The organism is Bacillus cereus group sp. N24 (genome assembly GCF_016483345.1).
Classification (GTDB): domain Bacteria; phylum Bacillota; class Bacilli; order Bacillales; family Bacillaceae_G; genus Bacillus_A; species Bacillus_A toyonensis.
This window is the reverse complement of the sequence record NZ_JAEHCA010000029.1, coordinates 1-53,715: the sequence shown is the minus strand read 5'-3', so window position 1 is coordinate 53,715 and position 53,715 is coordinate 1. Positions and strand designations below refer to the sequence as shown.

The following is a 53,715-nucleotide window of genomic DNA, read 5'->3' as shown; positions in this document are numbered from 1 at the left end:
AATAGGAAACTATAGCCTAGTGGAAATAGAAGCGCCTAAAGGTTATGAATTATTGAAAGATAAAGTAGCTGTAAAAGTAGAAAAAGATAAAGTAATAGAAATGAAAATAGGAAATAAAAAATTGCCAGATCCAATAGGGAAAATAAAGCTGGTGAAAGTAGACACAAATGATAAAAATAAAAAGCTAGCAGGAGCAAAGTTTTATATAGAAGATTCAAACGGAAAAGTAGTTGGGGAGTTAATAACAGATGAAAAAGGAGAAGCGATATCTAAAGATTTACCAATAGGAAACTATAGCCTAGTGGAAATAGAAGCGCCTAAAGGTTATGAATTATTGAAAGATAAAGTAGCTGTAAAAGCAGAAAAAGATAAAGTAATAGAAATGAAAATAGGAAATAAGAAATTGCCAGATCCGGGTGGGAAAATTGAAATTGAGAAAGTTGATGACAAGGATATCAATTTAAAACTAAAAGGTGCTGTATTTCAAGTGTTAAATAAAGAAGGGAAAGAAGTTGCTAAATTAACAACAGATGAAAAAGGAAAGGTGATTTCCAGGCAATTAGTACTAGGAAAATATACGATTAAAGAAATAAAAGCACCAAATGGATATATGTTACTTAGAGATCTAATAGAGGTAGAAATTACAGAGGCAGTAAGGACACAAAAAATAACAGTAAAAAATGCGAAGAATAATTGGATGATTCCTAATACTGGTGGCAGCGGTACAACAATTTTTTATGTGGTTGGTATTTTGGTAATGTTTGGTGTGTTATATTTCTCTAAGAAAAATCATGTGTAAATAGTTATGAAAACAGTATATATAATGAACTGTTTTCATAAAGTTAGACAGATTTTGCATTAGACAATTTTAATGGCATGAATTCGGTATTGTACCGGGCTCATGCTACTGAATTTCCCCTTAATTCGTTTGTTGTGATAATAATCATTATATTTTTATGACGTTTAACAATTCATTTTTTCGCTAAAGTACCACATAACGGAATAATAGAAAAGTTACATTCGACTGAATGGTTTTATTTAATAAATCCAATTTGCTTCTTAGTTCATTCGGAAACAACTTTAAACTTTTCTTTCATATTAGAGGAGGGATATATGTTTCTTAATTTGTTGAAGCAGGAAAGGTTATAGTAAACATAGAATATATTAATAAATCAAAATGTTTACGGGGTGAAAATGATGGTAATAAAACAAGATGAAATTAAAGTAGTAGTTGGAGCTGGAGTGTTTAATAATAATCCAGGTTGGATTCAAACGCAAGAAGAAGAACTTAATTTACTAGACAATACCACTTGGGAAGAAAGATTTGAATACAATTCCATTTCAGCTATTTTAGCTGAGCATGTATGGGAACATCTTACGTTTGAAGAAGGTGTAAAAGCAGCTGAAATTTGTTATGAATTTTTAAAACCATCAGGTCATATTCGATGCGGCGTCCCTGATGCATTTTTTCCGGATGAAACATACCAAAATATAGTTCAAATAGGCGGACCTGGGCCGAAAGATCATCCTGCTGCAAGTCATAAAATAGTTCATAATTACAAAACATTAACGAAAATGTTTGAAACGGCTGGATTTGAGGTAGTTCTACTTGAGTATTGTGATGAAAATGGTCAATTTTATTACAACGACTGGGATGCGAATGACGGGGTTATTTTCCGTTCGAAAAGGTATGATTCTAGGAATCGAGGCGATAAACTTGGTTTTCCATCGTTAATTGTTGACGCAATTAAAAGATAAGTCATTCAAATAAAGTAGGTATTAGTTCATGAGTCGCAAATGCGGCTTTTTTATTTATAATAAATCAATTTTCAAAATGTCATCTACACATTAAATTAATATTTAGTTGCCATATAGATTTCTTTTATGTATAAATTCGTGTAAAATAAGAACATATATTCTGCGCGAGAGTGAGGGGAATAAATATGTTAGCTGAGATAGAGAAACAATCTAATGGGTATATTGTAAAATTTCAACGCCAATTTCCTTATACGATAGAGGAAGTTTGGTCTGTGTTAACTGAAAACAGTAAGCTTAAAAAATGGATGTCTAATTTGCAGATTGAAAACCTTAAAACAGGTGGAATGATAAAGTTCGATATGATGGATGGTTCATTTTTAAATATTGATATTTTAGAGTGTCAACTAAATGCAGTACTTGAATTCAAATGGGATAAAGATCGTGTCCGATTTGAAATACATAAAGCAGGAAATGGATCCCTATTACTTCTTAAAGAATTCATTCATGAATTAACAGATCATACACCGAAAGATATTGCTGGTTGGCATATTTGTTTAGAACTTTTTTCTTCCGTGTTAGAAGGAAAAGAGAAAGAATTTCCAAAAGCTGAGTGGCAACAATGGTTTGAAAAATACAAGGTTAAGATTCATGAACTGAAAGGATAATTACATAATAGGTAATATTCATTATGTAATTATTATATTATGAAAATGATTTTTTAAGAAAATAAGAATAGAGGTTAATATGAAAGTAAATCAATTAATTGCAAATAACATAAATAAATTAGATGCTATCATTCCGTTTAATAAATCACTTGGTATTGCTGGTTTATCTGGATCTGGAAAAACAACTCTTTGTCAAACAATTGGTGAAGAATCAAAGAAGCGTCTAGTTTCCTTATTGCCAAAGGCTGAATATCAATATTTATTTCCTAATATAATGGAGACTAATTTTAGTGCTATTAAGATGGAAGAAATGCCTTTAGTCCTTTTTCTAGGGAAATCATCGATTTCTTCCAATCCGCGCTCGACAATTGGTACTCATACAGGTGTTTTTAAAGAGATTCGTGAAAAACTTGCTGAAGAATTTAATCTATCTCCTGAGGTTTTTTCATTTAATAATCCGCTAGGTTGGTGTGCTGCTTGTAAAGGGCGTGGTACTACTAAAAATATTGAGTGTAAAAAATGTAAAGGAAAACGTTTTAGTGAAGAAGTTGAACAACATACTATTGAGTTATTTGCTACACCACATACAATTTCGGATATTAACGATTTAAGTGTTGAATCTATTCTTTCATTAGCAGAAGAATTAAATATTAGTGAAGCAAAACAACACATTTTACAAAATATTATTAATATGAACATTGGCTATTTAACATTAAATCGAATTATGGGTACGTTATCAGGTGGAGAATTAACACGACTTTACTTAGCTGAATTCATGGCAGTAAGTGAAAATGCAGTAATTATTATTGATGAGATTTCTGTGGGGCTTGATCACGTAACATTATTACAAATATTAGAAGAGATCAAAAAATTAGGGTGCAAAAATCAAATTTGGCTCATTGATCATTCAGATACAGTACTGGATACAACTGATGAGCAATTATTCTTTGGACCTGGTAGTGGAAAATATGGCGGGAAAATTGTGAAAGAATCACCAAGGCCAAAGCCATTACTATCAGAACGAAATAACGAAATGCCAACAGAATATTATACATTCCATGAATTATATTGTCGAAATATCCAAATGACTAAGTTTCAGATTCCTAAAAATAGACTTGTAACTGTTACAGGGGAATCAGGATGTGGAAAATCTACACTTGTTAATGAATGTATCGCTAAAGATTTTCAAAAGCGATATCCAAAAGACAAACTTGTTATGGTAGGACAAGATCGCAATCAGTCAATTACAAGTCGATCAACCGTTGCTACTTTCCTTGATATTAAAAAGAAACTGACAAAGTATAGTGAAGAAATTGATGATATTTTTGAACGTTCAATTGAGGATATTATTGATGACCTTCCAAATGAAGATATCGCATATAAGCGCTTGAGTTTACTAATCAAATTAGGACTCGGTTATTTAACATTAGAAAGAAAAACACAAACATTATCAACAGGTGAGTTTCAATGTGTTCATTTAGTGTCGGAGTTATTTGCCAACACAAGAAACCCACATACTTTATTTATTTTTGATGAGCCTTCAAAAGGTTTATCACAAAATATTTTAAATCAATTTATAGATAGTGTCAGAGGGATTTTACAAGATGAATCAGTCTCAATCATAATGATTGAACATAATAGTTACATGCTAGAAAGTTCGGATTACATTGTTGATTTTGGGAAAAGACAGCTTGAATCTGTAGAACATCTTGATGTTATTAGTCATAATGATTATTATCGTCAAAAGAGTAGTGTGAAAAAGGCTGCGCAAATACATATTTCTTCAACGCTAAAGCGTAAAGAAGGAATTCACTATGTAAAAGAAAATCATATTAACTATTTTAAAAATGCTGAAAACGTTTATAAGGGTGGTATTTTAAAAAGTTTATCATCAATGGCCCGATTAATTTATGGCGAATATGAATCTGATACAATTGCACCAATAATTGCTATTGATCTTGAAAGACATTTGTATAGTCAATATAGTTTCTTATATGAGATTGGTGGATTAATTAATCAAATTATAGCTTCCCATCCAACCAATAAAGATACGAGAAGTTTTGATTTTTATTCACAGGATAATCACTGTCCGTCTTGTTCAGGTCGCCTTAAGATTGAAATCTTTAATAAAGACATTACAATACAAGATAAAAATGTTCCATTTTGGGGTGGTTTATTCGATCCGGAAATCATGAAAGTATTGAAATTTTATCAATATGAAAAAATAGAATTTTTATTTGAAGAAATTAAAAATGAACTCGGTCATGATTTATCAAAGAGCTATAATGATATGTCAGAAGAGGAAAAACATACATTTTGGTACGGGTATTTTGAAAAATCATTTTATGATAAGAAAGGTAAGACACGTAGAACATGGGTAGGATTTAATACGATCATTGGTGGATATATTGTGATTTCTAAAGCAGCTATTAAAGAACAAATTAAGGAATCTAAAGAAATCGTGACATGTCCAATTTGTGAGGGGACGGTTTTAAATCATCATAAATCGCTTAAGTTTGGAAACTCAGATATTCGTGAAATAATTAATCAGCCTATGGATGAAGTGTTGAACACAGTTGGTAATTTACCGGCACTCGTTAAATTGAAGTCTATAATAGGTGGAGATATGAGATTGACGGAAGATGTTTCTTTATTGCCAAGAAAAATGCAAGTTGCACTGAAAATGTTCGAATTAGAACAAGCAAGTTTTTCAAATTATGAAATAGTGTTACTAAATGTTTTACCATTCTGGGACGAAATTAAAGGGAATATAGAATCCATTAGCGCCAATAATCAAGTAACTATTTGTGATTTTTCTAATGTTTATGAAACAAGAGAAACCATTATAGATCAGTATTTCACAAATGGAAAATATAAAAAACTAACATATGTTTACGAAGCATTTGGTTACAAAAAATTAGTTACACAAATTAATAAAATTAAAAAAAGCAACCCATGTCCATTCTGTAACGGAAAGAAAGTTATAACTGAAGATAACCTACATGATGGCGTGTTTAAATTAACAATTCCATGTGTCACTTGTAATGCAAGTGGTATTAATGATGAAGGGCTTAAAGAAATTGTTGATGGCATAGATGTGCAAACATGGTTAACTGGAACAGTTAGTGATGTTGTGGATGAAAGTTTATTAACGGAGGCCGTTGCACAAATACCGATTTTTAATCGTATTCGTGAGTTGGATAAACGAGATATGATGGCTGTTTATGAATGTTTAGAGATTAATAAGTAAAATTTTATTAGTTTATGTGTTATTAAAACCACTAACTCAATTAATATTTAGCGTGTATTCTTAATGGTAAATGTAATAGCACAGTATGATTATTACGAAATAACGAAAGAAGATCCAACTTCTTAATGTCAAAATTAAGAAGTTGGATTTTTTAGTATTTTTATGTCCCATATACAATATTTCTCACTATGGAAAGAAGTATAAGTGGAAGGGAGAATGAAAACTAAAAGGGATAAAAGGTTGATATATTATGTAATAATTATATTATAAAAATGAAAATTAGAGATAAATATAGGTCATGAGTGCTAATTTTGGTTGTTTATAAACCTTTTTGTTTTATTATCTGATTTTTTAAATTTAACAGAAATATATACTTGAATGAAGTATATATTTCTGTTAAATTTATCCTATGGACAGAACAAGTTTAATTAAAGGTCATTTAGAAATGTGTGTATTATCGATTTTATCGAGAAAGAAAAGTTATGGATATGAAATTATGAAAGAGCTTGAAGTACACAATTTAAAATTGAAAGGAGTAGGAAGTATTTATCCCATTTTAACTAAGTTGAAAAATCAAGAATGGGTTAATACATATCAAGAAGTAACAGCCAGTGGCAAAGTTAGAATTTATTATGAAATTAATGACAGCGGGAAAATACGACTTGAGAAGAAAATTAATGAGTGGCTAGAATTGCAATCTGATATTCAAACATTATTAATAAGCGGTTTGAAAGGAGACCTTTTGAAATGAGGAATGAATTAAAAGGTAAAGAACAGCAATTTTTAACTGACGTACTTAAAGAATTAAAGCAATACGATATAAGCATAGAAGAAAGGGAAAATATTAAACGACAATTATTAGAACATTTTCAAGAATGTCGTGAAGATGGTGAGGATAGTATAAATAATCTAGGAACTCCTCAATTATTTGTTCAAGATTTTTTGGAAATAAATGAAATTGATATACGAGTAAAAATGAAACAATTTCAAAATGTAAACGGAAAATCAAATGCATTACTATTAAGTGGTATATTCATCGCATTTATTACTTACCTCACCTCACAAACTACACTTTCAATATTTTTAACTGAATCATTTCATTCAACTCATAGTAAAAATTCATTTAATTATAATCTTTTATATCGTATAGCAGAGAATCAGTGGTGGAACTATGTATTAATAATGATTAGTTTTACGCTCTCTGTATTAGTATTTATTAGCCTAGTAATTTATAAAAAAAGAAAGCTATCTAAAGTATAATGAAGAAAATTATCTATAAAGTATTTCAAATTTGTATTCTTTGTAATGTATTAATATTATGTATCGTACATTCAAAAGTTTATGCTGGGCAAAATATTAAAGTTACTTTAGATAAGTACATTGAAAAATTTATAAAGGAGCAGAACATTCCAGGAGCTACTGTTGCAATTGTACATCATAAAGATGTATTCTTCGCAAAATCGTGGGGAATTACTGGAGAGTCTGAAAAAAAGGTAACTAGTAAAACGCCGTTTGCAATCGGTTCAATAAGTAAATCTTTAACAGCTTTAGCTATAGTAAAGTTAATAGAAGATAAAAAAATAAAATTAGAGGATTCAGTTCAACAACATCTCCCTTGGTTTAAACTAAAAAATACTCAATTAACCTCGAATATAACAATCCAACATCTACTAACTCATACGAGTGGAATAAATACATTTGAAGGTTTAGCATTATCAGATAAGCAATTAAAAAGTTCTACATCATTAAAAGAAAATGTAATGAAACTTTCAAATGTAAAATTAACGGCTCCACCAGGGGAAATATATCAATATAGTAATGCGAATTATATTGTTTTAGGTGCACTTATTGAGGAAGTAACAAATGAAACATATTCTTCATATATGGAAAAGCATGTTTTTCAGCCATTAAAAATGAATGGTGCAGCAGCAAATAAAGATAGTGCATATGAAAAAGGATATTTAACAGGCTATCAATCTTGGTTTGGAATACCAAGAAAAAGTGTAGTGTCCTATGATAATGCTGGGACACCATATGGTTATATTACCGCGAATTTGGAGGATATGATTCAATATATTATGTTTTTAAATCGTCAAGAGCACACTCAATTTTTAAAGAGAGAAAACATTGACCTTTATTTATCACCACTTTATAAAATAAATCCAGAAAAAAGTTATGGGTTTGGATTAAGAACAACGAATTTAAATGACAACGAAACGATGATTTGGCATTCAGGATCTACCCCCGATGCTCATGCTGAAATGTTTATTTTAAATAATAGCGGTTGGGGTGGTGTAATCTTAACGAATAAAAATCATGTATTAGAAGAGGGGGCACTAGTGGTATTGAAAAAGGGGATTATTAGTATTTTGAATGGTGAAGAACCTAATGAAGTTCCTAAAAATATCCCAATCACACAAATTGTTATGTCGTTAGTTATACTCATACTTTTCATTACATCAATTATGTTAAATAAAAAATATAAACATAAGAAAAATCGTAAAAAATCCAATTGGTTTTTCGTAGGGAGTCTATTTCTAATATTATCAATTATTTTAATCCCACTTCTTACTTATAGCACAAATTCACCGTGGCATACGATTGAAGTATTTTCAGCAGATGTAGCCTTACTAACTAGAATTATAATAATCTTATTTGCTGTAAACGGACTAATATCAATCTTAATTGCCTTAAGAAGGCAGAAAGAAGGTAATTAATTAAAGAATTATAATTCAAGTTGTTATAAACAGTTGACTCTCACACGATGTCATTGTTTAAAATAAAGTTGAGCTTCGAAGTAGACAGAATTTTTAGGAGGAAACCATGTTTAAAATTGGAGATTTTTCAAAATTATCTTCCATTAGTATACGTATGTTGAGACACTACGATAAAGTGGAGCTATTACAGCCAGTAAAAGTCGATGAGCAAAGTGGTTATCGATATTATTCAGCGGCTCAACTAAAGAAAGTAAATCAAATTCAAACGTTTAAAGATATGGGGTTTAATATCGCTACCATTAAAGAAATAATAGAATGCGATAATATGGATAGTATAAAGGAGCAATTTCTAAATCGTAGTACTCAAATTAAAGAAGACATGAATAACCTCCAAAAACAATTACGTCTCCTCGAAAACTCAATGAAAACGATGAGAGAGGATGTTGTTGAGATGAACTATCATGTTTCAATAAAAGAAATTCCAGAAAGAAATGTAGCTACTGTTAGAAAGGTTATTCCATCGTATAATTGTGAAGGCGATTTATGGAGTATATTAATGCAAGAAATTCATATGAAAAATATTAGTATGGCTCACCCGAGTTATAGTATCGCTGTCTTCCATGATCAAGAATACAAAGAAAATGATGTGGATATAGAAATACAGCTAAATATCTTAGGAAAGCATGAAAATACAAAAGATGTTCATTTTCAAAAAATAGAGCCAATCAAAGTAGCTTCTATAACACTAAGCGGAAGTTATGAACAAATGACAAACGTAAATGAAGCAGCCGCAAAATGGATTGAGACGGAAGGTTACGAATTAGCAGGCCCAATGTTTAATATTTATCATGTGAGCCCAGCGATGGAAACGGATCCTAATAAGTGGGTTACAGAGGTTTGTTATCCAATCAACAAATAAGCAAAAAAAGGCATATTTTATGCCTTTTTTATTTTATTGTACTCAAAAGTGTATAGAAAAATGGTGTGTCTGTTGGATTCATTCACTCTAAGTTTGAATGTGAGAATAAATGAGGTACTTAAAAATATTTTTCATCTAATTGAAATTGTGTTTTAAGTAAAGCCCTTAAGATAATATACAGGTGAATAAAATTAATTTAATGATATGTGTATCCTCCATCAGGAAATAATACACTACCCGTAGTAAACTCATTTTGCATTAAAAACAGGACAGTATGTGCAATTTCATCATTATGCCCAGGTCTTTTTACAAGAGAAAGAGACTTATAATCTTCATAAGCAGCTAGTCTTTTTTCGTTTTGTTCATTCTCTCTTTGTATCGTTCCAGGAGAAACAACATTAACTCTAATCGAAGCTAATTCAACAGCTAAAGCTTTTCCTAAACTTTCAATAGCACCATTACAAGCTCCATAAGCAGGAGCACCTTTAAGTGGCCTTTGGCTAAATGCACCAGACATTAACACGATAGATCCTGATTTTGAAAGAAAAGGAATGGCATATTTCACGGCATAATATTGAGGCCAAAACTTTCCGATAAAGCTACTTTCAGCAATTTCCTCTGTAGTGGTTATTGGTCCAAGTGTGTAAGAAGCCCCCGGTGTAAATAAATGATCAAATTTCCCGACATCTTTGAAAAAATTTTGTAATTGCTCTTTATTTTGATTATCCAATACATAAGTTTGAAGGTGATTGTTATTTATTAATTCTTGAGCAGCCTTTAGCTTTTCTTCCGAGCGTCCGGCAATAATAACATGTGCGCCTTGTTCAACTGCTTGTGTTGCTGTCGCTAATCCAATACCAGAACTTCCACCAATAATAACGATTTGTTTATCTTTTAATGTAGTAAAAGACATGATTAAGCCTCTCCCTTAATATAAAATTAAAAATAAATATGTGTTGCTTTTATTATTCGTTAAAAAATGGTTATTGAAAAGTAGGCACTTTACTTGTACTTAGTCGCAACTTTCGTACTAATGAAGTAGTGAACGGAGAAATAAACATGAAAAATGATTTATTATGATCTATGATGGGATGGGAGAGGTGAGAAGATGGATTTACAAGAACCTAAATTAAAAGGGGTAATAGCGACATTACAAATAATCGGTGGGAAATGGAAGCCATTGATTTTATTTATTTTGCTAACAGATGGAACGAAACGGTTTGGTGAATTAAAGAGATTAATACCCGATATATCTCAAGGAACATTAGCGAAGCAGCTTCGTGAATTAGAGCAAGATCAACTAATAAAACGTGAAATGTATCAAGAAATACCACCTAAAGTAGAATATAGTTTATCTGAGCATGGAAAAACGGTAAGCACGGTGTTGGATAGTATGTGTGGTTGGGGTAGAGGACATTTAGAATTCATCGATAAAAATAGACTATAAAATTATTATGTAAACTAAATGATTTTGCGGAAAGGTATTTTTTTGATAATTTATATTTTATTATATATAATTAAACCATGTTATTATACATAGAATCTTCGAATTGAGATGGGGTAGATGAAATCCTATATTATTCGAAGTAACTAGTTGTTCGGGGCTGAAAAAATGCATACTAGATATAAAAGAAGCTTTACGAGAATATAAACTATGAGTCTATATCGAGGATCGTCAGTATTAAACATTTCATGCATTTTACAAAGGGGAAATAATAAAATGAACGAATTAGAATACAAAAACTTTTATGAGAAAGTAGGAAGATTAAATGGGTGGGATTTCAGTAAGCTGAAATGTGAAACGGTAGGAGACACTTGGGACTTTTATGGCGAAGTGAAAGAAAGATGCAAACCATCAGACATGCTACTTGATGTAGGTACAGGTGGAGGAGAGAATGTACTTAACATAGCATCTTCAGCTAAATTGTTAATTGGAATAGATAATTCTAATGGCATGATTGAAACAGCACATTCCAACTTGAAAAAAGTAGGTGTACAAAATGTTGAGTTTCTCCAAATGGGTTCTGAAGCTTTAACGTTTCCGCATGCTTATTTTGATATTGCTTCTAGTTGTCATGCACCGTTTCTAGCATCTGAGTTAGCAAAAGTAATGAAAAAAGGTGCTTTTTTCTTAACACAACAAGTTTGTGAACATGATAAATTAAACCTTAAAGAAGCATTTGGCAGAGGACAATGCTTAGGTGAAAGAGATGGCACTTTAAAAGAAAAGTATATGAGTGAACTTATTAGTGCAGGATTTGAACTCGTGCAAGTACGTGAATATGATGTTACCGATTATTACAGTACACCTGAAGATCTCATTTTTTTATTAAAACATACGCCTATTATTCCTAATTTTGGAGAAGAGGAAGAGGATTTTACTATTTTACAAAAGTTCATCGACGCGAATAGTTCTGAAAAGGGGATTCGTACGAATTCAAAGAGGTTTATGATTATTGCTGTTAAATAATAATATACATTAGCGTAAAGGCAGATTTTCTTTTAAAGAAAATATGCTTTTTTGTATAGAAAAAAGCAGGGTAAACTTGAAAAAAGTAGAAATAATCATAATGTAAATTTGAAAATTAAAATATGGAGGATAACTGTTTTGAAACGTTACTATATTAACAATGAAAAATTAAACGTACATATTACTGAGTGGGGAGAAAATGATAAACCCGTTATTTTTTGTTTACATGGATTAGTAGTACAAGTTTAAGTTTTATAGAAATCGCAGAAAAACTAAAGGAAGAGTATAGACTTATATCCATTGATGCACCTGGGCATGGTAAAACACCGCCCTTTGAAAGAACAGAAGATTATGAGATGCAAAACTTAGCATATTGGTTAAATGAAATAATAAATGAACTGAAAATTGAACATTTTTATTTTCTATCACATTCGTGGGGAAGTTTTGTAGCTCTATTTTATTTGTTACATAATCCAGAAAAGGTATTAGGGAGTATTCTCATTGATGGAGGGTACCAAACGAAAAGGCTTCAAGAAGAAACGTTGGAAGAAGAAATTGCTTATTATGAAAAGGACTTTGAAGAGTATGTATTTAATAGTTGGGATGATTTCTTTAAAAGTGAAAAAGAAGTGTATACAAGATGGTCTCCATTATTAGAACTTGCAGTTAAGGATATTGGTATAGAAATAGATAATAAAGTATGTTGGCATGCGAGGGGTACAACAGCTGGTAATATCGTAAAGGGTATGCACAAGGATGAAATAATGGATATATATGAGGAGTTACCATCTAATATAATATTACTTCGTGCTACAGTACCAGAAATTTGGGATGAGTATAGAGGGAAGACAGCGAGTATTTTTAGTGAGAGAACAAAAGCGACAGTAAAACTAATCCCGAATTCTACCCATCTGTTACATTGGGATTATCCGGAGGTTATAGTAGAAGAAATAAGAAAACATTGGTAAAGTCCAATATAATTTAAAAAGGTTGATTCTTGTAATGTATTAGAATCAACCTTTTTGAAGTGGATGTAATAAAACGTATTGAGCAAGTTGTTTGCTTAAAGTGTTATTTTTTTGCCGGTGTATTTCCCATCGCGATAGAAATTCTATTCCAACTATTAATTTGATTAATAATCAAGACAAGGTCAATATATTGTTTTTCATCATAATGTTCACATACTCGTTTGTATAGGGAATCAGGAACTCTTTTAGTAGGAATAAGTGTAATATGCTCAGCTAATTCAATTGCGATTTTTTCCTCCGCTGTATAAAAAGTACATTCACCCCAAGTACTTAAGCAATAAATTCTTTGTTCAGTCTCTCCCATTTTTCGTGCATCAGATGTATGTAAATCTATGCAGTAAGCACAGCCATTGATTTGAGAAACTCTAATTTTAATAAGTTCTCTAGTCGTTCGATTAATCGTGGATTGTTTTGTGTACTTTTCCATGTCCATCATAATTTTCATAGCATCAGGTGCAGCATCATAGTAAGAAATTCTTTGCGTCACAACACAACACTCCTTTTAGCTTAAAATATTATTCATTATATCTTGAAGTGGTCGTTCATACTAATTATTTGTACTAAAACGCAAACTGCTTAAAGCTTAGATTGTATTAGCTGAAATGTTAACGCAACAGTTCTAATACAAAAGTAGTAGTTTGTTAATTAAAGTTTCAATCTCCAGATGGATTTTTCCTGTTAGTTTTTGAAATACAATACTAATAGAAATAATGAATTTGGAGGTTTATTATAATGATTACACACATTTCAGATATTAAACTACAAACTGTTTCTATAGAAGGAGTAAAACAAGTATACAGAGATATATTATCTTTTCCGATAAAAAAAGAAACAGCATCATTTATTCAATTTGAAGTAACGCCATACACAACAATTAGTTTTCAGGAAGTGTATGAACCAATTGCACCTGCGCATTTCGCTTTTGAGATTCCATATTCAAAATTTCAAGAAACAGCAAACTGGCTTGAAGGATCTGGTTTACTCATTGTGAAATGGAAAGATGGTCATACAATTGACAAGGAGAGCGGTCGATTCAATTTATACTTTAAAGACGGTGATGGAAATCTTCTTGAAATTATCGCACATAGTTATATTAATGAAGAGGTATTAGTTTCACATTCACCGTTAAACGTTTTATACGTAAGGGAAATTGGTCTTCCTGTTAAAAGTGTACCTGTATTTACGGAGTGGTTGAAATCAAATCTAAATATGAAAACGATGGAAGATGGGGACATTTTTAACTTTGTTATAGGTGGCACTGCATACATTGTTGCAACTTGGTGGCAGCGACCTTGGATTCCAATTGCGATGAAAGCTTTACCACCAAAAGTACACGTTTCTTTCGGAACACCAGATCAAGCATTTTTACAACGAATCCAAAATAATTTGAAGCAAAATAGTGTTCCATATGAATGTAAACATAATGATGTATTATTTATTGAGCAGGGATATACGTTTACTGTCTTGTATACACCAGAGTTCCGTTCTGATATTGCTAATAAATTAAACTTACCACTTTCTATATAGTTATAGAGAGCGGTAAGTTTATATTGTTTTAAAGAATATAAAACCTAGTTATTATGTTGATGTAACATTTGAGCTATTCCTTGACCAAATGACCAGTTCTCAATTGATGTCTCATGTAAAGTAATGAAAACATCAGCGCTAGAGATGTGTAATATAGTAGCTGTGGTAGTTGCTATAGCATTATACAAATCCTTTTTTTGATTCATTGTTCTTCCTGGTCCACACGTAATTGAAACATAAATCATATTATTAGATCGTTTTGTTGAACTCTCTAATAGATAAGAAGAATCATAAAACAGCTGATGAGATGGATAAGGTAAAAACATTTGGAAATAATCGTTTTCGGGGATATTAAAATGTTCCATTAATGAATGATGGATTTTGATACTTACATTTTTTAATAACTTATTATCGGATAATTCTTCAGGATGATAAACAGTAACAAATGGCATATTAGAGCACTTCCTTTCTTTTGAATTCATTTTACTTCCAATCATTTCATTTGTATAATTGAAAATATATTAACTTATTATCAATAAAATCGATAAAGATGGTGTGTCAAATGGAAATAAAAGAATTAATTACATTTAAAAAAATTATTGAAGAAGGAACGTTTTCACAAGCTGCTAAACAATTAAACTATGCCCAATCAACTGTAACAACACATATAAAAAAGCTAGAGAATGAAATAGGTTTTCTATTATTTGAAAGAGGATGGGATGCGAGATTAACAGAAGAGGGAAAACTCTTTGCAGAGGAAGTAGAAAACTTATTAACACATTGGGAGTATTCCAAATCTCAAGCACAACGTATTAGTAATGAAGAGAGAGGGAGTTTAAGAATTGGTCTATTAGAATCTTTTGCTAAAAGGTTAATTCCAATAATATTAAAGTTTTTAAACGATGAAAAACCATATATACATTGTGATTTTGTAGTGGGAAATACTGCACTTTTAGCAGAGATGATTAAACAAAATAAGGTCGATTTTGCGGTGTGTGGACATAATAATAGTTCGAATATAAAATTCACTCCAATAAGTGATGAACAAATTGAATTTATAGTAAATCATCCGAATCATCCTTTACTACAAAAAGATTTTGTTGAAGTATTTGATATTATAGATTACCCCATAATTGTAGGTGAAAATAGTTGTTTTTCATATCAATCTGTAAGTTCTTTATTAGCGGAAAATAATTTGTCTTTTAAGAGAGTATACAATTGTAGTGCTTTGAACCTTATTCCACAAATGCTCTTTGAGAATGCTATAGGAATTATACCAAAAGGTACAATTTTGAATGAAGAAGTACTATCTTTTAAGATTAAGGGTTTTAATTCTAACATTCCGATTGGTATATTAATATCTACTAAAAATAACAATTATTTAAGTCAAACGAAACAAAAAATTATGAACATCATTAAAGTAGCCCTATAATTATGCAGAAAATAATTATAAGGCTATTTTTAATACGTATTTTTCATTTATTATTTCAAAGGTTTTTATAATGACAGGATTTATATGAGTAGAAGGATTCCCTAACATTACAGTGAATTTAAAATAAAGGTGTAGTAATAATACTATATAGTTTAAGGAGGAGAAGACTTGAATTTAGGTGAGTTGATAGCCAAAGGAAATACAGCGAAGATATATCTTCATGAAAATAAAGTTATTAAATTATTTGAGGAATACCTTCCAAACACAGAGTCTACAAATGAAGCAAAAAAACAAAAATATGCTTATTCATGCGGACTACCAGTTCCGAACGTATTTGAAGTGACAAAGATACAAAATAGACAGGCAATTATTATGGAATATGTAAAAGGAGAAAATATTGGCGAACTCCTGCTTAATAATCTAAATAAGGCAAAACATTACATCAATATTTGTGTTAATGAACAAAAAAAGATTCATGCTATACGTGTGAATATAGATGAAATGGAACCAATGAGAGAAAGGTTAGAGCGTCAAATTAAATCTGTTCATAAATTGGATGAAAACAAAAAGAAAAATATTTTACAAAAATTAGATTCAATTGTATTTGATTCTAGGCTATGTCATGGAGATTTTCATCCGTTTAATTTGATTTTGAGTAACGATAACGTAAAAATTATAGACTGGATAGATGCAAGTTCAGGTGATATCCGTGCAGATGTATTTCGTACATACTTATTGTACGCTCAGGTCTCAGTAGAATTAGCTGAAATGTATTTACATATGTATTGTAGAAATACTGGCCTATCAAGAGATGAGATTTTTCAATGGGCTCCAATTATTATTACAGCTAGATTTGCTGAGAAGATATCTCCGCATAACGCAGTTTATTTAAATGGAGTGTTAGATCAGTATGTATAATTAAAAAATAAATAAAATCCAGTAAGTAATTATCCTTATATAGGATGTGGTTTAACTATTGTAGCTAAACCACATTTGCTTTACATTTTGATTAATGAATCTTTATTTTCAAGTTTCATTCTATAAAGATTCATTATCCGTACTTGATTCTCAGTTAATTCTTCTTTATTCCAATACATGTGCATTAAACTATATTCAAATATCTCTTTTAATTTGATAAACAACGGAAGCTTGTCTATCATTTCTTTAGGTAGTTCTCTTTCTTCTTGATACCCGTCAAGTATCGCTTTTGTAATAGAATTCTCATAGTCAACAATATTCCCATTTCCAGCAAATGAATATTCTATTGCACTATAAATTGGAACTGCTAAATCGAATATGTAAAAGTGTTTTTCACAGTCTTGAAAATCAATCATGGATAAGTTTGAATCGCTATCAACTAAAATGTTTTCTAACCATAAATCTCCATGGATCAGGCCGTAGTTCGTAGATGTTTTTGGTAGGTTCTTAATGGAAGATAAAACATCGCATGCAATTTCTCTAATAATAGTCTCTTCATTAGGGATATATTTAAGGAAATTATATTCTTCATTTTCATACCAAGCGTTAATATGTTTAACTCGTTCAATACTTTCAAAGTCTTTAGATATCAGATGTAATTTGCCAATTTCTTGACCCAATTGTTTAAATACATCGGGATTCCATTCACTTCTTGGTAAGTGAATGCCAGGAGCAGCTTTATAAACTACAGCAAATACCTCCTTGTTTAATGTTAATAAAATGTAATGGATAACGTTCGTTTACTAATGTGAGTATTTCTTTTTCTAATTCCTTCATTTTGAATTCCTCTCTATATTTAAATTTTTTCAGCCTAAAAACTAAAAGTTCCTTAATTTACAAAATTCGTGTTTTATTTTATGAAATCCTTTAAAAAGATATATCCTGTAATTTACGTGTTAATAATTAGTAGGGTAGGAACACTCCACAATGATTAAAGTTAAATTGAAAAGTGAATAGAATATATGACAAAATAAGATAGCTGAAAAAATATAAAACAAAGTATTTAAGGATTTTAGAGAATGGTTCGTGTTATAAACCACAAGAAACATCAAAAGAAAGAAACGTATCCCTCTTATAATTTTTAGTGAGGAGTGAAGTAAATGAATGAGTATATACAGCAAATGATTGATTGGATTGAGAAGAATTTGAGGAAGGGATTCTCATTGGAAAAATTATCGCATTACATGGGATATTCCCCTTATTATTGTTCTTTCAAATTTCATCAAGCAACAGGTGTCAGCATTAGGCGTTATGTTCTTCTTAGAAGATTGTATTTATTTACGGAGGAATTGACGAACGGTAGAAAGATAATAGATATTGCAATGGATTACGATTACTCTTCGCAAGAGGCTTATGGTAGAGCTTTTAAAACTGTTTTTGGTATAATCCCAAAAATTTCCAACTTAGCAAGATGCCAATTCAATCATTTGTTAAACTCAATATAAATAAAGAAGAGGAGTTTAAAATGAATATTTCTAGAAAAATAGAGGTTGAGCAGTTACGAAATAGGAAATGTGAACTGTTCGATAAAGACGTACTAAATATATTAAATGGCCAATTTATGTATGAAGAATTTAAAAACGAAAAATTAATGGGAGAGTCTGATTATGCCCCATTTAATGAAGCAATGTGTGTAAATGCTACTAGTACACAAGTTTTCGATGAAGAATTCATTGAAGTAAGAGCAAGGGGGCATAATAGTTCAGTAGAGAATTATATAAAAAAGGTTATAGATCCATTAGAAAAGTTTTTTAAGAATAATTATGAATGTATTGTTTTATGGTTTGGTGAAGATATGTTTTGCCAAATGAACCTAGTAACAATACTTTCTTATCTTGAGCAGTCAGGCTATGAGGGGAGAGTGATTTTAAATAGCTTTAGGGAAGATGAATTCAAAGTCAGTCAAACTGAACTTAAGTTAGGTAACTATTGTTCTGTATACAAAGAGGTATTGGTAAACCATAGAAAACCATCTGTGGATTTACTCCCAGTGATGTATCAGGCTATAAAGTTATATTTAGAAATGTTAAAAGAAGATAATGCTGTAACAAAATTCATCTACAAAAATAAAGAATTATCAAACCAAGAATTATTAATAAAGTTGTTCCATCTTTTTCACGCAATCGGATATGGAGATTCTCAGTACATAGAACTTATTAATAAAATAAAGAAGAAAGCTGCACCTAAAATATAGGTGCAGCTTTCTATTTATATACGTTCAAGTGAATCTAACTCTGCTTCTACAAATGTCATTAATTCTTTAATAGTTTCACCAGAGAAATCAAAACGAATACCAGCTGCTTCATACACTTCTTTTATAGATTTTGAGCTTCCTAGTGATAATGCCTTTCTATAATTATTTAGTGCTTGTTTAGGATCTTCTTTATATTGTTTATACATTTGCAGTGCACCAAGTTGTGCGATTGCATATTCGATATAATAGAATGGTACTTCAAAAATATGAAGTACTGGCAACCAACTCGTTGCTATCCAGTTTTCGTAACCATCGATATGTATGACGCTAGACTGATAAACTTTTTGAAGTTGTAAGTATTTTTCGTTTCTTTCCTCAGCAGTATGATTAGGGTTTTCATACAACCAGTGTTGGAACTGATCTACGATAAGCATACTTGGTAAATATGAAATAACATCTTTAAAGTAGTTTATTTTTGCTTGTTTTAAATCTTCTTTGTCTGTATAGAAAGTATCCCAATAGTCTATGGAGAATACTTCCATTGTCATACTAGCTAGTTCAGCCGTTTCAGCAGGAATTTCTATATACTGTCGTAATTCTAATGGTTTTACGCACTCATTATGAATGCTATGACCCATTTCATGTATGAAAGTAATAATATCATCTTGTGTATAGTTTAGGTTCATAAATATAAAAGATAATTGAGAAGCAGGTAAGTACTCACAAAAACCACCAGCTACTTTTCCTTTACGACTTCCTAAATCTAAGCAATCATGACTATACATTCGGTTTAATAACACTGAAAATTCAACATCTAGTTTATTGAAGATGTAAGTGCATTTTTCAATTAAATCTTTTTCATTTGCAATTGGTTTAAGCACTTTTTGATCAGGGGCTACAGCTGTTACATCCCATGGACGAAGCGTATCTACTTTTAGTTTCTCTTTTTTCTCTTGTAATATTTTATCTTTAAGTGGTACAACGTACTCTCGTATTGATTCGGCTAGTTCATAGCAATCTGCTGCTGTATAATCAAAACGCTCATATTTTTTAAACATATAATCACGATAATTCTCGACTTGAATGTTTTTTGCCTTTTGGTGGCGAATGTTAATTAATGTATTTAAGATGCTTTGGAGTTCTTTTTCAACAGATAAAAATTGTTCGGAAATAATTGTTTTTGCTTTTTCACGGATGTCACGATTCGGATTTTGTAAATAGGATTGTAATTCCGTTATCGTGTTTTCTTCGCCGTCCCAATTTCCACTTAGTCCTCCTGTAATTTCAAAGTACGCTGTTACTAATTGGTCTTCTTTAATTTCTAATTCGATATTTTCCTCGCAAAATAAAGTTTGAGCATTTTTTATTTTTACATCTAATAAACCATATACTTTAGAATCTAATTCCATTCGAAATGGTGACTGTAAGTATTTATTATTAAATAAATTTTGATAACGTTTTAAAAGTGGCTTTACAAATTGTTGATCATGTTCAAAAGTATCTTTTATTTCTTTATTATCTGTATTACTTTGAAAGGCGATATAGTGTAATCGTAATTGTTCTTCGATTTCCCAAATTAATGTAGATTGTTCTTTTAACCAGTGTTCAAGGTCTAGTTTTGAAGAAATCTTTTTATTTATTAAAGTTGAAAGAGCTTGTTCCAATTCAAGTATATTACTAATATCAATCGTATTTACGCGCTGCATTATATATCCCTCACTTTTTATTTACTTATGGAAGTATTCTTTTTCTTTATTACAATCCCTTTTTTTCCTAAAAAGTTTGTACCCACTACTCCAAGAACAATCAGAATTGTGTCGATGATATGGTAGTATGCGATTTGTTCATGTAAGAATGCAACGCCTGCGATAATGGTAATAAGTGTAGATAAATTGCTGAAAACACTTATTTTAGCTGCTTCAATATAAGATAATGAATAGTTTAATAACAATGCGGTCAGTAAAGAAGATAGTAATCCTAAATATAAAATGGAAATAAGAAATGTTCCATTCATAAATGGCTTAAAGAATATAGTTAATGTACCTTTGTTTATATGGCTAGTGATAGCAATTACATTAAAACTAATAAAACCAATCGCTGTCATTGTGTAAGTTAGATCCATTAGCCTGAAATTCTTTGTCATTTTTCGAGCTAACACATTATAGCAAGCAGATGATAATGCCGATAACAAAATAAGAATAACACCGATGAGACTAGTTTCATGTGCCTCTAAACCATTCATGATAAATATATAAATAACACCGATGACAGAAACGAGAACAGAGGTTTTTTGCCATATATTCGTATATTCTTTTAAAAAATAGGAAGCTAATATCATCGTAAATATAGGAATTGCCGCTTGGATAATTCCAGCTTCAGATGAACTTGTATACACTAAGCCAAACGCTTGGAAAGCAAAAAATAGTGCTGGATAAAATATTGCAATTGGTAAAAGGGCAAGTATGTTTTTAAATGATATATTTAACTTTACAAAACCGAAAATAACGGGAATGCTTGCAGCTACGAAAGCAATTGTAAAACGATGAGCAAGAGTATCGAGGGGACTCGTAACTGTTAGTGCTAATTTCACAAACATAAAGGAGAATCCAATAATAAATGAATAGAGTAATGCTGATAAATATGCCTTTGTTGTATGTTTCATAATTTCACCTCATAGTAGTTGATTTCATACTGGCCAGTATACGTACATAGTAATCTTTCTGATCTAGTGCTACAATGTGAACAAATACAAACTGTACCGGTACAAATTAAATGTTGAGGTGGTAATGATGTATAAGTATTTACATGTTTTAAACGACTTAGAAAATATGATTCAAAATGGAGAGGTAAAAGAAGGAAAGAAATTACCGTCTATAAGGTCACTCGTTACACAATATGAATGTAATAAGGCGACAGTTATACGTGCGCTTCATGAATTAGAAAAGCGTCATATTATTTATTCCGTTCCTCAAAGTGGATACTACGTTGTTAAGAAATCCGGGAGTATCATAGAAACTAACGAGATAATTGATTTTGCTTCCTCAGCACCAGATCCAGATGTGTTTCCATATTTAGATTTTCAACATTGTATTAATAAGGCCATTGATACATATAAAAACGACTTGTTCGTATATGGAACGCCGAAAGGTTTACCATCTCTAATTCCAGTTATTCAAAAACAGCTGACAAACTATCAAGTTTTCACAAAAGAAGAAAATATTTTTATAACGTCAGGTGTGCAGCAAGCGCTTGCTATATTAACATCAATACCATTTCCGAATGAAAATGAAACGATATTAATTGAACAGCCAACCTATCATCTATATATTGAATATCTAGAAATAAATAAAATTCCTGTAATCGGTATTAAACGTACGAATGAAGGTATCGACTTAAATGAATTGGAACGTATATTTCGAACAGAAAAAATAAAATTCTTTTATACGATACCGAGATATCATCATCCGCTTGGAACTTCTTATTCTAAAGATGAGAAAGAAAAAATAGTGCTATTGGCTAAGAAGTATAATGTATTTATAGTAGAAGATGATTATTTAGCAGATTTAGAAACTGATTCAAAAGCAGATCCGTTATATAGCTTGGATAATTGTAATCATGTCATATATTTGAAAAGTTACTCGAAGATTATATTTCCTGGTTTACGAGTCGGTGTGGCTGTTATTCCATCAGCAATTGCAAATGCTTTTCATAAATATAAAAAGATTTTAGATATCGATAGTCCAATGATATCTCAAGCTGCTTTAGAAATTTATATAAAGAGTGGCATGTTCGAACGCCATAAAAATAAAATTAAATCTTCCTATTACGATAGATCAAAAAAACTAGCAGAAATATTAGAAAAAGTGCAAAATGAAAACCCACTTTTATTTACATATAAAAAGCATAGTACGATAGGAATTCATACTTGTTTAGAAATACATAAAACAAGTATTTCGGAAATGTTTTTTGAGAAATTGAGTGACATTCAAATAAATATTGATTCTATTGATAAAAATTACGTCAAAGGTTTTCCTAAAGAGAGATTGTTAAAGTTAAACGTATCGAATGTAAAAGAAGATAAGATTGAAGAAGGAATTCGCAAAGTAATCGAGGAAGTAAAGCAATCGGCACGTCTAGATTTTCAATTTAAAAAAGAATAATACGAATAAGGAGGTTTATTGTGAGAGGGAAAATAATAACCTTGTTTGTATGTATTGCTATAGGTATTGGAGCAATGGTAGTTATTAAATATTATATAGATGATGATCAGTGCATAGCAGTTGCAAAATATTCAAGAGGTATTATCGTAGATCAAAATAACGAACCTATATCTAATGTGAAAATTTATGAAGATTCTATTGAAAGTGAGGAACGTAGTATTTCAAATGCACAAGGTGAATTTGAGATACCACATGGTGTTTGTGGTGAAATTGCGTTACAAGTGGTTACTCCAGATGGCGGAATTTATACGAGAAAATATGATAGTGAACATATACCAAAAGTAATAAAGATGGAGTATAAAAAGTAAGAAGAATCATTTTAAACCAATGCAAGGTGAGTATGTTAAATCAAAATTGATAATTTTTTAGAGCACTCAATAGCTAAGTGCTCTTTTTGTGTATGACATAAGTGCATTTTATGGAAAAATATAACAATAAATGATATCCTTAAAATATAGCTTTTATTTTGAATAGGAGGGCGATGGAGTCTATGGCGGTACGTATAGTCGATGATTTACAGCAATTATCTTTGCTCCTTATGTTTTTAAGTACATTTATATTTTACAGATATTTAAAAAAGATTAAACGAGAGAGAAAATTGAGTTGTTTCGAATGGACAATGTATTTTGTCACTCAATTTGCGACATTAATTTGGGCAATTACTTATTTTATTAAACACTTAGCAGAATCGTAAATTCTAATCATTCAATCTAGCTTACTGTTATCTATTAGGTGTATAAATATAGTCTGTATCTAAATCGATGACAACATCGCTTATGACGTCTTCCTGTAATAATTTTGGAATTTTTTCGTATTGATATCGTACACAAAATAAGCTTAGAAGGTCCTCATTAGATATCTCTTCATTTTTTATATTTAAATACATTGTTATTAATTCGTTAATAGAACAGTTATGGCCAATAACATACTCATTTATTCCATATCCATCAAATTCAATTATCATGTTATCACTGCTGGGTGCTAGCCAACGTTTTAGCTTAAAATTTGGATAAAACATCCACATGAAATATATTATACTTCACTCACACAATGTTTTGAAGAATTGAGATCAGGGGTAATTAAACAAAAGTATATGTTTCATATGAATAACGAAAAAATAGAGAAAATATTTGTCACAAACCTCACATCTGTTTCGTCACATTTATGATTATTAAATGAGGAGGAACATATATGAAAATATTTGTAGCAGGTGCAACAGGTGTTATAGGACGTTCTTTATTACCTATGTTAATAAAAGAGGGGCATACGGTATTTGCAATGATTCGTAATGAATTACAAGTAGAAGCAATGAAGAAAATTGGTGCTATACCAGTAATAGCCGATGTGTTTAATCGACAGGTTGTATTTTCTGTATTGGAAGAAACAACTCCCGATGTAGTTATACATCAATTAACGTCATTGTCTACATGGAATTTTGAGGATAATGCAAAAATTAGAACAAAAGGCACTCGTAACCTTGTCGATGCCGCAAAAAATGTAGGGGTAAAGAAAATAATCGCTCAAAGTATTTCATGGGCGTATGAAGCAGGGGATACATTTGCGACAGAAAAAGATTCACTACATATTACTGCTCCTATGCCTCGGCAAATCACTGTTAATGGCATATTAAAATTAGAATCAGCTGTTTCTGAGTTACCAGAATCGATTATTCTTCGTTACGGTACACTATACGGACCGGGAACATGGTATGCGGAAAACGGCTTAATTGCAAATCAAGTTCGTAATAATGAAATGATTGCAACAGATGGGATAAGCTCTTTTATACATGTCGAAGATGCCGCTAGAGCAACTATGTTAGCTCTTAATTGGCCTCCAGGAATCGTAAATATTGTAGATGATTCCCCAGCAACTAGTAAAGAATGGTTACCAATATACGCAGCTGCAATTGGGGCACCGGCTCCTAAAGCTCAAGCTGGGAAAAATAGTTGGGAAAGAGGAGCCTCAAATTATAAGGCACGTAAAGAGTATGGATGGACACCTTTATTTCCATTATGGTCTGAAGGATTTAAAAATTTGATAAGTATGTAAAATAATCCTTTAATGGGAATGCTAATAACATTCACCGTTAAAGGATTGGGCTATTATGAATATAATTTGGGAAAGTATTATTTTAACCCTTACTGGAATTATTGTTTTAAAAATGACAGGTAGTACATCTGTTAGCCAAATGACGAGAGCTGAAATAATTATAGTTGTATCAATTGGACGTATTATTGTAGAACCTGTATTAAGTAGGAAAGTAGTTCCATCTATCTTTGCCGCTATCATATTTTCGGGCATACTACTTATCATTCATTTCTTTGAATTGAAATCAAGGAAGGTGGAGCAATTCCTAAATGGAAGTAGCATTGTAATTGTTGAAAACGGAAAGATTGTAAAAGCAAATTTGATACGGGCAAAAATGTCAGAACAACAACTTTATATGCAATTAAGAGAAAAAGGGATTCATGATGTAAAGCGTTTACAGCAAGTTACAGCGGAACCGAATGGGCGTATTGGCTATCAATTAATAAAACAAGCACAACCAATAACTTTAGAAATGTTAGAAAAAGTATTAGATCAGTACAATATAAAAAGATAATTTTTCATGAGAAACAGCCAATACTACAATAAAAATATTGGCTGTTTTTTTATTTTCTATAAACGTAAGGATTAATAAAATAGGGGAGATTTTTAACCAATCTTTATAATAGATATAGGCTTATTATTATGCTATATTCAATGGGGCTACGATGACTAAGGTAAGTCGTATGAATAGAAGAAAAAACTATATACCAACAATACAAAAAATTTGCCTTTACTTTGATACTAAAAATGGATTGAAAATAAGGAGATAGATACATAATGGAATTTTGGGAATCAAGTTTTATTGAAAAACAAACGATGTGGGGATTTGAACCTACAGAATCCGCAATTATGATGAAAGATTTTTTTCTTGAAAAGAACGTTAAGGATATATTAGTTCCGGGTATTGGATATGGAAGAAATGCAAAGGTTTTTATTGATAATAGGATAAATGTAACAGGTATTGAAATTTCAAAAACAGCCATCGATTTAGCAAAGCAAAACGGACTAGAAAATATTAGTATGTATCACGGTTCAGTAAATGATATGCCTTTTGATAACAATCTTTATGATGGGATATTTAGTCATGCACTTCTTCATTTGTTGAATAAGCATGAGCGTGAGAAATTTATTAAAGATTGTTATAATCAGTTAAAACCAGACGGATATATGGTTTTTACAACGGTTTCTAAAAAAGCGCCAATGTACGGAAAAGGGAAACAGTTGGACCAAGATTATTTTGAGATAATGGAAGGTGTAAAAATGTTCTTCTATGATTCTGAATCTATAAAACATGATTTTAATGAATATGGATTAGTACAAGTTTCGGAAATTGACGAACCAAATAAGAACATGGAAAATAAGCCTTCAATCAATTTTTTAATGATAAAATGTAAGAAAGAACAATAAATAAAGAATTGTAAGCATTACTAACAATCTCTATATGTTGAATATGAACCAATAAAGAGGACGAGCATATATTATAAATACCTCTTAACTTTAAGTAACCTTAACTTTCGTTAATAGGATATCTCAAAATCCCCGAAAAGAGCACTTGCGGAAACGAGTGCTCTTTTATTTATGTGATAATAGATTTTTATGGGTATTCTATTTGGAATTTTAAACCATAAATATAGAATGTAATGTTAAACTTAATGTAGCACTTGTTGAAATTAATAGTTGTGCTGTAATAGAGAATAAAGTACTTGAATGGAGTGTTATTGAATGCAAACAAGAAAAGCTTATTTATATGTATTTCATACGATGTCAGATTGGGAGTACGGACATTTAATTGCCGAACTGAATACAGGAAGATATTTCAAAAAAGGTTTAGCGCCTTTAAAAGTAATTACAGTAGGAGTAAATAAAGAAACGGTTATTTCAATGGGAGGCTTGAATATAAAGCCAGATATTTCCCTAGATGAATGTGTGTTTGAGAGTAACGATCTATTAATTTTACCTGGAGGAAATACTTGGAGTGAAAATATACATAAACCTATTTTGCAAAAAGTTGATGAAGCTTTAAAGATGGGCGTAATTGTTGCTGCAATTTGTGGTGCAACTGTAGGGCTTGCAAATTACGAATTCTTAGATGATAGAAAGCATACAAGTAATAGTTTAGATTATATGAAAATGGTTTGTCCGAATTATAAAGGAGAAAATTTGTATGAAATGGGACCTGTAGTATCTGACCAAAATCTTATTACTGCATCTGGAGTAGCCCCTCTGGAGTTCGCAATGGAAGTACTGAAAAAATTGGATGTACTTGCGCCAGATACACTTCATTCATGGTATAATTTACATAAGACTCATGAACCTGATTATTTCTTCCAGTTAATGAATTCTCTTAATAATTGAGTAGTTTTATAGTATCTCGAATAGGAACCATGCTCTCGATAGACAACGTCAAAGCATGGTTTTTTTGTTTTATTTCATAAATATTTAAATCTCGTATAATAAAAATGAATTCGAGAGAAATATTCTTCTCTTTTTATACGATTATTGCTGAACGACAAAAGTAATAGCATTTGTTTTTAATTGAATCTTTCTTTCATTTCGAACTATATCATATGCTAATTCTTTTATTTCAAGTTTTATTTCTTTTCATCCAGTATAAATGCTTTTTAATAGATGTATCATTTCTTCGGTAGGGAGATTAATTTCAATTAAAGCATCTAATGTTTGATTCGTTTTCTTGTCTATTTCTCGTATGTTCGAGTTGATAATTAAACAATTGATACCATCATTCTTTGTGCCTTTTTTCATAGAGTGGAGCACGTTTTTAAAATCTTCTTCTGATTTAACATGCTCTAAACTTGATACTGCAACGATATAGTCATAAGTGTTAGGAGGAATATAGTAGTTTTCAATTACTATTTGTTCCGTTTTTATTACTTCAAATACACCATGTACTTTGCTATAAACTTGTAACTTTGTTAAAGCAGAATGAAGTAAATCAACACAAGTAACAGTGCCGCTACAATTTTTTATTTTTTGTGCAATTGGAATACTATTTCTTCCAACGCCAGATCCGAGGTCAAGTACTTGCAAGTTGTTTTGTCCTTCGAAATAGTCCATCATGTCCATAACTGTTTTAACTGGTTTGTAAAGCCAAGATCCAGTCTCAAATAGTTTATATTGTTCATAACAAAGGTCATGATATTTCTTTTCTTCTTGTCTTATGTAATCGATACGATTCATATTGTTTCAGCTCCAATATGTTCACTGCAAAATGAATAGGTAGGACAGCCTTTTATATTCGTTTGAATTCGAAAGATACCACCAGCATGTGGGTACTTTTTTAATTCTTCATCCGTCATTCTTGTTCTGGCTGTCGTAACATATAAGTCAGTTGAATTATGGCCTCCAAATGTACACGACGTTACATATAATGCAGGAATTGGAACACTTAATATTTGTTCTCCAGTCAAAGGATTCCATCTAGTAATCTTCGAACCACCCCAATGTGCAATCCATAAGCAACCTTCTTCATCGATTGTCATCCCATCAGGTAAACCATCATTTTCAGGAAAAAGGATAACATCAGTTGGATTACTAATTTCTCCAGTACGTATATCATAATGAAAACGAACTACTTTTTTAGTAGGTGTATCAATAAAATAAAGGTATGTATGATCAGGTGACCAAGCGATTCCATTTGATGTATTTACATATGAAACTTTTTTCTCAACGCTCAAATTATTATATAAACAATATAAGGAACCTGCAGCATTTATTCCATTTAAATCAGTAGTACCCGCCCAGAAGCGACCAGCTGGATCACATTTCCCATCATTAAAACGATTTTCTACTAAATGTGGTTCAGGATCATAAATATGTGTCAGTTTTTCTGTTTTCAGGTTAAGAGAGTAAAATCCGTTTTCCGTTGCTAAAAGTACTACATCCTCTACATATGGAACAACACAGCCGATTTGCTGATTAAGGGCAATTACCCGGTTTGTATTGTTAGTGGGATTATAGATGCATAATGTTTTCTCCATAATATCAACCCAATATAAAAGTTGCTTTTTTTCATTCCAACATGGTCCTTCAGCTAAAGTTGCTTTAGCATCTAAAACTAATTCTATATTACTAAACAAGATGTTCACCTCGCATTATAAGATATTTATATAATTCGATAAAAATAGAGGTAAACCTTTTAGCGAGAGAATCTTAAGATTTGCAATGTAGAAAACAGACCTTCTCATATTAAAAAAGTGTATAAACACAGAGAGGAAAATGCATATGATGTTTTATGAGGTTGTTTGCTTTTCTTGTAAAAATATATTCCGAGTATATGAAGGTAGTGAACAATATAAGCGGTTTAAAGAGAAATCGAAAGGGATATATTGTTGTGATGAATGTAGCCACAAGATTCAATTAGAAGCGATAAAACATTTTTTTAGATAATTATATGTAATGTATTACCGTTCAGAAAAATTTGACAATAAACGTGTAATAAATTATCATATGTAAAAATCAACATTTAAAATGGCATGGAAGAGAAGAGTAGTTAAGAAAGAATACGTACAGAGAGCTCTGGTAGCTGAGAAAGAGCGGTATACATCTTAATGAAAAAAGACTTGGAGCTGCGCAAGGAACTAATTTATTTAGGGATGGTGCGACGGGTTCTCCCGTTATAGAGATAGGGTATAAGCATATTTTGCCGTACCTGAAAAGGTTAATATGGTGACGTATTAACAAACTGAGGTGGTACCGCGAAGCTAATAACTCTCGTCCTCAAGATGAATAATCTTGGGGGTGGGAGTTTTTTTGTTGTATAAAACTGAAAATGTGAAAACAAAAAATAATTGAGGTGAGTGACATATGCATTGGGCGTATGAAGTAGCACATGAATTAATTAGAAAACATCCAAATAAAGAAACTTTTGTTTGTGCATCTGGAATTAGTCCATCTGGTTCTGTTCACATTGGAAACTTCCGTGAAATAGTAACGACTTATTTTGTTGTAAGAGCTCTGCAAAATTTAGGGAAAAAGACTCGTTTTATCTTTTCATGGGATGATTATGACAGGTTTAGAAAAGTTCCTAAAAATATTGATCCATCTTTTGCAAGATACATTGGTATGCCGTACTGTGGTATCCCTGATCCGCATGGATGTCATAACTCATATGCAGAGCATTTTGAAAAAGAGTTTGAGAAATCGCTTCAAGCATTTGGGATTGAAGTGGAATTCATATATCAACATGCTGAATATAGAAGCGGAAGGTATAATGGCAATATATTAGAGGCTTTGCATAAAAGAAAAGAAATATATGATATTTTAATGCGTTTTAAAACAGGAGTTCACTTTGAAGAAGATAGAGAAAACTTTTATCCAGTTACGTTATATTGCGAGAGGTGCGGGAAAGATGCAACAACGATTACACAATTTGATGAAGTATTAGAAACAGTACGGTATGCATGTGAATGCGGAAATGAAAATGAATTATCGGTAGTAAATACAAATAAAATGAAACTGAATTGGAAAATTGATTGGCCGATGAGATGGATGATAGAGGATGTTATTTTTGAACCAGGCGGAAGAGATCATTCATCGGAAACAGGTAGTTACAATGTATCAAAAGAAATTGTAAGGAAAATATTCAATCGTGAAGCGCCTCATTACGTTGCTTATGATTTCATTGGTATTAAAGGTAATCATGAAAAAATGTCTAGTTCTTCAGGGAATAGCATTACACCTAGCGACTTATTAAAAGTGTATGTACCAGAAGTAATTCTTTTTATATTTGCAAAATATAGGCCAGGCGCAGCTTTTCATATTGGCCTTGATGAAGATGTGATCCGAAATTATACAGAGTATGAACGATTGAAAGATAGTTATGAAAATGAAACACTAAAAAATGAAGATTTATTTGATGCAATTAAACTTTCTAGAGTTGATAACCGATTTAAAGAATATCCAAAGTTTAATCAAGTTGCAAGTACTTTACCACTATTAAATTTTGATTCCTCTATTTTACAAAATATATTAGAGAAAATAGATAGGAGTTATGCATTACCTGAAATGATTGCGATAAGTAATCGTGCAGAGTATTGGATAAGAAATTTTCAATCTGAAAAATTGATTACGGTAAATAAAGAGAAGAATACGGAGTTTTATAACACATTAGAAGATAGACAGAAAAACTGGGTGGAAGAAGTTTGTAAAACACTTCGTTCTAATAAAGAATATTCTAATTTAATGGAGCAACTGTATACGATTTGTCATCATGAAAATAAAAAAATAATGAAAGGAAATCAAAAGCTATTATTCACCATTATATATAGGCTCGTTATGAATCAATCAAGTGGCCCACGTATACCGTTATTAATACATGTGGTAGGCATCAAAAAAATCATCACTTTATTAGATTTCTAATATATAGCTAAAAGCAACGCAAGTACTCAAAGATCTAAGTGCTTGCGTTGTAAATTTTACTACCGTGTATACAGTTTTGGACATTCATCACCACTTGGCTCATAAAAACAATGGCTTTTAAATTGCCCTACAAACGGCTGATTATACCATTCAGGTAGGCAAGCTCCAACTGGACGGAAATACCAAAGAGCCCATCGTGCTGGCCAGCGCCATTCACCTTGTAAAACCTTTCTTGCAATTTCTTTTTCTGACTCACGAGCGCGTTGATAAAAATATCCATATTGTACCGCTTCAAATCCACCGGGGCTTTGATATACAGCATCACGAACGGTACGGAGTTGTTTGAAATCTAAGCAATCGCAAAATACACGATTCACAACAACGCAGCCAACAAGCTGTTCACCTTGTCGACCTTCTCCTTCAGCTTCAGCACGAATTAAACGAGCTAGTAAATCAACATCGCTTTCGTTATATGAAATAAGGGGCATAGTGATACCACCTTTCTGTTATAGTAAAGAGTGTATGTTATAAAATAAGCTACGTGCTTTTTTACATAAAAATAATATTTGATTTTAATAGGAGTTTGTATAAAAAAAGTTAATTAGTAATAGTAGATAAATAGAAAAGGGGAGAGGTATTATGTATCGAATTCATAAAGATGACATTATTTACGCAATGTCATCAGAAAATAAGCCGTGTATGGAAGTGGAAATTGGGAGCCGTCTTGTATTTGAAACATATGATTGCTTTGAAAACCAAATTGATTCTGAAGATGTTGTGTTCCAAGAATTAGATTGGAACCGAATTAATCCAGCGACTGGGCCTGTATATATTACAGGTGCAGAACCGGATGATATATTGGCCGTAACGATTGAAAAGATTAAAATTGCAGAGCAGGGTGTTTTAACTACAGGTGCGAACCTCGGTGTAATGGGTGAAGTGCTAAATGAAAATACAGTGAAAATCGTCTCAATACATAATAAACATGTTTTGTTTTCAAATGAACTGCAAATTCCGATTAATCCAATGATCGGTGTGATTGGTACTGCGCCGAAAGAGGAGAGTATTTCCTGTGGAACACCGCATGACCATGGCGGAAATATGGACTGTAAAGAGATAAAAGAAGGGACAACATTGTTATTACCTGTAAATGTTCCTGGTGCTCTATTAGCATTAGGCGATTTACATGCAGCGATGGGTGATGGTGAAATTGGTGTTAGTGGAGTAGAGGTTGCTGGTGAGGTGACGGTAACAGTTCAGATTATAAAAGGAAAGAAATGGCCACTACCAATGGCTATCCAAAAAGAAAAAGTAATGACGATTGCTTCAGAGAAATTGTTAGACGATGCAGCGAATCGTGCTGTACATAATATGGTGACATTTTTACATGAGGAATTAGAAATGTCTAAAGCAGATGCAACTCTTTTATTATCAGCAGCGGGTAATTTAAAAGTTTGCCAAGTAGTGGATCCACTAAAAACGACGCGGATGGAACTAGGAATGGAATATGCGGAAAAGCTAGGTTTTAATTGGAGTAAATTTAATATTAAATAAGAATACTAGAAGAAGGATGCTGTTTTTTAAAAGTATCCTTTTTTAATTTACGGATGAAATAAAAAGAGGTAGTATTTACTTTGTATAAGTATATTTGAGATTGTGAATTAAAAGGAGTTTAAGAATGGTCAAAATTATGATTGTTGAAGATGATATGAAAATTGCGGAGCTATTATCAACTTATGTTGCGAAATACGGTTACCAAGGAATTGTAATATCGGATTTTCAAAATGTGTTAGACATATTTTTAGAAGAACAACCAGAGTTAGTTTTATTAGATATTAATTTACCAAGCTTTGACGGTTACTATTGGTGTCGTCAAATTCGCGGAATTTCTACATGTCCAATTTTATTTATCTCGGCCCGTGAAGGTACGATGGATCAGGTTATGGCGTTAGAAAATGGTGGCGATGATTTTATTCCGAAGCCTTTTCATTATGAAGTTGTAATGGCAAAAATTCGTAGCCATTTAAGACGTGCTTACGGTGATTATGCACCGAAACTAGAAGAACGAATGGTTGAGCAACAAGGACTTAGTTTATATCCCGAAAGGCTTGTATTGAAGTTGCGGAATCAAGAGATTGATATAACGAGAAACGAAGCCATTTTATTAGAAATGTTAATGAAAAATTATCCGCGTGTTGTGAGTAGAGAAGTGTTACTTAATAAGTTATGGGATAGTGAATCTTACGTTGATGATAATACATTAAGTGTAAATACAACACGTGTGCGTAAAAAGTTAAAAACATTACATATTGAGGATGCGATTGAAACAATTCGTAGTGTTGGATATAGGTTGCATATTACTTGGGAAAATGGTGTGGAAAAATGATAAGGCTGTTTATACGTGACCATATACCACTTATTTGTTTTACAGTGCTCCAACTACTAGCCATATTCCTCGTATATTGGTTTGATGGACATAATCATATTACAACAGCATTATATGCAATGTTTTTAGGTTCTTTTTTTATTGTAAGCTACTTAATATTTCGTTATTTTACACATCGTTCTTTTTATGAGCGTTTAGCAAATCCATTGCAATCTTTGGATGAATCCGTTCAAAAATCTGATTTTGCAGTTGTATCTACTGCTCTCCAAGATTTACTTGATGCACAATATCGTCATTATCAAAATCAGCTGCAATTACAAGAGAGAAAAAATAATGATCAATTAACCTTTATGAATCAGTGGATTCATCAAATGAAAACACCTCTATCTGTAATAGAATTAATTACACAGGCTGAAGTGGATTCGCGTTTTGAAAGTATTAATGAGGAAACAGATCGGCTGAAAAAGGGGTTAGAGATGGCACTGTATGTCGCACGTTTAGAGGCATTTACACAAGATTTTTATGTGGAAAGAGTACAACTACATAAAATAGTGAATGATTCTGTACATGAACATAAACGCTTTTTTATCCGGAATTTCGTATATCCAGAGCTTGAAATTGATAAGGGTATTACTGTAGAAAGTGATGCGAAATGGTTACAATTTTTAATTGGACAAATTATATCGAATGCAATTAAATACTCATCAGGTAGTAGAGAAAAGATTAAAGTGAAAGCATGTAAGGAAGGTAATACTGTTGTACTTGAAATAGCCGATAGTGGCGTCGGGATACCGAAGCAAGATTTACCAAGAGTATTTAAACCGTTCTTTACAGGAGAAAATGGTAGAGATTTTAAAGAATCAACTGGAATGGGGTTATATCTTGTATATGAAATTACGAAACAATTAGGGCATCGTGTAGAAATTCATTCAGAAGTTGGTAAAGGTACCGTTGTACGAATTATATTTTTTAATGTGTAAATAAGTGATTTAGGCTAAAGAACTTTGAAGATAAGTTTTTTAGCCTTATTTTATAGCGAGTAAATGAAACGATAATAAATACGACTGTTAAATTAGAAGGATTTAATAATAAGTTAATCGATAGATAATTTTTTGTAAGAAAAAAACTACCCCTTTGAAAGAGCTAGCTTTATGAATTGTAATTAAGCAAACAAACTTAATAATTTATATCCAATTAAACCTAAAATAATGATAGGAATCACCACTAAAAAAGAAGAAATTCGATTAGCATTAGAGCGTTCTAATACAAGAATCAAGATAATTCCGACTATCACTTCGGTATATCCAACAGGTAACATGTGACTATAGTCTTCAAAATTTAAAAGAATGTGAAGTCCATCCGTTACAAAAACTCCACTTATAAGTGCGCTTCCGAATTTATGAAGTGGATTTGTAGTATCCTTCCATAGAAAACCTGCAATTCCGAAGATGGTTCCTCCTATACATGCACATACAATCCATACAGATATAAAATAAATAGAGTGAGCTACATTTTTAATAATTATTGCATAACCATAATAGCCTAAAACCATACCTAGCAGCGCAAGTATACCGGAAAGCATAGCTGTACGCTTAGAATAACTAAGACTAGCCACAAAAAAGGATGGAACTAACCAAACACTTCCTAGGTTAGCTAATGAATTCCAATTTCCTGGAAGTATACCTTGGCCCAATTTAGTTAGTATACCAACAATAATCCCTACTATAATCGGGATGAGAAAACTCCTTAAAAACATATTTGATTTTATGATTTTTAATGTCTTTTCCATAAATTCAATCCTTACTTTAATATTTTCTGTAAACTTATAATAGCTTATTAAGGAAAAATAATCAATCAATTTTTATCGAATAACAATAAAAAAATATTGAATAACGAACCATCCTTTGTTTTTATAATTAGGTGAATAAAATATCAAAACTAGTTACTCAACCAAAATGGTAAATGAAATAATATATGCAAGTAATAAAATTGCTGAAAACACATAATTCAACTTATCATAAGATGCTCTTGAGGATAACATTCACTCTTATACTTGTAATTTAGAATTTTTAATGATTTTCATCTCGTATTTACAATGAAATGATTTATGATAAAAAAGAAAAGGGATTGATATATTTTCTCCTGTTTTTTATTTACGATTTATTAGAAGGAAGGCTTCTTTGCTAGTTGTTAATAATAGGGGGGATTGCAATAGATATTCGGAAAATTAGATATTTTATAACAGTGGCAGAAGAATTAAACTTTAGTCGTGCAGTAGAGCGTCTTATGATGGCACAACCGCCTTTAAGCCAAGAGATTCGTAAATTAGAAGATGAATTAGGGGTTCAACTTTTTTACCGGACAAAGAGAATGGTTGAGCTTACCGATGCCGGGAAAATATTTTTAGAAGGTGCGCGACAAACGCTGCTTCAAGTAGATAGAACGATTAAAGAAACACAGCTTGCGGATGAAGGAAAGATAGGCCATTTAATAATTGGGTTTGTCGATTCTACAGAAACCGTTATAAATGTATTAAAAAAATTTCGAGAACGGTTTCCTAAAATTCAACTCATATTACGCGAAATGACAACTGATCAACAAATCAAAGCGCTCTATGAAAAACAAATTCATATTGGATTTATTCGTTCCAAGCAGAATAATGAAATTTTAACTTCCGAAGTTTGTTCTGTAGAATATTTAAAATTGGTTTTGTATGAAGATCACCCTTTCGTTATGTTACGTAACATTCCAATTAAATCATTAGTGGATGAACCATTTATTTTATTTCCACGTCATTTTGGTACAAACTTTTATGATGTAATTATTAGTTACTTTTGGGAACATGGAGTAAGTTTAAATATTGTTCAAGAAGCGATTCAAATGCAAACGATTGTGAATTTAGTTGCAGCAGGAATGGGGATTTCTGTCGTTCCGTCATCAGTAGAAAGTTATAAAAAAACGGGAGTTATATATAAAGAAATTCAAGAAAATACCCCAAAAATAAATTTATATGCTGGATGGAGACTAGATGAACAGTCTGTTGTGTTAGAGAACTTTTTAACTGTTGTTAGAGAGGTTTATACAACTTCACAATGTGAATGTAAAAGATAATAACCCATCTGTATAGGATGGGCAGTGTAGATTTGAAAAGGAAAGCTTCTTTATAGGTAGAACAAAAAGGTGTTTTAACCTGTTTTGCTCGGATCATACTCAATGAAATCTTTTAGTACACCATCAATTTGATCCACAATTTCAGGTTGTAATTTAACGCTAGAAGCAATTACGTTTTCTCTTATTTGCTCTGGATTTGATGCACCAATAATTGCAGAGGAAACAGCTGGATTTTGTAATACCCAAGCAACTGCAAGTTGAGGTAAGGTAAGATTAGTTTCTTGCGCGATGGGATTAAGTTTCTGGATTGCATTGAGTACATCATCGCTCATCCAGCGTTGCACGAGTTTTTGGAAAAATGGTTTACCAGCATCAGAGTTAGCACGTGATTGATTCGGCAATGGTTTACCAGGTTGATATTTTCCTGTGAGAATACCTTGTGCAAGGGGAGACCAAACAACTTGACCAAGTCCCTCACGTTGACATGTTGGTATTACATCAGTTTCAATAACTCGCCACAACATCGAATATTGAGGTTGGCTAGCGATAAGTGGAATGCTTAATTCTCGTGCAAGTGCTGCACCACGGGTGATTTGTTCTGATGTCCACTCACTTATGCCTAAGTAAAGGACTTTACCTTGTCTTACAAGATCAGCAAAAGCTAACATCGTTTCTTCAAGGGGAGTTGTTGTATCAAATCTATGTGCATAATAGACATCAATGTAGTCTGTCTGCAACCGTTTTAACGATGCATTACAATTTTCAATAATATGTTTCCGCGACAATCCACGATCATTTTTTCCAGGTCCGGTCGGATGACATACTTTTGTACATAGTTCTATACTTTCTCGCCGTATGCCTTTTAAAGACCGGCCTAGTAATTCTTCGGCTATCGTGTCCGAATAAACATCAGCAGTATCAAACGTTGTAATTCCGACATCTAGTGCGGTTTTCACACAATCATTTGCAGTATCTTCATTTACCTTTCCGCCATGGTTTATCCAGTTCCCGTAGGCAATCTTACTTACTGTTAACCCACTGTTTCCGAGTTTGCTAAATTCCATTGTAGAATCCCCCCTTAAAAATGATACCTTTATTATAAGAACTGAAATTTAGTATGTATAATATATGATTTATGATGAATCTATATAAAAATTATATAAGAGGGAGATGTTTAGAATTTTATTGTTAGGGGAATCTAAAGCAAGTAGTACAACAAATGTGGTTTATGCTTGTTCAATATGAAGTTTAGAATTGATAAATAGACCTTAAAAAAAAGCAATCTTTTTAAAAGCACATATAATTGCATTTACTCATACAGTACTATTATGGTACAATATGGTTACTAACGACGGAAAGGAATGATGGGTGGACGATGATTAACTAATCTTATTTTTAAATGTTGAAATTAAATAAATTTCAATTTGTAAAAAATAGGATTAGTCTGCCCAATTCCATTCAACGGTATTGCTATTTGATTTGCGTAATAGCTTATTTGGGTATAAATAATGTAATGACTAATCCTGCCAAAATTACTTTGGGAGGATTTTTTTGTTCTCCCTTTATGAAAGGGATCGGTAATATGAAAGAGCTTTTAAAATTAAATGATGTGTATGTTGAAATAAAGGAAAATACTTTGTTAGAAAAAATGAATGTAGTAGTAAAACAAGGGGATATAATCGGATTAATTGGTAAAAATGGTGCTGGTAAATCAACGTTACTTCAATTAATAAATGGGAAGATTGAGCCATCAAAAGGAATTGTTGAGTGGCAGCAAATGAATATGACAACAGCATATGTTGAACAAGAAATAGAATCTTTTATTAGTAAGGATGTGATTGCAAAAGAAGCAGAGCTTCTTGCAAAATGGGGCGTGCCAACGAACGATTTTCGTACTTTAAGTGGTGGTGAAAAGCTGAAAGTTCGGTTAGCGAAAGGATTTGCGAAAAATCCTAATGTCTTAATATTAGACGAACCGACAAATCATTTAGATGAGATGAGTACGGAATTTCTCATTAAACAAATAAAAAATATGAAAGGTACAGTTATCGTTGTATCGCATGATCGATATTTTTTAGATGTTGTCGCAACAAAAATATGGTCAATTGAGGATAAAAAATTAATTGAGCATAGCGGTAATTATACGAGTTATATGAAAGCACGTGAGCAAAAAAGACAGACGCAACAACGTGAATATGAAAAGCAGCAAAAAAAGATTGAACAAGTAGAAACACATATAAAAGAATTAAGTTCATGGTCACAAAAGGCACACGCACAGTCTACAAAACAAGAAGGTGTTAAAGAATTTTATCGTGTAAAAGCGAAGCGAATGGATGCGCAAGTTAAGTCAAAACGAAAACGTCTCGAAAAAGAGCTAGAGAAAACGAAAGTAGAACGTGTGAAAGAGGAGTACTCAGTTGAGTTCTCTATTCAAGCGAGTAAAAAAGTAGGAAAACGCTTTTTAGAAGTAAAACAATTAAAAAAAGACTTTCATGGAAAAATATTATTTGAAAACGTTAACTTTACAATTCAGCACGGTGAGAAGGTTGCGATTGTTGGACCAAACGGTAGTGGGAAAACAACATTACTAAAGATGATTATGGGAACGGAAACTGTGGAAGGAGAAGTATGGGTTTCACCATCTGCAAACATCGGTTATTTAACACAAGAAGTATTTGATTTACCACTTGATAAAACGCCAGAAGATTTATTTTTTAAAGATTCATTTGAAGAAAGAGGGAAAGTCCAAAATTTAATGAAACATTTAGGGTTCCAAGCTTCTCAATGGAAAGAGCCGATTGAACATATGAGCATGGGAGAACGAGTGAAATGTAAGTTAATGGTTTATATTTTAGATGAAAAAGACGTACTCATTTTAGATGAACCGACAAATCACCTTGATCTGCCTTCACGCGAACAGCTTGAAAATACATTAGCGGAGTATAATGGAACACTAGTTATCGTTTCTCACGATCGATATTTTCTAGAGAAAACAACTAACACAAAACTCGTGTTTTCAAATCATACGATACTAAAACAGCTAGAAGAACCTCCTAAAACAAGAGATGAAATTGAAGAGTTACGTTTAACGTTAGAAACAGAGAGACAAGAAGTATTAGGAAAATTAAGCTTTTTAACTTCTAATGATAAAGAATATAAAGAACTTGATGAACGATTTATAGAACTTACGAAACAGATTAAGGCGCTATAATTATTTAGGGGGATTAACATGGGAGCAGAGAGTTCAACTAAGTTATTTAGAATAGACTGTGGAGATATATATCTACAAGAGTTTACTATGAAAGATACTGAGAGTATTTATAAAATATCGAATCAACCGGAAATAGAAAAATTTTTGCCAGACTGGAAATCAACGAAAGAACAGAGGGTTAATTGGATTATCAATGATGAAATACCAGCAAATAAAGCATTTCTTGAGGCAGTGAAAACTACGAATAACATAGATAATCATATGTTAAAGCTAGGAATATTTAAGCAAGCTACAAATGAATTCATTGGATGGTGCTGCACAGGTATTAAAGAAGAACTTCCTTCACCAAACAGAGAGATAATGTATGCTATCTCAAGTGAATATCAAAATAATGGCTATGCTACAAAAGCGACTAAAGGCTTAATTGACTATTTGTTTAAAAAAACAAATGTAAATGTCCTCAACGCAATTGCTTTAATTAAAAATGTACCATCAAATAAAGTTATTGAAAAATGCGGATTTACTTATATGAGCCAACAGACGATAGAAAATCGAATATTTAATCATTATGTATTGAGTAAATCAGAGTGGATAAAAAATATAGCTCTTTGAAGGGAGCTATATTGCATATGAAATCAGTAATAAAGCTTAGAGCTAAAACTCTGAGCTTTTTTTCGTACTATATGATAAGTTGTTATTCATTGTTTTAAAGTTGTATAGTTATTCTTTATAATATATTGCATGTTGCTTATAAAGAATACAAGGTGTTTCAGCGAATAGAAGTAAGAAGCATTGTATTCCATACCACTATACAAATATTATAAGATAGATATACGTTGATTATATATTGGAAATAGATTTGTTATCAGTTTTTTTAGAAATCTTACAAGCGTGTAAGATAAATGAAAGATGAATCAATATGTGCTATAAGACAATTCATTTACACTTTATAGTGAGCAGTGGAAATGAAGGGAGAATATAAATGGAAATTTTACATGCAAAAAGTATTAGTAAAGTATATAAAGGGAAAATACCTTTTAAAGCATTGGTAGATATTGATTTATCAATTCAAGAAGGTGAATTTGTAGGAATTATGGGACCATCAGGTAGCGGGAAAACAACATTATTAAATATGGTATCTACTATTGATTCTCCTACATCGGGAGAAATATTAATAAATGGTACAAATCCTTTTCAGTTATCATCAGACAGTTTAGCTTTATTTCGTAGGAAACAATTAGGATTTGTTTTTCAATCATTTAATTTACTTAGCACACTTACAGTGAAAGAAAACATTGTATTGCCGATGACACTAGATGGTGTATCTGTACAAGAAATGAACAAACGAGTGGAAGATATTGCAGAGAAATTAAATATTGCAGATATATTGAGTAAAAGAACGTTTGAAATATCAGGGGGGCAAGCTCAAAGAACTGCAATCGCTCGTGCTATCGTTCATAAACCACAATTATTACTTGCAGATGAACCAACAGGGAATTTAGACTCTAAATCTTCAAATGATGTAATGGAGATGCTAGATACTCTTAATAAAGAAGAAAAAGCAACGATGATGTTAGTTACACATGATCCGTATGCAGCGAGCTTTTGCAGCAGAGTTATATTTATTAAAGATGGTCAATTATATAATGAAATTTATTGTGGTGAAAGCAGGCAAGCCTTTTATCAAAAGATTATGGATGTCCTTTCTTTGTTAGGAGGCAAAAGGCATGACTTTTCGTCAGTTCGCGTTTAATAATATTTTTCGTAATAAGCGTACATATGCTGCTCATTTTTTAAGTTGTACATTTTCTATTATGATTTTCTTTACGTATGCCCTTTTATTATTTCATCCTGATTTACAAGGGGAGTTGAAATCGACAAGTGCAACAATAAGTGCATTTGGTACATTAGGATTTACAGTTTCGCAAGGCTTGATATTTGTTTTTTCATTTTTCTTTATTCTATATTCAGTAAGTTCATTTTTAAAAACGCGTAAGAAAGAATTTGGCATTTTAATGATGCAAGGTATGTCAATGAGGCAGCTAAAGAAATTATTATTAATTGAAAATATGTTAATTGGACTTGGGTCAATTTGTATAGGGATTTTCATCGGTCTCATATTTTCTAAACTAGTATTATTGATTAGTGCAAGTGTATTAATGATTAGTAATGGCTTACCTTTTTATATACCAGTGAAGGCCGTACTATTAACAGTCATCACATTTCTTTTCTTATTTTTAATCGTTTCGCTTGTTACTTTTAAAATGATAAAAGTAACGGAACTTGTGGAACTTATTCAAGCAGAGGAAAAGCCAAAGCCTGAACCGAAATTTTCCATTTTATTATCGCTACTTTCTTTAATTAGTATAGGCTATGGATATATTTCAGTATTTCGCTTTATCCCAAGTATTAATTTTATTACGCTCGGAATAGGTGTACTTCTAGTCATTATTGGAACGTACTTTTTATATACACAGTGTAGCGTGTATATATTGTATCTTGCTAAAAGGAGAGAATCTTTCTTTTTAAAGAGAACAAATATATTAACATTTTCAGAATTGATTTACCGTATGAAAGATAATGCAACGATGTTTTTTATAGTATCTATTATTTCAGCAGTTGCATTTACAGCAATAGGTACAACAGCCGCTCTTGGTAATAGGAATTTAGTGTGGATGACAAACCCATATACATTTCTGTATGAAAGCTCTGAAAACAACAAATTAGTAGATAAACATCTCTCTATTATAAAAAAACATCTCTCTGATGCAAATATTCCGTACCGAATGGCTTCATCTTCAAGTAAATTTACAGAAAGTAACGTAAATGTATTGAAATTAAGTGAATATAACGAACTTACGAGAGCACTAGGGTACCAACAAGAAACAATTGAAAAAGAAGATGAAATTTTACTAATTCCTGGGAGGGTGTCACAAAAACAAGAATTTAAAAATGGTGACTATAAAAAAAATATTGAAGTTATTCAAGGTGATTGGACAAAGACATTTCGTGTGAAAAAAACTGTTGGGGATTTAGTTTTACCACATGATTCTAGTAGTATTTATATTGCTGTTCAAGATCATGTGTATGATGAAATTCCTCTGACGAGTAATCCACAAGATGAAAATATTCAACATCGTACTTATGGATTTGTTGTAGATGATTGGATAAAAACGAAAGAGATTTCAAATCAATTAAAGAGTATACTCGATAAAGATCTTAGGGACAGAGATTTCTACTTTGAAGCTTTAACATTAAACTTGTTGGAGGCAAAGCAAAAGAATGGTTTATTACTTATGGCAAGTGTTTTAGTCGGAATTGTTTTCTTTACATTTGCTGCTAGTTTTATTTATTTCCGATTATATACTGATTTGGACCGTGATCAACAACAATATAAAATGATTTCGAAAATGGGATTAAGTAAACGAGAGTTAAAAAAAGTTGTAACGAGACAGTTAGTATTAATGTTCTTCTTACCGATTGTTGTTGCGGTGATTCATACTGTAGTTGCGTATACGGCACTACAACAATTAGTCAGTTTTTCTATTTTAAATAGCTCGATCGTTATTTTAATTTCATTTATATGTATACAAGTTTTATATTTCTTTATTACTCGTTGGCGTTACCTACAAAAGCTTTATAAGACTATGGAGCAATAGAGGATATTAACTAATAAAATTACAGAAAAGCATGTAAAAAATGAAATGAATTATGAAAGGAACCGTGATGAAAAGAACTTTAACTATTTTTATGTTAACTATACTATTTTTGATAAGCTTTAGTGCATGCTCTAAAAAGGACAACGCATTTCCTGCAAACGGTGTATTGATTATTGGAGATGAAAATAATATTTCACCAATTATTAATCGTTATCAGGAAATTACGAAAGAAAATGAAGTGTTTTCTGTGAAAAAAAGTGAAGTTGGAAATGGACATGTCTTAATTTTAAATGAATCTACAGCACTAGCGTTGATTAAAGAAAAAGTTTTTCGTAAACGAGATAATGACTCCGATTATATTATAGATACGTTACCGAAATTCCCAAAAGAAGGATCGCTACTGTTTACAAGTGAAGACGAAAAGACTATGAAAAATATTAAAATAGAAGGAAAAGAGATTCCTGTTACATACGATAGTGACGCTTGGATAGGTAACAATCGTAAATATCCAACGCAATCGTATGTGATCGTAGCAAAAAATAGTGTATATAAGGAAATAAAAGCAAATGAAACGAAAATGCATCTTCTTCAATTTAAGAAATCTTTAGGTGACGAAAGGCCTAAAATGTCGACAGATAATACAATGGTTAATGAAAATGTCAAAGTAAAAAAGCTAATTAAAGGTTTGGAAGGAGAAGTATCTTTTCAGTTTGTAACGATTGGAGAAAAATCTTAAAAAAGAGTTCGAGGTTGATAGAAACTATATCAACCTCGAACTCTTTTTAGTTATATGCCATTTAGATTACATTACTTCATTTAATCGAGTCTCGTTTGTTTCCTCAATCACATTGGGGTTTTGAACCGAATTACTTTGAGCTTCTTTTTCTTTACGAGACTTTTGTAGCATTTCAAGGATGATCCATAATGGAACACCTTTATCCTTTAACATCTTCCATAAATCTAATTCGTTAAATTTATGCTCAGGCTGTTTCATTTCTTTTTCAGATGAACGAATATCGAACTTGATAGGATCATTTGCTTTCTTACCTTCAAGTTTAGTAGAAGAGATAGTATTATGCTCAAGGTTAGATGGAGTTATTTTAGTAGGTTGAGCTAATGTATGAATGTTTGATCCGATTTGCATGCTTTTTCCTCCTTTTCAAGCAATAAAATTAGTTTTCTTATGATTGTTAAATTCATGTAACATGAGGAAACTACATTCAATTATAAATTCAAATAATCAGATTTACAAGTTGTATTGTAAAAAGTAAATGTTTACTTGAATTAATATTTATCAACATTTGTGTATGTTTTCTATATATACAACGTATATAAAATACTTTACATTATGTGTAAGTTAAAAACTGAATGTGTCAATATTTTTCACGGAAAAATGAAAGCGTTTAATTAGGGGGAGAAAGTATGGGAAAGTTATTTTTAAAAGTATGTTTTTTCACATTAGTGACTGTTTGTTCATTCATAGCGAAAACAACTTACGCTGAAGAGAGGCAACAAAATAATTATCCTATCATTTTAGTGAATGGATTTGCTGGATGGGGTAGGGAAGAAATGTTAGGGGTAAAATATTGGGGTGGTGTTCATGATATACAGGAAGATTTAAAAAGAAATGGCTATACAGTACATACGGCTGCTGTTGGTCCTGTTTCTAGTAACTGGGACCGTGCATGTGAATTATATGCACAAATTAACGGTGGAATTGTAGACTATGGTGCGGCACACGCTGAGAAACATGGACATAATCGTTTTGGTAGAACTTATAGTGGATTTGCACCAAATTGGAGTGAAACAAATAAAGTTCATTTAGTTGGGCATAGCATGGGTGGACAAACGACAAGAACATTAGTGCAGTTATTAAAAGAAGGCAGTTATGAAGAAAAAGACTATGTGAAAAATCATCCGAACGCAAAGATATCACCACTATTTGAAGGCGGTAAATCGTATGTTCATAGTGTTACAACTTTAGCAACTCCTCATAATGGCACAACACTCGCGGACGGAAGTCTTCTATTGCCGTTCGTTAAAGATTTACTCATTACAGCTGCGAGTTTAGGAGGAAACAATAATTTATCATTATATGATTTTAAATTGGACCAATGGGGTATGAAAAAAAATGCTGGAGAGTCCTTCTTCCAATATACTGATCGGATTTTAAATAGTTCAATTTGGGAAAATACAAAAGATATTAGTCAATGGGATTTAAGTACTGATGGAGCAAGGGAGTTAAATAGTTGGGTAAAGACGCAATCGGATGTGTATTACTTATCGTATAGTGGACATGCATCACAAGCAGCACCTATAACAGGTTTACAACTACCTCATATTACAATGAACAAAGTGTTAATGGGGAATGCATTTTTCTTAGGTTCCTATGCAAGATTTGAAGAAAATCGCCCATTAATTGATACATCTTGGTGGCAAAATGACGGTGTAGTAAATACAAATTCTATGATTGCGCCTTCAACTAGTATTGCTGTAAATAATAATGAGTTTTTACAGGTTGGAAAATGGAATCATATTGAAACGAAAGCAAATTGGGATCATTTAGACATGGTAGGACTAAGCGTTTCAGACACGTTAGGTTTTTCTAATATTCAAGAGTTTTATAGAACAGTTGCAGAAAAGTTATCGCGGTTACCGCAATAGTTAATAATAAAGCGCTCTCGATGGAATTCGGGAGCGCTTTATATTATATTGAAAGAGGGATATGGAAGAAAAATATGGGGGGATATTATGAAAATACAAGTTGTTTTATCAGGATACGGGACAGTAGGAAGAGAGTTTATAAAATTAGTAAACGAAAAATATTTATATATATACGAAACATATGGAATCCATTTAGTTGTAAGTGGCGTATTAGGTAGAAATATTGCAATACATAATGAGGAAGGTTTGTCTATTCATCATTTATTAATGTATGGTAGCGGTACTGCAGCAATTGAAAAGTATATAGAACATCACCCGAAAGACCGTGCAACAAGTGGGATAAGTGGTACTGTATTGGTAGAATCAACAGTTACAAATCTTAAAGATGGAAATCCGGGAAAAAAATATATAAAACAAGCGATTGAGAAACATATAGATATTGTTGCAATTTCAAAAGGTGCACTCGTTACTAACTGGAGAGAAATAAAGGCAGCAGCAAAAGAAGCGAATGTACGAATTCGCTATAGTGGCGCAACTGCTGCAGCACTACCGACATTAGATATTGGACAATTTAGTTTGGCTGGATGCAATATTGAAAAAATAGAAGGAATATTAAACGGGACAACTAATTATATTCTTACAAAAATGTATGAAGAAGATGTTACGTTTGAAGAAGCACTGAAAGAAGCGCAAAATAAAGGAATTGCTGAGACGAACCCAATATTAGATGTAAGTGGTTCGGATAGTGCGTGTAAATTATTACTTTTGGTAAACAGCTTGATGGGTGTTGAGAATATGCTTACTGATATGCATATAAAAGGAATCGAAAATGTTACAAAACAACAAATTCGACATGCCAAGGAACAAAACAATTATATTAAATTAATAGCTTCAGCATATAAGGATATGGATGGTAAAGTGAATCTTAATGTAGAACCGCTTGAAATAGAAAAAGACCATCCACTAGCAAAAGTAAATGGAACTGAAAAAGGAATAACATTCTTTACAGATACAATGGGACAAGTTACTACAATTGGTGGAGCTTCTAATCCACGCGGAGCCGCAGCAGCTGCTTTAAAAGATGTAATTAACTTATATCGTAGAGATTTATAGAAGTAAAACTCACACCTTCAAAATTCGGATGGAGAAAAAAAGTTAGGTGGGAGCCTTTTAGCCCATATATGTCCGATTCGGGCTAAAAATCGGTGGGGGATGAATAAAATTCCCACGGATTAAAGTTTCACTTTATAAGACCGTACCGCTGTTAATAAAAAATACATATATAGTGGACCTTTTGAGAATGAAATAAATATGCAAAAATAATTGCAGGGGGTAAGAAATTGTTTAAAGATTTTAAAGTTGTAAAAGATCGTCCCGTTTATATTCAATTAAAGGATTATTTTAAAAAGATGATTATGAAAGGGCATTTGCTCGGTGATCAAAAGATCCCATCAACAAGGGAACTGAGTGAATTATTATCAGTGAGCAGAAATACAGTACTCTCTGCTTATGCGGATTTAGAACAAGAAGGACTCATTTATGCAGTAAAAGGAAAAGGGAATTTCGTTGCGAAGGTGGATATATCTAACACTTCGTCTGTTGAAATAGATTGGAAAAATAAACTTAATACAGTTACCACATTAGCGGATGAATTAGACTTAATGAAGCATGGAGTCCGCTGGGAAAAAGGAATGGTTGTTTTTAATAGTATAGCCCCGGACGAAAAGCTATTTGATGTTGAAAATTTCAAAAGAGCTTTTCTTACTCGTATGTCCATTGAAGGGGATATCGTATTGAACTACGGATATGCAAAAGGTTACCGCCCGTTAATGAAATATCTACTTCATTACATGGAAATAAAAGGTGTAGATATTTCGAACAAAGATATTTTAATTACAAATGGATTTACAGAAGGATTAGATATTGTACTATCTTCCTTAGCGAAAAAATCAGGGCGTGTGATTTGTGAGAATCCAACTCACCATGCTGCATTGAAACTTTTTCGCTTACATGGACTTGAAGTTCATGGGATAGATATGAATGATGATGGTATTGATACGACTGAAGTAGAAAAAAGTTTACGTGAAAAGGATTTTGATTTTGCGTATTTAATTCCTTCTTATCATAATCCAACTGGTATTGTTACAAGTTCGGAGAAAAGAACGGAATTGATGAGGTTATTTTCGAAATATAAGGTTCCTATTATAGAGGACGGATTTAATGAAGAATTACGTTATTCAGGTTCACATTTATCGCCACTATTAACTTTTGCAGGGGCTGGTAATAATGTGATTTATATTAGTAGCTTTTCGAAGGTACTTTTCCCTGGTTTACGTGTAGGGTGGATTATTGCCGATAAAGAACTGATTCATTATTTAGAAAGTGTTAAAAGAGCAAGAACCATTCACACATCTACGTTAGATCAAGCTGTTTTGTTTCAATATTTACATGAAGGATATTTTGAAAAATATTTAAAAAAGGCAAGATCTGTTTACAAGAAAAAATATGAGTTAGCCGTTGGGGCTTGCAATCAGTACATTCCGTTTAAAAGGATGACTGGAGATGGCGGACTTCATTTGTTTATAGAGTTGGAAGAGAAAATTCACGCTCGCACACTTTTACAAAAGTGTTATGAGAAAGGTGTAACGTTTTCTCCTGGAGATGTTTTTTATTCTGATGGAGGGGGAGCGAATACATTCCGCTTAGGTTTTTCACGTTTGAAGGAGAAAGAAATAGTTAGTGGGATTCAAATAATTGGTGAAACTTTAAAAAATGAAATTTGGAGTTGAGAAAATGAGAATTGGCGTTATTATGGGAGGAGTATCCTCTGAAAAACAAGTATCAATTATGACTGGAAATGAAATGATTGCACATTTAGATAAAAATAAGTATGAAATCGTTCCAATTACGTTAAATGAAAAAATGGATTTAATTGAAAAAGCGAAAGACATTGATTTTGCATTGCTAGCATTACACGGAAAATACGGAGAAGATGGTACGGTTCAAGGGACGCTTGAGAGTTTAGGTATTCCATATAGTGGCAGCAATATGTTATCTAGCGGTATATGTATGGATAAAAATATTTCGAAAAAGATTTTGCGTTATGAAGGAGTAGAAACACCAGATTGGATTGAACTTACAAAAATGGCGGATCTAAAGCTTGATGATTTAGATAAGTTAGGATTTCCGTTAGTGGTAAAACCAAACTCAGGCGGCTCGAGTGTTGGTGTAAAGATCGTCAATGATAAAAATGAATTGATCTCAATGCTGGAAACTGTATTCGAATGGGATTCTGAAGTAGTAATTGAGAAGTATATAAAGGGTGACGAGATTACATGTTCAATTTTTGATGGTAAACAGTTACCTATCGTTTCAATTCGACATGCAGCTGAGTTTTTCGACTACAATGCAAAATACGATGATGTTAGTACAATTGAAGAAGTTATTGAACTTCCAACTGAAATTAAGGAACGTGTAAATAAAGCGTCATTGGCTTGTTATAAAGCATTAAAATGTAGTGTTTATGCAAGGGTTGATATGATGGTGAAGGACGGAATTCCATATGTAATGGAGGTTAATACATTACCGGGGATGACCCAATCAAGTTTACTGCCAAAAAGTGCAGATGCCGCGGGGATTAATTATAGTAAACTATTAGATATGATAATTGAAACTTCATTAAGAGTGAGGAAAGAAGAAGGTTTTTAAGATAATTATACAATTAAAACTTTTGATAGTTCCACGAAGTATGCTATGATAATTACAATACGACAACTAAATATTTATCCACTAGGGGGGCCTTTTGTAGGCTGAGATCAAACATAATTTTGAGACTCTTAGTACCTGATCTGGTTAATACCAGCGTAGGGAAGTGGGAAGACGATTATATTTAAAGAATACATTAATATTGTCTATTTCACTTTCTTTACGCCTGTAAAGAAAGTTTTTTTGTTTTACAGATTTAATAACTGTGGATAAATACGTATATTTTATACATTATTGGAGGAATTTAAATGACTTTTTCACAAACATTACGTAAAGAAGTAGATTCTATTTGGGAGGCAAGTTTTCATCATCCTTTTGTAAAAAAACTTGGTGAAGGTACGTTAGATTTGGCAAGTTTTCGTTATTACGTACTTCAAGATTCATATTATTTAAGTCATTTTGCTAGAGTACAAACTTTAGGAGCTGCAAAGGCTCTAGAATTAGAAACGACAGCTCGCATGGCACACCATGCTCAAAATACATACGAGGCAGAATTATCATTACATGAGAATTTCGCAAAGAAATTAGGAATTACGGAAGAAGAAAAAGGTCATTTTATCCCTGCTCCAACTGCATATGCGTATACTTCACATATGTACCGTGCGGCGTATGAAGGGCATTTAGGGGATATTATCGCAGCAATTTTACCTTGCTACTGGCTATATTATGAAATTGGTGAACGTTTAAAAGAATGCCAGCCAGAAGAGCCGATTTATAAAGAGTGGATTTCTGCTTATGGAACTGATTGGTTCCGTACTTTAGTTGAAGAGCAAATTACACGATTAGATACTATCGCTGAACAAGTGACAGAGTCTGATCGGAAGCGTATGAAACAGCATTTCATTATTAGTAGTCAATATGAATATTCATTTTGGGAAATGGCTTATACATTAGAAAAATGGCCAGTGGATACAGAAGTAAAAGATGTAATTGGATAAAGAGTAGAGGTATTGTTATACATATGTATGGATAATACCTCTTTATATGATTTCAAAAAAGGGGTATCGCAAAAAAGACGTATCAATCTAAGTGCGTCTTTTTTTCAATTTTCTTCAATTAGCAATTTCATGGAGAACTTGCTGGAAAAGTAGAATGAAAAGCCCTAATCAGGGCTTTTTTTGTAGGAATTTCTTAACCGTCATTGAGTCCTGTCACTAGTAGGTGTTTTGACGCTACGACGGACTAGATCGATTATTCGGCTAGTGAAGTATATAAAAAAGTTAGGAATATCCGAAGGTGCTCTCAGAAAGTATATGGGAGTGTTATAACGAGAGGCATTTACAGTACAGAAAAATCTAAGCGGCATACGGGAATACATAGGATACGGCATCATGGTTATTGAGAAATGAATTGAACTTAGTAAGCATGAAGATATGACGCAAGAATTCACATTTTATAATTTCTATTTATAAAAATGAGCCCATAGTAAAAATAGGTATATGAACAAGGTGCATTGTCTAGTGATAGGTCATATTTTAAAGGTGTACGCATTGAACTTAGTTTATACCGCTATTTCTACTTAGATTTAACGAACAGAAATATAGGAAAGCATCGATGAAGTTAAAGCTTATAAACGGAGGTCATGAAAATGAACAAGTTTCAACAAGAACTACAAGCGTTAAGCCTTAATGATTACCAGTCTGGAAATATTGTGTATTGGGACCAGCAAAACCAATATCCATATTACTATTTTGAAGATGCTGCTCGTCGCTGTGGCGGTTGCGGTCGTTGTGGCGGTTGTGGCGGTCGTTGTGGTGGTGGATTCCGTTGTATTGGTTGCTTTGGTTGTTTTGGTTGTGGTGGCTGTGGCGGTTGTGGTGGTTGTTCTAATTGTTCTAATTGTTTTAATGGTTTTAATGGTACCACTGATACTACTGGTACTATTGTAACATATGAATATTGATAAGAGGAAAAAGGAATCCACTTTGTTAAGCTTTATACAATTTTATAAAAAAGGTAAATCAAAACACACGTAGCATCCTTTAATTTAAAGAAACAATTTATCTCACATTTAACAATTGCCAATTTTAATGCTTTCTCCCCGTATTTTTTAAGACCTTTTGTTGTCATATCTGAGTTTCAGCTCATTCTCTTACATGATATGAAATATGTGAAAATCAGTATGAATGGTGGAAGTGAGCACAACTTTAAAAACCATTTATTGGAATTAGTGAATTGCACGATTAGATGCTATCGCTGAACAAATGACAGAGCCTGATCGGAAGCGTATGAAACAGCATTTCATTATTAGTAGTCAATATGAATATTCATTTTGGGAAATGGCTTATACATTAGAAAAGTGGCCAGTGAATATAGAAGTAACAGATTTAATTGGATAAAGAAAAGAGGTATTGCTATACGTAGGTATGGGCAATACCTCTTTTTTAGGTTTTTGTAAAATTATTGTAAAAATCATAAATAGAACACATAATATATATTTAATAACTCTAGTGTATGACATTATAGATATAAAGGAGTGCTTTATGTGGTAATTACTTTTAACTTTTATAAAGGTTATTGGCATTTTTGAGGAACAAGATGCACTTCGAAAAGAGTTGAGCGAAGTAACGAAACTGTACGAAGAATTAAAAGCTATAAAAGGGAAACTGGCGCAAGATCTTATCGCGAAAACGAAAGTACGCTTGGAAGCAGAAGATGCATTTGAAAGCATGAAACAACAGTTACAAACTCGTGAGGAAGATTGCAATACATTACTCAACGAATTCAATGCGATTACGGAAAAGAATCATGAATTAGAGCATGACCTTCGAAAAATGCATATAAATGTACGTGCTGCAGAAGAAACAGCTGCGAAAGAACGTGAACATTATTTGGAGTTACAAGGTAGATTAAAAGCGCTTGGTATGGCGCTCAAGGCAGTCTTGTAGGTGGATGGTATGAAACTGACAAAAGAAGAACGCAAAGAGCTCACATACCAAATTGGCGATATTATCGAAGAGAAATGTAGTTGTGTGCATACCAGGTGTTTGCTAGTGCATTATATAACGTTTCTTACGTTGATAGGTTGAATCCTAACAATCTTTACGTGGGTTTTAAGTTTTTGATAAAGATCAAATTTGAATTTTGTTAAGAAAGATATACTTTTTTATGATATAGATTAATTTTTGGACATTAAATTTACTTAGAAACTAAAAAAGTCCCTCCAATTAGGTGAAGTGACCCCCGAAAGTTAGACAGGTCGTTTCATTAGGCAGCCTCTAGGGTATGAGCCCGGTATTGTACCGGGCTCATACCCTAGAGCTGTCTCTTATACACATCTCCGAGCCCACGAGAC

The 53,715-nt window shown here is 32.0% G+C and carries 49 protein-coding genes, 5 pseudogenes, 1 riboswitch and 1 other annotated feature; of the genes and pseudogenes, 41 read left to right on the top strand and 13 right to left on the bottom strand.

Annotated elements, in window-relative coordinates; genetic code table 11:
* From JDS95_RS26225 to JDS95_RS26190, 8 genes are all read left to right on the top strand, one after another.
* On the top strand, nt 1-799 hold a 799-nt coding region (locus JDS95_RS26225; RefSeq protein WP_199690873.1), incomplete at its 5' end, for an MSCRAMM family protein.
* Between the two features lie 395 nt (nt 800-1,194).
* Nucleotides 1,195-1,758 (top strand): class I SAM-dependent methyltransferase, encoded by a 564-nt coding sequence (locus JDS95_RS26220; RefSeq protein ID WP_098643492.1) that lies wholly within the window; start codon nt 1,195-1,197, stop codon nt 1,756-1,758.
* 185 nt (nt 1,759-1,943) lie between these two features.
* Nucleotides 1,944-2,423 (top strand): SRPBCC family protein, encoded by a 480-nt coding sequence (locus JDS95_RS26215; RefSeq protein ID WP_085450758.1) that lies wholly within the window; start codon nt 1,944-1,946, stop codon nt 2,421-2,423.
* A 79-nt stretch (nt 2,424-2,502) separates the two neighbouring features.
* Nucleotides 2,503-5,673 (top strand): ATP-binding cassette domain-containing protein, encoded by a 3,171-nt coding sequence (locus JDS95_RS26210; protein ID WP_085450757.1) that lies wholly within the window; start codon nt 2,503-2,505, stop codon nt 5,671-5,673.
* Between the two features lie 409 nt (nt 5,674-6,082).
* The gene (locus tag JDS95_RS26205) at nt 6,083-6,424 is read left to right on the top strand and encodes a PadR family transcriptional regulator (protein WP_000376293.1); all 342 of its coding nucleotides are present in this window, start codon (nt 6,083-6,085) and stop codon (nt 6,422-6,424) included.
* Nucleotides 6,421-6,933, top strand: coding sequence for a DUF1700 domain-containing protein (locus tag JDS95_RS26200; protein ID WP_001243388.1), 513 nt, complete (start codon nt 6,421-6,423; stop codon nt 6,931-6,933). Before JDS95_RS26205 ends, JDS95_RS26200 begins: the two co-directional genes overlap by 4 nt.
* Nucleotides 6,933-8,390 carry a serine hydrolase domain-containing protein gene (locus JDS95_RS26195; RefSeq protein WP_000721131.1) on the top strand — a complete coding sequence of 486 codons (1,458 nt, stop codon included), beginning with the start codon at nt 6,933-6,935 and terminating at the stop codon, nt 8,388-8,390. The genes JDS95_RS26200 and JDS95_RS26195 overlap by 1 nt, the downstream gene beginning before the upstream one ends.
* 106 nt (nt 8,391-8,496) lie before the next feature.
* A complete protein-coding gene (locus JDS95_RS26190; RefSeq protein WP_085450756.1) occupies nt 8,497-9,309 on the top strand; it encodes a MerR family transcriptional regulator in 813 nt (270 codons plus the stop codon).
* Nucleotides 9,310-9,505: 196 nt separating this feature from the next.
* Here the strand turns inward: JDS95_RS26190 and JDS95_RS26185 are convergent, their stop codons facing one another.
* Nucleotides 9,506-10,222, bottom strand: coding sequence for an SDR family oxidoreductase (locus JDS95_RS26185; RefSeq protein ID WP_000011251.1), 717 nt, complete (start codon nt 10,220-10,222; stop codon nt 9,506-9,508).
* A 195-nt stretch (nt 10,223-10,417) separates the two neighbouring features.
* On the opposite strand from JDS95_RS26185, the gene JDS95_RS26180 reads away from it, so the two are divergent.
* The 3 genes and pseudogenes from JDS95_RS26180 to JDS95_RS26170 all read left to right on the top strand — a co-directional run bounded on the left by JDS95_RS26180 (nt 10,418) and on the right by JDS95_RS26170 (nt 12,747).
* Nucleotides 10,418-10,756 (top strand): winged helix-turn-helix transcriptional regulator, encoded by a 339-nt coding sequence (locus tag JDS95_RS26180; RefSeq protein ID WP_000365532.1) that lies wholly within the window; start codon nt 10,418-10,420, stop codon nt 10,754-10,756.
* Between the two features lie 273 nt (nt 10,757-11,029).
* Nucleotides 11,030-11,779 (top strand): class I SAM-dependent methyltransferase, encoded by a 750-nt coding sequence (locus tag JDS95_RS26175; protein WP_001003864.1) that lies wholly within the window; start codon nt 11,030-11,032, stop codon nt 11,777-11,779.
* 138 nt (nt 11,780-11,917) lie between these two features.
* Nucleotides 11,918-12,747, top strand: a pseudogene (locus JDS95_RS26170) (alpha/beta fold hydrolase).
* A 103-nt stretch (nt 12,748-12,850) separates the two neighbouring features.
* On the opposite strand, the gene JDS95_RS26165 reads toward JDS95_RS26170, so the two are convergent.
* Nucleotides 12,851-13,294: a carboxymuconolactone decarboxylase family protein gene (locus JDS95_RS26165; protein ID WP_000194102.1), complete on the bottom strand. Its 444-nt coding sequence runs from the start codon at nt 13,292-13,294 to the stop codon at nt 12,851-12,853.
* A 245-nt stretch (nt 13,295-13,539) separates the two neighbouring features.
* Here JDS95_RS26165 and JDS95_RS26160 point away from each other — a divergent pair, with 245 nt between their 5' ends.
* Nucleotides 13,540-14,334: a VOC family protein gene (locus tag JDS95_RS26160; protein WP_085450755.1), complete on the top strand. Its 795-nt coding sequence runs from the start codon at nt 13,540-13,542 to the stop codon at nt 14,332-14,334.
* A gap of 44 nt (nt 14,335-14,378) precedes the next feature.
* On the opposite strand, the gene JDS95_RS26155 is transcribed toward JDS95_RS26160, so the two are convergent.
* Complete coding sequence (locus JDS95_RS26155) at nt 14,379-14,786, bottom strand: tautomerase family protein (protein WP_001117405.1); 408 nt, start codon at nt 14,784-14,786, stop codon at nt 14,379-14,381.
* Between the two features lie 110 nt (nt 14,787-14,896).
* On the opposite strand from JDS95_RS26155, the gene JDS95_RS26150 reads away from it, so the two are divergent.
* Both JDS95_RS26150 and JDS95_RS26145 read left to right on the top strand, forming a co-directional pair.
* A complete protein-coding gene (locus JDS95_RS26150; protein ID WP_000403090.1) occupies nt 14,897-15,766 on the top strand; it encodes a LysR family transcriptional regulator in 870 nt (289 codons plus the stop codon).
* A gap of 168 nt (nt 15,767-15,934) precedes the next feature.
* Nucleotides 15,935-16,684 (top strand): aminoglycoside phosphotransferase family protein, encoded by a 750-nt coding sequence (locus JDS95_RS26145; RefSeq protein WP_016108483.1) that lies wholly within the window; start codon nt 15,935-15,937, stop codon nt 16,682-16,684.
* Nucleotides 16,685-16,764: 80 nt separating this feature from the next.
* Here JDS95_RS26145 and JDS95_RS26140 read toward each other — a convergent pair.
* Nucleotides 16,765-17,460: pseudogene (locus JDS95_RS26140) on the bottom strand (phosphotransferase enzyme family protein); the annotation flags it as partial.
* 384 nt (nt 17,461-17,844) lie between these two features.
* Here JDS95_RS26140 and JDS95_RS26135 point away from each other — a divergent pair.
* Nucleotides 17,845-18,938, top strand: a pseudogene (locus tag JDS95_RS26135) (helix-turn-helix domain-containing protein).
* 14 nt (nt 18,939-18,952) lie between these two features.
* On the opposite strand, the gene JDS95_RS26130 reads toward JDS95_RS26135, so the two are convergent.
* Both JDS95_RS26130 and JDS95_RS26125 read right to left on the bottom strand, forming a co-directional pair.
* Nucleotides 18,953-20,644 carry a M3 family oligoendopeptidase gene (locus JDS95_RS26130; RefSeq protein ID WP_085450754.1) on the bottom strand — a complete coding sequence of 564 codons (1,692 nt, stop codon included), beginning with the start codon at nt 20,642-20,644 and terminating at the stop codon, nt 18,953-18,955.
* Nucleotides 20,645-20,661: 17 nt separating this feature from the next.
* On the bottom strand, nt 20,662-21,600 hold the full coding sequence (locus tag JDS95_RS26125) for a DMT family transporter (protein ID WP_199690872.1): 939 nt from the start codon (nt 21,598-21,600) through the stop codon (nt 20,662-20,664).
* A 127-nt stretch (nt 21,601-21,727) separates the two neighbouring features.
* Between JDS95_RS26125 and JDS95_RS26120 the strand changes: the two genes are divergently transcribed.
* The 3 genes from JDS95_RS26120 to JDS95_RS26110 all read left to right on the top strand — a co-directional run bounded on the left by JDS95_RS26120 (nt 21,728) and on the right by JDS95_RS26110 (nt 23,852).
* Entirely contained in the window at nt 21,728-23,098 is a 1,371-nt protein-coding gene (locus JDS95_RS26120; RefSeq protein WP_085450752.1) for an aminotransferase-like domain-containing protein, read from the top strand.
* 20 nt (nt 23,099-23,118) lie between these two features.
* A complete protein-coding gene (locus tag JDS95_RS26115; RefSeq protein ID WP_001214245.1) occupies nt 23,119-23,466 on the top strand; it encodes a hypothetical protein in 348 nt (115 codons plus the stop codon).
* A gap of 182 nt (nt 23,467-23,648) precedes the next feature.
* Complete coding sequence (locus JDS95_RS26110) at nt 23,649-23,852, top strand: hypothetical protein (RefSeq protein WP_000290882.1); 204 nt, start codon at nt 23,649-23,651, stop codon at nt 23,850-23,852.
* Nucleotides 23,853-23,879: 27 nt separating this feature from the next.
* Here JDS95_RS26110 and JDS95_RS26105 read toward each other — a convergent pair whose 3' ends face one another.
* Nucleotides 23,880-24,122, bottom strand: a complete 243-nt coding sequence (locus JDS95_RS26105; RefSeq protein WP_000582705.1) for a hypothetical protein — start codon at nt 24,120-24,122, stop codon at nt 23,880-23,882.
* A 227-nt stretch (nt 24,123-24,349) separates the two neighbouring features.
* Here JDS95_RS26105 and JDS95_RS26100 point away from each other — a divergent pair, with 227 nt between their 5' ends.
* The 4 genes from JDS95_RS26100 (at nt 24,350) to JDS95_RS26085 (ending at nt 27,601) form a co-directional block, all read left to right on the top strand.
* Nucleotides 24,350-25,207, top strand: a complete 858-nt coding sequence (locus JDS95_RS26100) for an NAD-dependent epimerase/dehydratase family protein (protein ID WP_000689425.1) — start codon at nt 24,350-24,352, stop codon at nt 25,205-25,207.
* Nucleotides 25,208-25,262: 55 nt separating this feature from the next.
* A complete protein-coding gene (locus JDS95_RS26095; RefSeq protein WP_001021705.1) occupies nt 25,263-25,760 on the top strand; it encodes a DUF421 domain-containing protein in 498 nt (165 codons plus the stop codon).
* Between the two features lie 263 nt (nt 25,761-26,023).
* Nucleotides 26,024-26,653 (top strand): class I SAM-dependent methyltransferase, encoded by a 630-nt coding sequence (locus JDS95_RS26090; RefSeq protein ID WP_085450751.1) that lies wholly within the window; start codon nt 26,024-26,026, stop codon nt 26,651-26,653.
* A 315-nt stretch (nt 26,654-26,968) separates the two neighbouring features.
* Nucleotides 26,969-27,601 (top strand): type 1 glutamine amidotransferase family protein, encoded by a 633-nt coding sequence (locus tag JDS95_RS26085; protein ID WP_001194787.1) that lies wholly within the window; start codon nt 26,969-26,971, stop codon nt 27,599-27,601.
* A 141-nt stretch (nt 27,602-27,742) separates the two neighbouring features.
* Here the strand turns inward: JDS95_RS26085 and JDS95_RS26080 are convergent.
* Nucleotides 27,743-28,444, bottom strand: a pseudogene (locus tag JDS95_RS26080) (class I SAM-dependent methyltransferase).
* Nucleotides 28,441-29,343: an SMP-30/gluconolactonase/LRE family protein gene (locus JDS95_RS26075; protein ID WP_000492438.1), complete on the bottom strand. Its 903-nt coding sequence runs from the start codon at nt 29,341-29,343 to the stop codon at nt 28,441-28,443. The pseudogene JDS95_RS26080 and the gene JDS95_RS26075 overlap by 4 nt, the downstream one beginning before the upstream one ends.
* Before the next feature lie 139 nt (nt 29,344-29,482).
* Between JDS95_RS26075 and JDS95_RS26070 the strand changes: the two genes are divergently transcribed.
* Nucleotides 29,483-29,653, top strand: a complete 171-nt coding sequence (locus JDS95_RS26070) for a DUF2197 domain-containing protein (protein ID WP_044810524.1) — start codon at nt 29,483-29,485, stop codon at nt 29,651-29,653.
* 78 nt (nt 29,654-29,731) lie between these two features.
* Nucleotides 29,732-29,988: a binding site (T-box leader), on the top strand.
* Nucleotides 29,989-30,070: 82 nt separating this feature from the next.
* Nucleotides 30,071-31,624, top strand: a complete 1,554-nt coding sequence (gene lysS, locus JDS95_RS26065) for a lysine--tRNA ligase (RefSeq protein ID WP_085450749.1) — start codon at nt 30,071-30,073, stop codon at nt 31,622-31,624.
* Between the two features lie 59 nt (nt 31,625-31,683).
* Here the strand turns inward: lysS and JDS95_RS26060 are convergent, their stop codons facing one another.
* Nucleotides 31,684-32,112 carry a cell wall hydrolase gene (locus tag JDS95_RS26060; protein ID WP_085450748.1) on the bottom strand — a complete coding sequence of 143 codons (429 nt, stop codon included), beginning with the start codon at nt 32,110-32,112 and terminating at the stop codon, nt 31,684-31,686.
* 151 nt (nt 32,113-32,263) lie between these two features.
* Here JDS95_RS26060 and JDS95_RS26055 point away from each other — a divergent pair, with 151 nt between their 5' ends.
* From JDS95_RS26055 to JDS95_RS26045, 3 genes are all read left to right on the top strand, one after another.
* Nucleotides 32,264-33,178, top strand: a complete 915-nt coding sequence (locus JDS95_RS26055) for an acetamidase/formamidase family protein (RefSeq protein ID WP_000285652.1) — start codon at nt 32,264-32,266, stop codon at nt 33,176-33,178.
* Between the two features lie 124 nt (nt 33,179-33,302).
* Nucleotides 33,303-34,010 (top strand): response regulator transcription factor, encoded by a 708-nt coding sequence (locus tag JDS95_RS26050; RefSeq protein WP_085450747.1) that lies wholly within the window; start codon nt 33,303-33,305, stop codon nt 34,008-34,010.
* Nucleotides 34,007-34,990 carry a sensor histidine kinase gene (locus tag JDS95_RS26045; RefSeq protein ID WP_085450746.1) on the top strand — a complete coding sequence of 328 codons (984 nt, stop codon included), beginning with the start codon at nt 34,007-34,009 and terminating at the stop codon, nt 34,988-34,990. Before JDS95_RS26050 ends, JDS95_RS26045 begins: the two co-directional genes overlap by 4 nt.
* 182 nt (nt 34,991-35,172) lie before the next feature.
* Here the strand turns inward: JDS95_RS26045 and JDS95_RS26040 are convergent, their stop codons facing one another.
* On the bottom strand, nt 35,173-35,799 hold the full coding sequence (locus tag JDS95_RS26040; protein ID WP_085450745.1) for a DUF6518 family protein: 627 nt from the start codon (nt 35,797-35,799) through the stop codon (nt 35,173-35,175).
* Between the two features lie 422 nt (nt 35,800-36,221).
* Here JDS95_RS26040 and JDS95_RS26035 point away from each other — a divergent pair, with 422 nt between their 5' ends.
* The gene (locus JDS95_RS26035) at nt 36,222-37,121 is read left to right on the top strand and encodes a LysR substrate-binding domain-containing protein (protein ID WP_307838003.1); all 900 of its coding nucleotides are present in this window, start codon (nt 36,222-36,224) and stop codon (nt 37,119-37,121) included.
* A gap of 74 nt (nt 37,122-37,195) precedes the next feature.
* Here JDS95_RS26035 and JDS95_RS26030 read toward each other — a convergent pair whose 3' ends face one another.
* Nucleotides 37,196-38,185, bottom strand: a complete 990-nt coding sequence (locus tag JDS95_RS26030; protein WP_085450743.1) for an aldo/keto reductase family protein — start codon at nt 38,183-38,185, stop codon at nt 37,196-37,198.
* Nucleotides 38,186-38,703: 518 nt separating this feature from the next.
* Between JDS95_RS26030 and abc-f the strand changes: the two genes are divergently transcribed.
* From abc-f to JDS95_RS26005, 5 genes are all read left to right on the top strand, one after another.
* Nucleotides 38,704-40,332: a ribosomal protection-like ABC-F family protein gene (gene abc-f, locus JDS95_RS26025; protein ID WP_085450811.1), complete on the top strand. Its 1,629-nt coding sequence runs from the start codon at nt 38,704-38,706 to the stop codon at nt 40,330-40,332.
* 18 nt (nt 40,333-40,350) lie between these two features.
* Nucleotides 40,351-40,944 (top strand): GNAT family N-acetyltransferase, encoded by a 594-nt coding sequence (locus JDS95_RS26020; RefSeq protein WP_085450742.1) that lies wholly within the window; start codon nt 40,351-40,353, stop codon nt 40,942-40,944.
* A gap of 370 nt (nt 40,945-41,314) precedes the next feature.
* Entirely contained in the window at nt 41,315-42,085 is a 771-nt protein-coding gene (locus tag JDS95_RS26015) for an ABC transporter ATP-binding protein (protein WP_000404264.1), read from the top strand.
* Nucleotides 42,060-43,991, top strand: coding sequence for an ABC transporter permease (locus tag JDS95_RS26010; protein ID WP_000144138.1), 1,932 nt, complete (start codon nt 42,060-42,062; stop codon nt 43,989-43,991). Before JDS95_RS26015 ends, JDS95_RS26010 begins: the two co-directional genes overlap by 26 nt.
* A gap of 67 nt (nt 43,992-44,058) precedes the next feature.
* Complete coding sequence (locus tag JDS95_RS26005; protein WP_000831685.1) at nt 44,059-44,727, top strand: lipoprotein BA_5634 family protein; 669 nt, start codon at nt 44,059-44,061, stop codon at nt 44,725-44,727.
* 66 nt (nt 44,728-44,793) lie between these two features.
* On the opposite strand, the gene JDS95_RS26000 is transcribed toward JDS95_RS26005, so the two are convergent.
* The gene (locus tag JDS95_RS26000; protein WP_001165487.1) at nt 44,794-45,135 is read right to left on the bottom strand and encodes a DUF3914 domain-containing protein; all 342 of its coding nucleotides are present in this window, start codon (nt 45,133-45,135) and stop codon (nt 44,794-44,796) included.
* Between the two features lie 278 nt (nt 45,136-45,413).
* Here JDS95_RS26000 and JDS95_RS25995 point away from each other — a divergent pair, with 278 nt between their 5' ends.
* The 8 genes and pseudogenes from JDS95_RS25995 (at nt 45,414) to JDS95_RS25960 (ending at nt 53,308) form a co-directional block, all read left to right on the top strand.
* Nucleotides 45,414-46,655, top strand: a complete 1,242-nt coding sequence (locus JDS95_RS25995) for an esterase/lipase family protein (RefSeq protein ID WP_000517088.1) — start codon at nt 45,414-45,416, stop codon at nt 46,653-46,655.
* Nucleotides 46,656-46,742: 87 nt separating this feature from the next.
* A complete protein-coding gene (locus JDS95_RS25990; RefSeq protein ID WP_085450741.1) occupies nt 46,743-47,768 on the top strand; it encodes a homoserine dehydrogenase in 1,026 nt (341 codons plus the stop codon).
* A 227-nt stretch (nt 47,769-47,995) separates the two neighbouring features.
* The gene (pdxR, locus tag JDS95_RS25985; protein ID WP_000471598.1) at nt 47,996-49,444 is read left to right on the top strand and encodes a MocR-like pyridoxine biosynthesis transcription factor PdxR; all 1,449 of its coding nucleotides are present in this window, start codon (nt 47,996-47,998) and stop codon (nt 49,442-49,444) included.
* Nucleotides 49,445-49,448: 4 nt separating this feature from the next.
* The gene (gene ddlB / locus JDS95_RS25980; protein ID WP_002043544.1) at nt 49,449-50,363 is read left to right on the top strand and encodes a D-alanine--D-alanine ligase; all 915 of its coding nucleotides are present in this window, start codon (nt 49,449-49,451) and stop codon (nt 50,361-50,363) included.
* A 73-nt stretch (nt 50,364-50,436) separates the two neighbouring features.
* Nucleotides 50,437-50,542, top strand: a riboswitch (TPP riboswitch).
* A 126-nt stretch (nt 50,543-50,668) separates the two neighbouring features.
* On the top strand, nt 50,669-51,358 hold the full coding sequence (tenA, locus tag JDS95_RS25975; protein WP_000144533.1) for a thiaminase II: 690 nt from the start codon (nt 50,669-50,671) through the stop codon (nt 51,356-51,358).
* A 644-nt stretch (nt 51,359-52,002) separates the two neighbouring features.
* Nucleotides 52,003-52,323, top strand: coding sequence for a heterocycloanthracin/sonorensin family bacteriocin (locus tag JDS95_RS25970; RefSeq protein ID WP_199690871.1), 321 nt, complete (start codon nt 52,003-52,005; stop codon nt 52,321-52,323).
* A 271-nt stretch (nt 52,324-52,594) separates the two neighbouring features.
* Nucleotides 52,595-52,759, top strand: a pseudogene (locus JDS95_RS25965) (thiaminase II); the annotation flags it as partial.
* A gap of 216 nt (nt 52,760-52,975) precedes the next feature.
* Nucleotides 52,976-53,308, top strand: a complete 333-nt coding sequence (locus JDS95_RS25960) for a hypothetical protein (protein ID WP_085450739.1) — start codon at nt 52,976-52,978, stop codon at nt 53,306-53,308.
* The last annotated feature ends 407 nt before the right edge of the window (nt 53,309-53,715 follow it).

Coding starts and splice junctions, on each gene's coding strand:
- JDS95_RS26050 (WP_085450747.1), top strand. CDS start 33,303: ATGGTCAAAATTATGATTGTTGAAGATGATATGAAAATTGCGGAGCTA.
- JDS95_RS26200 (WP_001243388.1), top strand. CDS start 6,421: ATGAGGAATGAATTAAAAGGTAAAGAACAGCAATTTTTAACTGACGTA.
- JDS95_RS26160 (WP_085450755.1), top strand. CDS start 13,540: ATGATTACACACATTTCAGATATTAAACTACAAACTGTTTCTATAGAA.
- JDS95_RS26090 (WP_085450751.1), top strand. CDS start 26,024: ATGGAATTTTGGGAATCAAGTTTTATTGAAAAACAAACGATGTGGGGA.
- JDS95_RS26185 (WP_000011251.1), bottom strand. CDS start 10,222: ATGTCTTTTACTACATTAAAAGATAAACAAATCGTTATTATTGGTGGA.
- ddlB (WP_002043544.1), top strand. CDS start 49,449: ATGAGAATTGGCGTTATTATGGGAGGAGTATCCTCTGAAAAACAAGTA.
- JDS95_RS26040 (WP_085450745.1), bottom strand. CDS start 35,799: ATGGAAAAGACATTAAAAATCATAAAATCAAATATGTTTTTAAGGAGT.
- JDS95_RS26125 (WP_199690872.1), bottom strand. CDS start 21,600: ATGAAACATACAACAAAGGCATATTTATCAGCATTACTCTATTCATTT.
- tenA (WP_000144533.1), top strand. CDS start 50,669: ATGACTTTTTCACAAACATTACGTAAAGAAGTAGATTCTATTTGGGAG.
- JDS95_RS26215 (WP_085450758.1), top strand. CDS start 1,944: ATGTTAGCTGAGATAGAGAAACAATCTAATGGGTATATTGTAAAATTT.
- JDS95_RS26055 (WP_000285652.1), top strand. CDS start 32,264: ATGTATCGAATTCATAAAGATGACATTATTTACGCAATGTCATCAGAA.
- JDS95_RS26000 (WP_001165487.1), bottom strand. CDS start 45,135: ATGCAAATCGGATCAAACATTCATACATTAGCTCAACCTACTAAAATA.
- JDS95_RS26155 (WP_001117405.1), bottom strand. CDS start 14,786: ATGCCATTTGTTACTGTTTATCATCCTGAAGAATTATCCGATAATAAG.
- abc-f (WP_085450811.1), top strand. CDS start 38,704: ATGAAAGAGCTTTTAAAATTAAATGATGTGTATGTTGAAATAAAGGAA.
- JDS95_RS26105 (WP_000582705.1), bottom strand. CDS start 24,122: ATGATAATTGAATTTGATGGATATGGAATAAATGAGTATGTTATTGGC.
- JDS95_RS26070 (WP_044810524.1), top strand. CDS start 29,483: ATGCATATGATGTTTTATGAGGTTGTTTGCTTTTCTTGTAAAAATATA.
- JDS95_RS26015 (WP_000404264.1), top strand. CDS start 41,315: ATGGAAATTTTACATGCAAAAAGTATTAGTAAAGTATATAAAGGGAAA.
- JDS95_RS25970 (WP_199690871.1), top strand. CDS start 52,003: ATGAAAATGAACAAGTTTCAACAAGAACTACAAGCGTTAAGCCTTAAT.
- JDS95_RS26005 (WP_000831685.1), top strand. CDS start 44,059: ATGAAAAGAACTTTAACTATTTTTATGTTAACTATACTATTTTTGATA.
- JDS95_RS26110 (WP_000290882.1), top strand. CDS start 23,649: ATGGCGGTACGTATAGTCGATGATTTACAGCAATTATCTTTGCTCCTT.
- JDS95_RS26220 (WP_098643492.1), top strand. CDS start 1,195: ATGATGGTAATAAAACAAGATGAAATTAAAGTAGTAGTTGGAGCTGGA.
- JDS95_RS26060 (WP_085450748.1), bottom strand. CDS start 32,112: ATGCCCCTTATTTCATATAACGAAAGCGATGTTGATTTACTAGCTCGT.
- JDS95_RS26195 (WP_000721131.1), top strand. CDS start 6,933: ATGAAGAAAATTATCTATAAAGTATTTCAAATTTGTATTCTTTGTAAT.
- JDS95_RS25995 (WP_000517088.1), top strand. CDS start 45,414: ATGGGAAAGTTATTTTTAAAAGTATGTTTTTTCACATTAGTGACTGTT.
- JDS95_RS26030 (WP_085450743.1), bottom strand. CDS start 38,185: ATGGAATTTAGCAAACTCGGAAACAGTGGGTTAACAGTAAGTAAGATT.
- JDS95_RS26130 (WP_085450754.1), bottom strand. CDS start 20,644: ATGCAGCGCGTAAATACGATTGATATTAGTAATATACTTGAATTGGAA.
- JDS95_RS26120 (WP_085450752.1), top strand. CDS start 21,728: ATGTATAAGTATTTACATGTTTTAAACGACTTAGAAAATATGATTCAA.
- JDS95_RS26085 (WP_001194787.1), top strand. CDS start 26,969: ATGCAAACAAGAAAAGCTTATTTATATGTATTTCATACGATGTCAGAT.
- lysS (WP_085450749.1), top strand. CDS start 30,071: ATGCATTGGGCGTATGAAGTAGCACATGAATTAATTAGAAAACATCCA.
- JDS95_RS26180 (WP_000365532.1), top strand. CDS start 10,418: ATGGATTTACAAGAACCTAAATTAAAAGGGGTAATAGCGACATTACAA.
- JDS95_RS26205 (WP_000376293.1), top strand. CDS start 6,083: ATGGACAGAACAAGTTTAATTAAAGGTCATTTAGAAATGTGTGTATTA.
- JDS95_RS26210 (WP_085450757.1), top strand. CDS start 2,503: ATGAAAGTAAATCAATTAATTGCAAATAACATAAATAAATTAGATGCT.
- JDS95_RS26010 (WP_000144138.1), top strand. CDS start 42,060: ATGACTTTTCGTCAGTTCGCGTTTAATAATATTTTTCGTAATAAGCGT.
- JDS95_RS26190 (WP_085450756.1), top strand. CDS start 8,497: ATGTTTAAAATTGGAGATTTTTCAAAATTATCTTCCATTAGTATACGT.
- JDS95_RS26150 (WP_000403090.1), top strand. CDS start 14,897: ATGGAAATAAAAGAATTAATTACATTTAAAAAAATTATTGAAGAAGGA.
- JDS95_RS25990 (WP_085450741.1), top strand. CDS start 46,743: ATGAAAATACAAGTTGTTTTATCAGGATACGGGACAGTAGGAAGAGAG.
- JDS95_RS26045 (WP_085450746.1), top strand. CDS start 34,007: ATGATAAGGCTGTTTATACGTGACCATATACCACTTATTTGTTTTACA.
- JDS95_RS26175 (WP_001003864.1), top strand. CDS start 11,030: ATGAACGAATTAGAATACAAAAACTTTTATGAGAAAGTAGGAAGATTA.
- JDS95_RS26095 (WP_001021705.1), top strand. CDS start 25,263: ATGAATATAATTTGGGAAAGTATTATTTTAACCCTTACTGGAATTATT.
- JDS95_RS26100 (WP_000689425.1), top strand. CDS start 24,350: ATGAAAATATTTGTAGCAGGTGCAACAGGTGTTATAGGACGTTCTTTA.
- JDS95_RS26020 (WP_085450742.1), top strand. CDS start 40,351: ATGGGAGCAGAGAGTTCAACTAAGTTATTTAGAATAGACTGTGGAGAT.